At 61.4% G+C, this 57,671-nt stretch carries 48 protein-coding genes, 1 tRNA gene and 3 pseudogenes (1 of these 52 cut by a window edge); 19 read left to right on the forward strand and 33 right to left on the reverse strand.

Annotated elements, in window-relative coordinates:
• Together NKJ67_RS18950 and NKJ67_RS18955 are read right to left on the reverse strand one after the other, a co-directional pair.
• Positions 1–828, reverse strand: the start of a protein-coding gene (locus NKJ67_RS18950) for an ABC transporter substrate-binding protein (RefSeq protein ID WP_352582365.1). Its footprint begins 1,257 nt before the window's first position; only the first 828 of its 2,085 coding nucleotides appear in the window; the start codon lies at positions 826–828; the stop codon falls past the left edge of the window.
• Between the two features lie 160 nt (positions 829–988).
• The gene (locus NKJ67_RS18955; RefSeq protein WP_352582367.1) at positions 989–2,455 is read right to left on the reverse strand and encodes an alpha-glucosidase/alpha-galactosidase; all 1,467 of its coding nucleotides are present in this window, start codon (positions 2,453–2,455) and stop codon (positions 989–991) included.
• 247 nt (positions 2,456–2,702) lie between these two features.
• On the opposite strand from NKJ67_RS18955, the gene NKJ67_RS18960 reads away from it, so the two are divergent.
• Positions 2,703–3,578, forward strand: coding sequence for an AraC family transcriptional regulator (locus NKJ67_RS18960; RefSeq protein ID WP_127319538.1), 876 nt, complete (start codon positions 2,703–2,705; stop codon positions 3,576–3,578).
• A gap of 27 nt (positions 3,579–3,605) precedes the next feature.
• Here the strand turns inward: NKJ67_RS18960 and NKJ67_RS18965 are convergent, their stop codons facing one another.
• From NKJ67_RS18965 to NKJ67_RS18985, 5 genes are all read right to left on the reverse strand, one after another.
• Entirely contained in the window at positions 3,606–5,633 is a 2,028-nt protein-coding gene (locus NKJ67_RS18965) for an aldo/keto reductase (protein WP_352582369.1), read from the reverse strand.
• A 35-nt stretch (positions 5,634–5,668) separates the two neighbouring features.
• Positions 5,669–6,763, reverse strand: a complete 1,095-nt coding sequence (locus NKJ67_RS18970) for an ABC transporter ATP-binding protein (protein ID WP_127807907.1) — start codon at positions 6,761–6,763, stop codon at positions 5,669–5,671.
• A gap of 8 nt (positions 6,764–6,771) precedes the next feature.
• A complete protein-coding gene (locus tag NKJ67_RS18975) occupies positions 6,772–7,608 on the reverse strand; it encodes a carbohydrate ABC transporter permease (protein ID WP_127256867.1) in 837 nt (278 codons plus the stop codon).
• Complete coding sequence (locus NKJ67_RS18980; RefSeq protein ID WP_023809272.1) at positions 7,605–8,465, reverse strand: carbohydrate ABC transporter permease; 861 nt, start codon at positions 8,463–8,465, stop codon at positions 7,605–7,607. The genes NKJ67_RS18975 and NKJ67_RS18980 overlap by 4 nt, the downstream gene beginning before the upstream one ends.
• 290 nt (positions 8,466–8,755) lie before the next feature.
• A complete protein-coding gene (locus tag NKJ67_RS18985) occupies positions 8,756–10,024 on the reverse strand; it encodes an extracellular solute-binding protein (RefSeq protein ID WP_352582372.1) in 1,269 nt (422 codons plus the stop codon).
• An 85-nt stretch (positions 10,025–10,109) separates the two neighbouring features.
• On the opposite strand from NKJ67_RS18985, the gene NKJ67_RS18990 reads away from it, so the two are divergent.
• The 3 genes from NKJ67_RS18990 to NKJ67_RS19000 all read left to right on the forward strand — a co-directional run bounded on the left by NKJ67_RS18990 (position 10,110) and on the right by NKJ67_RS19000 (position 12,921).
• Positions 10,110–11,003, forward strand: a complete 894-nt coding sequence (locus NKJ67_RS18990) for a helix-turn-helix domain-containing protein (protein ID WP_024504770.1) — start codon at positions 10,110–10,112, stop codon at positions 11,001–11,003.
• 319 nt (positions 11,004–11,322) lie between these two features.
• Positions 11,323–11,398, forward strand: a tRNA-Phe gene (locus tag NKJ67_RS18995).
• 212 nt (positions 11,399–11,610) lie between these two features.
• Positions 11,611–12,921 carry a tyrosine-type recombinase/integrase gene (locus tag NKJ67_RS19000; protein WP_352487258.1) on the forward strand — a complete coding sequence of 437 codons (1,311 nt, stop codon included), beginning with the start codon at positions 11,611–11,613 and terminating at the stop codon, positions 12,919–12,921.
• A 250-nt stretch (positions 12,922–13,171) separates the two neighbouring features.
• Here the strand turns inward: NKJ67_RS19000 and NKJ67_RS19005 are convergent, their stop codons facing one another.
• Positions 13,172–14,521, reverse strand: coding sequence for a type II toxin-antitoxin system HipA family toxin (locus NKJ67_RS19005; RefSeq protein WP_352582375.1), 1,350 nt, complete (start codon positions 14,519–14,521; stop codon positions 13,172–13,174).
• A gap of 13 nt (positions 14,522–14,534) precedes the next feature.
• On the reverse strand, positions 14,535–14,828 hold the full coding sequence (locus NKJ67_RS19010; RefSeq protein ID WP_023697324.1) for a helix-turn-helix domain-containing protein: 294 nt from the start codon (positions 14,826–14,828) through the stop codon (positions 14,535–14,537).
• Between the two features lie 464 nt (positions 14,829–15,292).
• Here NKJ67_RS19010 and NKJ67_RS19015 point away from each other — a divergent pair, with 464 nt between their 5' ends.
• Positions 15,293–16,963: a DUF6119 family protein gene (locus NKJ67_RS19015; RefSeq protein WP_352582377.1), complete on the forward strand. Its 1,671-nt coding sequence runs from the start codon at positions 15,293–15,295 to the stop codon at positions 16,961–16,963.
• A 503-nt stretch (positions 16,964–17,466) separates the two neighbouring features.
• Here the strand turns inward: NKJ67_RS19015 and NKJ67_RS19020 are convergent.
• From NKJ67_RS19020 to NKJ67_RS19095, 16 genes and pseudogenes are all read right to left on the reverse strand, one after another.
• Positions 17,467–17,745 (reverse strand): DUF2274 domain-containing protein, encoded by a 279-nt coding sequence (locus NKJ67_RS19020; RefSeq protein WP_352487261.1) that lies wholly within the window; start codon positions 17,743–17,745, stop codon positions 17,467–17,469.
• 13 nt (positions 17,746–17,758) lie between these two features.
• A complete protein-coding gene (locus NKJ67_RS19025) occupies positions 17,759–18,976 on the reverse strand; it encodes a TraB/TrbI/VirB10 family type IV secretion system protein (protein ID WP_352582379.1) in 1,218 nt (405 codons plus the stop codon).
• 10 nt (positions 18,977–18,986) lie between these two features.
• Positions 18,987–20,015, reverse strand: a complete 1,029-nt coding sequence (gene trbG / locus NKJ67_RS19030; RefSeq protein WP_352582381.1) for a P-type conjugative transfer protein TrbG — start codon at positions 20,013–20,015, stop codon at positions 18,987–18,989.
• On the reverse strand, positions 20,005–20,736 hold the full coding sequence (gene trbF, locus NKJ67_RS19035) for a conjugal transfer protein TrbF (RefSeq protein WP_352582383.1): 732 nt from the start codon (positions 20,734–20,736) through the stop codon (positions 20,005–20,007). The genes trbG and trbF overlap by 11 nt, the downstream gene beginning before the upstream one ends.
• Entirely contained in the window at positions 20,737–22,059 is a 1,323-nt protein-coding gene (gene trbL / locus NKJ67_RS19040) for a P-type conjugative transfer protein TrbL (RefSeq protein ID WP_352582385.1), read from the reverse strand.
• Positions 22,060–22,095: 36 nt separating this feature from the next.
• The gene (gene trbJ / locus NKJ67_RS19045) at positions 22,096–22,821 is read right to left on the reverse strand and encodes a P-type conjugative transfer protein TrbJ (protein ID WP_023697876.1); all 726 of its coding nucleotides are present in this window, start codon (positions 22,819–22,821) and stop codon (positions 22,096–22,098) included.
• Positions 22,818–25,252 (reverse strand): annotated as a pseudogene (gene trbE / locus NKJ67_RS19050) (conjugal transfer protein TrbE). Before trbE ends, trbJ begins: the two are co-directional and overlap by 4 nt.
• Positions 25,246–25,518: a VirB3 family type IV secretion system protein gene (locus NKJ67_RS19055; RefSeq protein WP_352582387.1), complete on the reverse strand. Its 273-nt coding sequence runs from the start codon at positions 25,516–25,518 to the stop codon at positions 25,246–25,248. Before NKJ67_RS19055 ends, trbE begins: the two are co-directional and overlap by 7 nt.
• Entirely contained in the window at positions 25,518–25,826 is a 309-nt protein-coding gene (locus NKJ67_RS19060) for a TrbC/VirB2 family type IV secretion system protein (protein WP_023689362.1), read from the reverse strand. Before NKJ67_RS19060 ends, NKJ67_RS19055 begins: the two co-directional genes overlap by 1 nt.
• A gap of 11 nt (positions 25,827–25,837) precedes the next feature.
• Positions 25,838–26,806: a P-type conjugative transfer ATPase TrbB gene (gene trbB / locus NKJ67_RS19065; protein ID WP_023689363.1), complete on the reverse strand. Its 969-nt coding sequence runs from the start codon at positions 26,804–26,806 to the stop codon at positions 25,838–25,840.
• Complete coding sequence (locus NKJ67_RS19070) at positions 26,803–27,216, reverse strand: CopG family transcriptional regulator (protein ID WP_352582389.1); 414 nt, start codon at positions 27,214–27,216, stop codon at positions 26,803–26,805. The genes trbB and NKJ67_RS19070 overlap by 4 nt, the downstream gene beginning before the upstream one ends.
• Positions 27,217–27,336: 120 nt before the next feature.
• Positions 27,337–29,367, reverse strand: coding sequence for a conjugal transfer protein TraG (locus NKJ67_RS19075; RefSeq protein ID WP_352582391.1), 2,031 nt, complete (start codon positions 29,365–29,367; stop codon positions 27,337–27,339).
• Positions 29,368–30,003: 636 nt separating this feature from the next.
• Complete coding sequence (locus tag NKJ67_RS19080; protein ID WP_352582393.1) at positions 30,004–31,434, reverse strand: deoxyguanosinetriphosphate triphosphohydrolase family protein; 1,431 nt, start codon at positions 31,432–31,434, stop codon at positions 30,004–30,006.
• A gap of 3 nt (positions 31,435–31,437) precedes the next feature.
• Entirely contained in the window at positions 31,438–31,605 is a 168-nt protein-coding gene (locus NKJ67_RS19085; protein WP_352582395.1) for a hypothetical protein, read from the reverse strand.
• A gap of 77 nt (positions 31,606–31,682) precedes the next feature.
• The gene (locus NKJ67_RS19090; protein WP_352582397.1) at positions 31,683–33,089 is read right to left on the reverse strand and encodes a hypothetical protein; all 1,407 of its coding nucleotides are present in this window, start codon (positions 33,087–33,089) and stop codon (positions 31,683–31,685) included.
• Positions 33,090–33,299: 210 nt separating this feature from the next.
• Complete coding sequence (locus NKJ67_RS19095; RefSeq protein ID WP_196807089.1) at positions 33,300–33,659, reverse strand: hypothetical protein; 360 nt, start codon at positions 33,657–33,659, stop codon at positions 33,300–33,302.
• Positions 33,660–33,980: 321 nt separating this feature from the next.
• Between NKJ67_RS19095 and NKJ67_RS35160 the strand changes: the two are divergent.
• The 5 genes and pseudogenes from NKJ67_RS35160 to NKJ67_RS19115 all read left to right on the forward strand — a co-directional run.
• Positions 33,981–34,301: pseudogene (locus NKJ67_RS35160) on the forward strand (8-oxoguanine DNA glycosylase); the annotation flags it as partial.
• Between the two features lie 44 nt (positions 34,302–34,345).
• Positions 34,346–34,780 (forward strand): hypothetical protein, encoded by a 435-nt coding sequence (locus NKJ67_RS19100; RefSeq protein ID WP_156937412.1) that lies wholly within the window; start codon positions 34,346–34,348, stop codon positions 34,778–34,780.
• Positions 34,780–35,982: a PfkB family carbohydrate kinase gene (locus tag NKJ67_RS19105; protein WP_352582400.1), complete on the forward strand. Its 1,203-nt coding sequence runs from the start codon at positions 34,780–34,782 to the stop codon at positions 35,980–35,982. The genes NKJ67_RS19100 and NKJ67_RS19105 overlap by 1 nt, the downstream gene beginning before the upstream one ends.
• Positions 35,979–36,575 (forward strand): 7-cyano-7-deazaguanine synthase, encoded by a 597-nt coding sequence (locus NKJ67_RS19110; protein ID WP_027026480.1) that lies wholly within the window; start codon positions 35,979–35,981, stop codon positions 36,573–36,575. The genes NKJ67_RS19105 and NKJ67_RS19110 overlap by 4 nt, the downstream gene beginning before the upstream one ends.
• A gap of 67 nt (positions 36,576–36,642) precedes the next feature.
• Complete coding sequence (locus NKJ67_RS19115; protein ID WP_027026479.1) at positions 36,643–37,236, forward strand: nitroreductase family protein; 594 nt, start codon at positions 36,643–36,645, stop codon at positions 37,234–37,236.
• 406 nt (positions 37,237–37,642) lie between these two features.
• Here NKJ67_RS19115 and NKJ67_RS19120 read toward each other — a convergent pair whose 3' ends face one another.
• Together NKJ67_RS19120 and NKJ67_RS19125 are read right to left on the reverse strand one after the other, a co-directional pair.
• Complete coding sequence (locus tag NKJ67_RS19120) at positions 37,643–37,900, reverse strand: hypothetical protein (protein ID WP_352582402.1); 258 nt, start codon at positions 37,898–37,900, stop codon at positions 37,643–37,645.
• 260 nt (positions 37,901–38,160) lie between these two features.
• A pseudogene (locus NKJ67_RS19125) lies at positions 38,161–38,546 on the reverse strand (DUF6088 family protein); the annotation flags it as partial.
• 435 nt (positions 38,547–38,981) lie between these two features.
• On the opposite strand from NKJ67_RS19125, the gene NKJ67_RS19130 reads away from it, so the two are divergent.
• The 4 genes from NKJ67_RS19130 (at position 38,982) to NKJ67_RS19145 (ending at position 41,933) form a co-directional block, all read left to right on the forward strand.
• Entirely contained in the window at positions 38,982–39,278 is a 297-nt protein-coding gene (locus NKJ67_RS19130) for a DUF2604 domain-containing protein (protein ID WP_352582404.1), read from the forward strand.
• Positions 39,271–39,888, forward strand: coding sequence for a putative metal-binding protein (locus NKJ67_RS19135; RefSeq protein ID WP_352582406.1), 618 nt, complete (start codon positions 39,271–39,273; stop codon positions 39,886–39,888). The genes NKJ67_RS19130 and NKJ67_RS19135 overlap by 8 nt, the downstream gene beginning before the upstream one ends.
• A gap of 98 nt (positions 39,889–39,986) precedes the next feature.
• Positions 39,987–40,373 (forward strand): hypothetical protein, encoded by a 387-nt coding sequence (locus NKJ67_RS19140; RefSeq protein WP_352582408.1) that lies wholly within the window; start codon positions 39,987–39,989, stop codon positions 40,371–40,373.
• A 3-nt stretch (positions 40,374–40,376) separates the two neighbouring features.
• Complete coding sequence (locus NKJ67_RS19145) at positions 40,377–41,933, forward strand: E2 ligase fold family C protein (protein WP_352582410.1); 1,557 nt, start codon at positions 40,377–40,379, stop codon at positions 41,931–41,933.
• A gap of 201 nt (positions 41,934–42,134) precedes the next feature.
• Here NKJ67_RS19145 and NKJ67_RS19150 read toward each other — a convergent pair whose 3' ends face one another.
• Together NKJ67_RS19150 and NKJ67_RS19155 are read right to left on the reverse strand one after the other, a co-directional pair.
• Positions 42,135–43,550: a mannose-1-phosphate guanylyltransferase/mannose-6-phosphate isomerase gene (locus tag NKJ67_RS19150; protein ID WP_352582454.1), complete on the reverse strand. Its 1,416-nt coding sequence runs from the start codon at positions 43,548–43,550 to the stop codon at positions 42,135–42,137.
• Positions 43,551–43,789: 239 nt separating this feature from the next.
• A complete protein-coding gene (locus tag NKJ67_RS19155) occupies positions 43,790–44,776 on the reverse strand; it encodes a nodulation protein NodZ (protein ID WP_023766635.1) in 987 nt (328 codons plus the stop codon).
• A gap of 972 nt (positions 44,777–45,748) precedes the next feature.
• Here NKJ67_RS19155 and gmd point away from each other — a divergent pair.
• The 3 genes from gmd (at position 45,749) to NKJ67_RS19170 (ending at position 49,537) form a co-directional block, all read left to right on the forward strand.
• The gene (gene gmd, locus NKJ67_RS19160) at positions 45,749–46,819 is read left to right on the forward strand and encodes a GDP-mannose 4,6-dehydratase (protein WP_023692482.1); all 1,071 of its coding nucleotides are present in this window, start codon (positions 45,749–45,751) and stop codon (positions 46,817–46,819) included.
• Positions 46,819–47,763, forward strand: coding sequence for a GDP-L-fucose synthase (gene fcl, locus NKJ67_RS19165; RefSeq protein WP_352582413.1), 945 nt, complete (start codon positions 46,819–46,821; stop codon positions 47,761–47,763). The genes gmd and fcl overlap by 1 nt, the downstream gene beginning before the upstream one ends.
• Before the next feature lie 352 nt (positions 47,764–48,115).
• The gene (locus tag NKJ67_RS19170; RefSeq protein WP_352582415.1) at positions 48,116–49,537 is read left to right on the forward strand and encodes a phosphomannomutase; all 1,422 of its coding nucleotides are present in this window, start codon (positions 48,116–48,118) and stop codon (positions 49,535–49,537) included.
• A 169-nt stretch (positions 49,538–49,706) separates the two neighbouring features.
• On the opposite strand, the gene NKJ67_RS19175 is transcribed toward NKJ67_RS19170, so the two are convergent.
• From NKJ67_RS19175 to pdxR, 4 genes are all read right to left on the reverse strand, one after another.
• The gene (locus tag NKJ67_RS19175) at positions 49,707–52,103 is read right to left on the reverse strand and encodes a transketolase (RefSeq protein WP_352582417.1); all 2,397 of its coding nucleotides are present in this window, start codon (positions 52,101–52,103) and stop codon (positions 49,707–49,709) included.
• Between the two features lie 51 nt (positions 52,104–52,154).
• Positions 52,155–53,105, reverse strand: coding sequence for a PDR/VanB family oxidoreductase (locus NKJ67_RS19180; protein WP_352441125.1), 951 nt, complete (start codon positions 53,103–53,105; stop codon positions 52,155–52,157).
• Between the two features lie 6 nt (positions 53,106–53,111).
• A complete protein-coding gene (locus NKJ67_RS19185) occupies positions 53,112–53,603 on the reverse strand; it encodes an MOSC domain-containing protein (protein WP_023758446.1) in 492 nt (163 codons plus the stop codon).
• 158 nt (positions 53,604–53,761) lie between these two features.
• Entirely contained in the window at positions 53,762–55,267 is a 1,506-nt protein-coding gene (pdxR, locus tag NKJ67_RS19190) for a MocR-like pyridoxine biosynthesis transcription factor PdxR (protein ID WP_352582456.1), read from the reverse strand.
• A gap of 74 nt (positions 55,268–55,341) precedes the next feature.
• On the opposite strand from pdxR, the gene NKJ67_RS19195 reads away from it, so the two are divergent.
• Together NKJ67_RS19195 and NKJ67_RS19200 are read left to right on the forward strand one after the other, a co-directional pair.
• Positions 55,342–56,574 (forward strand): trans-sulfuration enzyme family protein, encoded by a 1,233-nt coding sequence (locus NKJ67_RS19195; RefSeq protein ID WP_352546075.1) that lies wholly within the window; start codon positions 55,342–55,344, stop codon positions 56,572–56,574.
• Between the two features lie 52 nt (positions 56,575–56,626).
• A complete protein-coding gene (locus tag NKJ67_RS19200; protein WP_352582419.1) occupies positions 56,627–57,529 on the forward strand; it encodes a dihydrodipicolinate synthase family protein in 903 nt (300 codons plus the stop codon).
• The last annotated feature ends 142 nt before the right edge of the window (positions 57,530–57,671 follow it).

Genomic DNA, 57,671 nt, shown 5'->3' on the forward strand with positions numbered 1-57,671 from the left:
CTTGAACTGATCGTAGGTGTTCTTCGAGTATTTCGGATGCTGCGGCTTCAGGATGTGCGCGGGGCCAGGACAGAAAGTGCCGTAGGCCATGGCGTACAGGTACTGCTTCGGGAAGGCATCCTTGAAGGTCCATTCGACGGTGTAGTCGTCGATCTTCTTCAGCGTCGTGCCGACGCCGAAGGTTTCCGGCGTGGCGCCGTTCAGCGGCGAGACGTTGGGATCGACCACCTCGTCGTCCCAGTAGAACATGACGTCGTCTGCATTGAACGGCACGCCGTCCGACCACTTCGCTCCTTCGATGAGGTGCATGGTCAGCTTGTGGCCGTCGCTCGACCAATCCCAGCTCCTGGCCAGGTTCGGCAGCGGCTCGGTGTCCTTGGCCTCGACCTGGAACAGCGGGGCGGTGCGCGTCAGGCATTCGGAGAGGCCGATGTCGATGCCGCCCCAGCCTTGCGTCTGACCGGCGCCGTAGTTCCAGCCTTCCGGCCGCCCGCCGATGACGTGGCGCATCGTATCGCCATAGACGCCGATGCCGTCCTGCATGTTGCCCGTCTTGTAGACCAGCGGCTCCTTCGGCAGCCTGTCTTTTACCGGCGGCAGCTTGCCGGTCTTGACGTATTTCTCGGTGACCCAGTCGGGCTCGTGATATTCGGGGAGCGCCTTGAACTCCAGGATCGAGTCTCGCGCGACATAGTTGATCTTGCCTTCGGCGGGAAACGGTGTCGGCGCCGGCGGAACCGTCGGTTCGGAAGCGTAAGCACCGAGTGCCGAGACCGAGACGCTCAGCGTCAGTCCGGCAGCAAGGCCGATATTGCGGAAATTCCTCACGGTCTCTCTCCCTCTTGTTTGTCCGGAGCGTTTGCACCCGCTCCGCCTCTCCTCGAATTCAAACGGTGTCGTGGCAGTGGATCCGCCTCCCCTGGATCCACCATCACCGCATGAATTTCCAGCCGGCCCGTCTCAGCCGGCCCGTCTCAGCCGGCTCGTCTCAGCCGGCTTGCTTCAGCGCGGCTTTTTCGGCGCGTAATTCCTCGATCGAGCGAACGCTGCGCCGTGCGGCGCCCGCCCACTCGCGGGTCTTCACCTGGGATGTCGACAGCCGCTCCCTGGCCGCCGGGACCGCATGGGCATATTGCGGCAGCCAGGCCGCCTGGGCGACGACCATTTCGTCGACCATCTGCCAGACTTCCTCCGGCGTCGAAACCGCGCCGACCAGCGGGTCATGCAGCACGGCGAGCTTCAGAAGATCGATGTCGCCTGATATCGCGGCATGCACCGACATGCGCTGGACGTTGATCGAAGCGATGCAGGTGGCCGCGCAGGCCTCCGGCAACGTGATGCCGGCGGCCATGTTGATGCCAAAACGGTCGACGAAGCCGGGCGACTCGATGATGGCATCCTGCGGCAGGTTGGTGATCACGCCATTGTTCTTGACGTTGAAGTGGCCGCGATAGACCCGGTTGGTCTCCAGCGCCTCCAATATGTGGCTGGCATGCTCGTTGGAGCGCTTCGCCCGGTCGATGGGCTTTGACGCCGCTTCGAGGAACTGCGGATATTCCGTCTCGAACCAGTTGCGGGTTTCGGTGGAGTAGCGGAGATAGCCGCCTGTCTCGCCGTGAATCCAGTCGGACATATCGATCCAGCGCGTGATCTCGTCGGGACGTTTGCGGTACCAGGGCAGATATTCGGAAAGATGGCCGTTGCTTTCGGTCGAGTAGACGCCGAAGCGCTTCAGAACGTCGATGCGCAGTTTCTCCTGCTGCGAATAGACCGGATGCGCCTCGAAGGCAGCCACCAGTTCGTCCTTGCCAATGGGGCGGCCGTTCAGGCGCAGGTCGATGAACCAGGTCTGGTGGTTGATGCCGGAACAGACATAATCGAGCTCCTGCGTGGACTTGGCGCCCAGCACCTCGGCGATCTGTTCGGCGCCGTGCTGGACGCCGTGGCAGAGCCCGACAGTGTCGACCTTGCCGTATTCGATCGCCGCCCAGGTGTTCATCGCCATCGGGTTGGCGTAGTTCAGGAATTTGACGTTCGTCTCGGCGACCTCGCGGATGTCCTTGCAGAAATCCAGGATCACCGGGATGTTGCGCTGGCCATAGAGAATGCCGCCGGCGCAGATCGTATCGCCGACGCATTGGTCGATGCCGTACTTCAGGGGAATGCGGATATCGTCGGCATAGGCTTCGAGACCGCCGACCCGCACGCAACTGATGACGTAGCGTGCGCCTTCGAGCGCCTTGCGGCGGTCGGCCGTCGCCGTCACCCTGGTCGGCAACCTGTTTGCCTCGACGATCCTGTCGAGGATCGCCTTGATCATCTGAAGGTTGTGCTCGCTTACATCGGTGAGCGCGAATTCGATGTCCTTGAATTCGGGCACGCAGAGGATGTCGGTGAACAATTTCTTGGTGAAGCCGACGCTGCCGGCACCGATGATAGCGATTTTGAAACTCACCAGCCGCACCTCATTCCATTTCGAATTGCAGGCAAGGAATGACAATGGGAAGCTGTTGCCACATGCCGTGGCATGTGTGCAGGACAAGCCGGAAACCGGCTCGCCAACCTCCCTGTCCGCTCCTCGACTGCGGATCTCTCTCGCTTTTCGACGGCGATTATGCGCTTATTCGCGAGCGCGACCAGAGAAGGATTATGCTTTCAAGGGTAATTTTGTGCTGCAGGATTTGATAAACAACGGACAGTCCATGCGCACGATCTCGCTGCCGCGCGGCCGCCAGCGCCTGCACGCCATGCCGACGAGCACGGGCTATGAAGTGCGCGAGGACGAGATCTACGACTGGGATGGGCGCAGGCGCGGCCAGACGCCGTTCACCGTGCTCCAGCACACGATCAGCGGAACCGGCCGGCTGCGCTACGAGAACCGCAATTACCGCCTGCAGAAGAACGACACATTGCTGGTGCTGGTGCCGCACAACCACCGCTACTGGCTGGCCGGGGATGAGCGCTGGGAATATTTCTGGATTTCGATGAACGGCGAGGAGGCGCTGCGCATCCACAAGTCGATCCTCAGCGTCTCGGGTCCGGTATTTCGGCTGCAGCCGGCAACGATCGATCATCTTGCCGATTGCAGCTTGCGCCTGATCAAAGGGGCCGCTTCGCCGGGTGCTGCTTCGGCGGTCGCCTATGAGGCTGCGATGGCGCTCTATGACGATGTCTTCGGCTCCCATGCCTTTGCCGAAAAACAGAGCGCCATGCAGCCGGTCATCGATCACATCAATGCCAATCTCGACAGGCCGCTGCCGGTGGCGGACCTGGTCCAGATCAGCGGCCTCAGCCGGGCCCATTTCTCACGCTGTTTCGCCGAGAGCGAAGGCTTGCCACCGGCCGAGTTCGTGCTGCAGCAGCGTCTGCAACGCGCGGCGAAGCTGCTGACCAAGGCGGATTTTCTGCCGGTGAAGGAGGTCGCCATCCTGTGCGGCTTCGAGGACGCGAACTATTTTTCAAAAGTCTTCCGCCGCTGCTACGGCATCACGCCGAGCCAATTCCGCACCACCGGCATGTATGCCAATTTGCGGACACCGGCCAGGCGTGGCGTCAGGGCGCCTGATGACGAGACCTGACGCCGCGACGGTTAAAAAGGCAGCCAGCTAGGCAGCGCGCCGACTGCCGCCATCCAGCCATTCGAGATCGGCTTGCGACAGCGTGATGTCGAGAGCGCGCAGGCTGTCGTCCAGCTCATCCAGCGTGCGTGGCCCGATCAGCGGGATGGATGGGAAGGGCTGGGCGAGCACATAGGCCAGCGCAATATGAATCGGGCTCTTGCCCAGTCTCGCGGCAAGTTCGACCGCCCGGTCGCGGCGGCCGAAATTCCGCTCGGAGTACCAGACCCGCACCAGTTCCTCATTGTCTTGCTTGTCCCGACCTGCGCGATCGGTGAAGAAGCCGCGCCCCTGACTCGACCAGGCGAAATTCGGCATCTGCCTGGATGTCAGCCAGGCCTTCCATGGATCCGTGGAGGACGTGACGCAGCCTGCCCAGATCGGCTCCAGCATTTCAGCCAGCGAGAAATTGTTGGACAGCGCGCCGGGCTTTTGCTTGCCGGTACGCTCGGCATAGGCAATTGCCTCATCCATGCGTTCCATCGTCCAGTTCGAGCCGCCGAACGGGCCGCGGATGCGGCCGGCCTTGACCTCACGATCCATCGCATCGACGAATTCGCCGACCGGCACATCGGGATTGTCGCGGTGCATGAAATAGACATCGACATGATCGGTCTGCAGGCGTTCGAGCGTCTGGTCGAGCTGCTTGCCGATCACATCGGGATAGCAGAGCGGCGAATGCGCGCCCTTGGCGATGACCACCGATTGCGCGCGCACGCCACGGTTTTTCAACCACTCGCCAAGCAGCTTCTCGGTATAGCCCCCGCCATAGACATAGCCGGTGTCGAAGAGATTGCCGCCGGCCTCGAAAAAGGCATCGAGCAGGATCGAGCCTGAGGAAAAGGTACGGAAATCCTCGAAGCCGAGCGCCACCACCGATGCCGGCTTCGACAGGCCGGGAATGGTGCGCTTGGCGATCGCCGTGCCGCCGGACCGCAAAGGCCGGCCGGAGATGGTGTTGGTACGCTGCGCGGCTTTCTCGATCCCGTATTCGAGGCCGGCGGCCGCCCGCCATTTGTCCAGCACACGCAAGGTGCCGAGGCTTTCCGCCCATGCCATGCCAGGCCAGGCGAATTCTTGGTCGCCGGCGCGGATGGCCTCGCCGGCTGCGTCGACCTCGAAGGAATAGACATGGCGCTTCTCTTCGACGCTAATGGTCTCGCGCGCGCCGGTGGATGCGATGATGTCGATCCGGCCGAGGCCAACGTCGCGGTTGCCGCCGGCGAACCAGAAGTCCGGCACTTCGATACGGCCCTTTGTGCCCAGGATGCGCAGCACATTGTCCTGGTTGAGCGAAATGCTGCAGGAGACTTCGGCGACAATGCCGCCTGGGAAATGCAGCAGCGCGGACGCCCATTCGTCGACGCCGGACTGGCCCAGATGGGCGGTGCCGACCACCTTGTCCGGCTCGCTGAAGGGCTGTCCCACTGCCGCACCGGCAATCAGCCGAACCATCGAGACGGGATAGCCGCCGACATCGAGAATGCCGCCGCCGGCGAGATCGTTGGCATAGAGCCGGTGCTGCGGCATGAAGCCCGGCATGGCGAAGCCGAAGCTCGACTTGATCATCCTGATCTCGCCGATGACACCGGACCTGATCAGTTCGACCAGCTTCTTGGTCTGCGGGTGCAGCCGGTACATGAAGGCTTCGCCGAGAAATGTGCCGGCCTTGCGTGCGGCATGCATCATGGCGTCGGCTTCGAAGGCGGTCAGCGCAAGCGGCTTTTCGCACAGCACATGCTTTCCGGCCTCGGCCGCCTTGATCGCCCATTGCGCATGACCGGGATGCGGTATCGAAATGTAGATGGCATCGATGTCGGGATCGGCGAGCAGCGCGTCGTAGCCGTCGAGAATGCGGGCGCCGGGAAAACTCTCGGCGAGGCCGGGCTTGGCGGGATTTCGCGCGCCGATGGCGACCAGCTTTCCGATGCGCGAAGCGGCCACGCCACCGGCAAAGGACTGGGCGATGCTGCCGGGGCCGAGGATGCCCCAGCGAATGGGCGTGGTTGCGGTCATTGTCATTCTCCTTGAAGGCTGGAAAGGGCCGGCGGTCAGCGCAGCCGCAGTCCTTTTTCGTCGAACAGGTAGGATTTGCGGATGGAAACGGTGATCTCTGATGTGTCGGGAACCTTCGTCGCGTCGCGCTGGATCACCACGTCGTCACCGTTGGCCGTTCTGGCGTAGAGGAAACTTGTGCCGCCCAGGTGCTCGACCACGTCGATGGCAACCACGAGGTCGGCGTCGCCCTCTCCGGCATTGCCGAAATGTTCGGGCCGCACGCCGACAATGACCTTGCTGCCGATTTTTGGGCTGCCCATTTCAGGTGCAGCGCCGGTCAGCGGTTGCGTGATGCAGGTCTTCTCCTGACCCGCCAGCTCGACCACGACACCACGCGCATCGTGCCCGACGACCCGGCCTTTGATGAAGTTCATTTTCGGCGAGCCGACAAAGCCCGCGACGAACTGATTGTCGGGGTTGTCGTAGAGATCGAGCGGCCGGCCGATTTGCTCGATATGGCCGGCGCGCATCACGACGATCCTGTCGGCGAGCGTCATCGCTTCGGTCTGGTCGTGCGTGACATAGATCATTGTCGTGCCGAGCTCCTTGTGCAGCCGGGAGATCTCGACGCGCATCTGGACGCGCAATTCGGCGTCGAGGTTGGAGAGCGGCTCGTCGAACAGGAACACCTGCGGTTCGCGCACGATGGCGCGGCCGATGGCGACGCGCTGGCGCTGTCCGCCGGAGAGTTTTTTCGGGCGCCTGTCCATCAATTCGCTGATGCGCAGGATCTCGGCCGCCCGCTTCACCCGCCGTTCGGTGTCGGCCTTTGGATTGCCGGTCATGCGCAAGCCGAAAGAGAGGTTCTGTTCGACGCTCATATGCGGATAGAGCGCGTAGGACTGGAACACCATAGCGATGCCGCGGTCGGCCGGCTCGACATCGTTGACCACCTTGCCGCCGATGGCGATCTCGCCGCCGCTGATGTCCTCGAGCCCGGCGATCATTCTGAGCAGCGTCGATTTTCCGCAGCCGGAGGGCCCGACGAAGACGACGAACTCGCCGTCCTTGATGTCGATGCTGGCGCCATGGACGACCTCGAAGACACCGAAGCGCTTGACGACATTGTTGAGCGTGACCGTTGCCATGCTGCCCCTTACTTGACCGCGCCGGCGGCGATGCCGGCGATGAAATGGCGCTGCAGCAGCACGAAGACGACGAGCATCGGCACCGTCAGCATCACCGCGCCCGCCATGATGCCGCCCCATGACACCTTGGTGAGGCCGATCAGCGTGCCGAGCGCCACCGGCGCCGTCATCGAACCCGGCTGGCTGTTGATCAAAAGCGGCCACAGATAATTGTTCCAGGAGGCGAGGAACAGGATGATGGCGAGTGCGGCCAGCATCGGCCGCGCCAAAGGCAGCGCGACGAAGAGGAAGATGCGCCATTCCTTGACGCCCTCGACGCGCGCCGCATCGAAGAGGTCGTCCGGCATCATCGAAAAACTCTGCCGCATGAACAGCACGCCGAGCGAATTGAACAGCGGCGGCACGATCAGCGCCACCCAGGTGTTGGCGAGCTTGAAGTCGCGCGCCACCATGATGAATTGCGGGATCAGCACGACCGCATAGGGCAGCGTTATGGTGCCGAGGATGATGGCGACAACCACGCCCTTACCGAAGAACTGGTAGCGGGCCAGCGCCCAGCCGGCCATCGACGTCAGCAGCACCGACAGGATTGTGTAGGTCACCGCCACCGAGACCGAAATGCCGATGGCGCCGACGAAGTTCGTGTCACGCTGCAGATTGTTGAAATTGTCGATGAAATTGCCGTGCGGCAAAAGCTCGATGCCGGGGCTGAAGATGCCGTTGTCCGGCATGGTCGAGAACACCACCATCATCCACAGCGGAAACAGCCAGATCAGCGCCAATGGCGTCAGGAACAGATGCAGAGCGATGCTGCGTCCCAGTCTGGCGGAGGAGCGCGAACTCATTTCGGTTCCCTCGTCAGCCACAGCTGCGCCAGCGTGATGGCGATCGCCAGTCCGGCCATGGTGTAGGCGACGGCCGACGCATAGCCGAAATTGAGCGACCTAAAACCCTGGCGATAGAGCAGCAGGCCAAGCGTCTCCGTACCGCCGCCAGGTCCGCCGCGTTCGGTGATCAGGAACGGCTCGGTGAACAGCTGCATGGTGCCGATGATCGACAGCACAAGGCAGAATACGATGACCGGCTTCAGGAGCGGCAGGGTGATGTAGAAGAACTGCTTGAGCTTGCTGACGCGGTCGAGCGTCGCCGCTTCGTAGACATCTTCGGGAATGGACTGCATGCCGGCGAGCAGGATGATGGCGTTGTAGCCGGCCCAGCGCCAGGTCACCGCGATCATGATCAGCGCCATCGCCGGCGTGACGTTGGAAAACCAGTCGATCTTGGGCAGGCCAATGCTGTTCAACAGCTTGTTGATGATGCCGAAATCGAGGTTGAACATCAGCCGGAACACCGCCGAATAGGCGACCTCGCCGACCACCACCGGGGCGAAGAAGGCAAAGCGGTAGAGGCCGCGCGCCTTCAAGAGCGGCGAGTTCAACAGCACCGCCATGACAAGCGCCAGCGAGATCATCACCGGCACCTGGATGACAAGGATGAGCAGGGTGTTCTTCAGGGCGTTGAAGAAGGCCGGATCGCCGATCAACCGGCCCCAGTTGAAGCCAGGCGCGAACCGCCACGGCACGGTACGCGTCGCCTGGAAGGAGATCATGAAGGAGCTGATGATCGGCCACACCCAGAAGATCGCGAAGATCAGCAGATAGGGCGTGAGGAAGCGATAGGCCGTGGCGTTGCGGTTGCGCATTTTTGCCTCCTTCCCTTTTGCTTTCCGCCCGTTCGGGTGGCGTGTCGGTATTCAATCTTCGAGGTCTGCGCCGCCCCTCACCTGCCTGCCGGCATCCTCTCCCCGTATAGTGACGGGGAGAGGGGCGCTGTCATCAACGGTTTCGTCAATCACCGGCGTTGCAGGAAGGGCGCCGGCGCTGCGGCAATCTCCCTTCTCCCCGTCACTATACGGGGAGAAGGTCCCGGCAGGGGGATGAGGGGCAGCGCCAACGTTCCCGCAGGACGCATCACTCGGCCCGCCGGTGGTTATTATTTGACGGGCAGTCCGGTCGCCGCCGCGATCTGGCTTGCGGCATCGTCGAGTGCCGTCTTGGCGTCGGGGTAGCCGCCGGCCAGATACTTGGTCTGCACGGCGCGGACGATGATTTCGGCGTCGCTCTGGAACTGCGTGCCGCGGCTCGGAACAACCTTCGGCAAGGTGCCGAGAATGTCCTTCCACACCGCCTGGCCGCCCCAATAGGGCAGACCTTCCGAGACGTAGGGGTCATTGAGCGCCGAGATCAGGGACGGCACCAGGCCGAACTCCTTCAGCATCGTGATCTGGCCTTCATTGGTTCCGAGCGTGTATTTCAGATAGGCGTAGGCGGCCTCCTTGTTCTTCGACACCGAGGTGATAGCCAGCGAGGAACCGCCGAGATTGGCGGCGCGCGGCCCGTCGGCGGTAAGGCTCGGCATCAGATAGACGCCCCATTTGCCGTTTTCACCGGCAGATTCGGTGCGAATGGTGCCCTCATACCAGCCGCCATAGATCTGGGTGGCGACGGTGCCGGCGGTGTTGTTGGTGATCTTGGTGCCCCAGTCGGCCGACGAGATGATGCCGGCGTCCTTCATCTCCTTGACCTTGGTCATGGCATCGACGCATTTGGGCTGGTTGACCGTGATCGATTGTCCGTCCTCGGAGAAATAGGCGCAGCCCTGTTCGTTGGAGATCATGCGGAAGAATTCCGAGTCACCGTTGAAATCGGCATTGGTCATCGAGACGCCAGGATTGGCGGACTGGATCTTCTTGCCCGCGGCGATGAAATCGCCCCAGGTCTTGATCGAAGCCGGATCGACGCCGGCCTTTTCGTAGAAATCGCGGCGATAGAACGCGGCAACCGGGCCGGAATCCCACGGCATCGCGTAGGCCTTGTCGCCCACTTCCAGCTCGGTGCGCTTGAAATCGGGGAACTTTTTCTGGTCGTCGGCTGTGTAGCCGAGCGTATGCAGGTCGACGAAGCAGTCGGGGAACTGGCTCCAGTAATTCTCGGCCTCACCGTTCTCGACGGTGACGATGTCGGGCAGGCCGACGCCGCCGGCGGCGCAGCCGGCGATCGACTTGTCATAGGTCGGCTGGTTGCCGAGATCCTGGACGGTGACCTTGACGTCGGGAAATTGCTTGTTGAAGCCGGCAATGGTCGCCTTCAGCGATGAAGCCGCGACATTCCAGCTCCAGATGGTGATTTCGCCGGATTGCGCGAAGGCCGGGGCTGAGCCCAGGGCAAGCGCGAGCGCGGCGCAGGTCATTGTGATGCGCATTGAAATCCTCCCATTTCATTTGCTCTCTCACTGTGAGCGTGGCTAGACTATGCAGTGGGCAAGGCCTGTCGCCGTCAAAAGGAATATGAAATTGGCGGAAAGTAAGATGCCTGAACGGCCGTTCTACCAGCCTGGGGCCAGCAGCGTGGAAGGCCTTCCGCTGCTCCTGCAGATGTTTCACACCAATCCGTTGGTGATGCTCAAGCCGCACTGGCACGCCCAGGTCGAGGTTAATTTCATCGTGCGCGGCAGCGTGCATTACCGCATGAACGACCACGAGATTTCGCTTTCGGCCGGCGAGATGTGCCTGTTCTGGGGTGGCCTGCCGCACCAGATGGACGATTTGTCCGACGACGCCATCTATGCCGGGGCGCATCTGCCGCTGGTGCATTTCTTCCGGCTGCACCTGCCCACGGATATAAGGCACCGGCTGATGACCGGCGCGACACTGGTGACATCAGCCACCGACCAGTCCGACAACCATAATTTCGAGCGCTGGAACCGCTACGCCCGGTCCGGCGACCAGGCCAAGGCCGAACATGCCGTCAACGAATTGCTGCTGCGGCTGGAGCGGGTGCGGTTCGAGCCCTACCGGCTGGTATCCGCAACTCCGACCGACCAGGAAACAGGCAGCCCCTTCGACCAGCAATCGTCGCGCAATGTCGGTCGCATGTGCGATTTCATCGCCGAAAACTTCCTCTACGACATCGATTGCGTGAACATCGCGGCGGCCGCCGACATCCATCCCAAATATGCCATGAGCCTGTTCAAGAAATCCACCGGCATGACGCTCAACGAGTATGTGAACCTGTTGCGGCTGAGCTATGCGCAGGCGCTTTTGATGCATCAGGACGCCAATGTGCTGCGCGTCGCCATGGATTCGGGTTTCGGCTCGCTCAGCGCCTTCAACAAGTCGTTCCGCAAGCTCGCCGGCATGTCGCCCTCCGATTTTCGTAGAGGCGTGACCGGCGCCAGATAGGTAGCGGCGACCAATGCGGGTCTGAGCCGCGAAGCATTGTGCGCCTCGATCGCCGGCTAAAGGCAGTGCCACGGCATGTCAGCCGGCAACAGCGGCACGGACAGGGATGGCGAAGGCCGCATCGTGCCATGCCGTGCCCGATTCCGGCCCGCAAGCGGCATGGAAACCGGGGCACCGCACGGCGTCGCTTTTCCTGCCTGAAATCGCCCACTAGGCGCTGGACAGGCCGAATTCCCGTGCTATAACCCACGCGCTTTCAAGGGGCGCCCCACGGCGCCTCAATGAATTCCGGTCTGCGAGTTTTCGTTTGCCGGAACAGGCCCAGATAGCTCAGTTGGTAGAGCAGCGGACTGAAAATCCGCGTGTCGGTGGTTCGAATCCGCCTCTGGGCACCATCCCCTCTTCTCCCGACACTCCGTTAAGCCGAACCTTCTACGCTGCAGCTTCTGCAAACCACTGGAATTGTTGATCTTTTTCCGTCGCATTGCGCAATTAAGCGGGACAGAGAGCGCTTCGGGCGCATTTGGTCCAACGAGGCGGGGGGATGGTATTTCCGTTGGTATTCGACATCCTGATGGTATCGAAACAGCCAAGGGAGACCTGACGAATGGCCCTATCCGACGTGAAATGTCGAAACGCCCGCCCTGCTTCCAAACTCGTGAAATTGTCTGACGGGGGCGGGCTGCAGCTATGGGTACAGCCCACGGGCTCTCGCCTCTGGCGGCTCGCCTACCGCTTTGACGGCAAGCAGAAACTGCTCGCGCTGGGGAGCTATCCGCTTATCTCTCTCGCCGAGGCACGGGAGGCGCGCGATGATGCTAAAAGGCTCCTGCTAGCTGGCGTCGACCCTGGAAAGGAACGCAGCTTGCGGAAGGCCGATTCGGCAAAGGACTCCTTTCGCTCAATCGCGGACGAATATGTTGACAAGCTGAAGAAGGAGGGACGTGCCGTCCGGACGATCAGCAAGGTCAAATGGCTTCTCGACTTTGCCTATCCGATAATCGGCGATAAGTGCATTCGGAAGATCGATCCGGCTATCATCCTTACCGCCCTCCGTCGCGTCGAGGTTCGCGGTCGATACGAGTCGGCCAGGCGACTGCGCTCCACCATCGGCAGCGTGTTTCGATACGCAATCGCGACCGCACGCGCCGAGACAGATCCGACCTTCGCCCTCAGAGGCGCACTCATCAGTCCGAAGGTAACGTCTCGCGCCGCGATTACCGATCCGAAGGCCTTGGGCGGTTTGCTGAGGGGGATCGATGCATTTGATGGACAGCCTACAACCCGAGCCGGTCTAAAGCTGATAGCGCTGCTGTTTCCCCGCCCCGGCGAGCTTCGCGCCGCTGAATGGGAAGAGTTCGATTTTGAAAGCTCGGTGTGGACGATCCCTGAAGCACGCATGAAAATGCGACGGCCGCACCGCGTACCCCTATCAAAGCAAGCGATCAGCGTCCTGACTTCACTGAGAGAAATCTCTGGTGATGGATCGCTGCTGTTTCCTAGTGTTCGGTCGGCTTCGCGTCCGATTTCCGACAATACGCTTAACGCCGCACTGCGTCGTATGGGTTACGGCAAGGAAGAAGCTACCGCGCATGGTTTTCGAGCAACGGCATCAACTCTGCTGAACGAATGCGGCAAGTGGCATCCGGACGCCATAGAGCGGCAGCTGGCCCACATTGAGAATAACGACGTTCGGCGCGCCTACGCCCGGGCAGAGCACTGGGACGAGCGCGTCGAGATGATGCAGTGGTGGGCCGATTATCTGGATGAACTCAAGAGCAAAAACCCGCGGGTGATCTCAATCGATGGACGCCGCAAGCCTGCTGTCCATACACCAACGCGACCATCCACTTTGAACCCAACAGCGGTCGTTCATCAAACGCCGATACAAATCTCCAACCGCCGGAAATCATACTGACCGTCGAAAACCGCCGCAACTCGAATTCAATAAGGATGACGGTGTTCGGGCCGAGAAGACTGGCCGCTCTTGGGCAGCAGTTCGGCGGGAAGCTGCCGTTCTGCAGCCGACCCCATTCCCGTTATTCAAGATGCCGATGGCCGGTTCCGAAACCGGCCATCTACCCGGCCCGGGGCCCCGCTATTAGAGCGAGAATCCCGTGGGCAGTGTGTGGTCCGTCCGTTTCGCCGGCATTTAGTTCGTGGATCCGCTATCCCCGCCCGACTTTCACATCCACAACCTCCAGTGTCTCCGCGGCGGCTTCCTCTCCATAGATCCGGGACAGCCCCTCGATGCGCGTCGCGATCGCGTCGACGAGGCGACCAACGATCTCATGGAAGATCCCCTCCTGGCGAAGCTCTTGGGCGCACTCCGATGCCATGTCGGGCATCACTGCGAGCTGATGGCGGATCGTCCGCACCGTATACTCGCCGCCAACCTTTGCTGAGGACGCACAGCGCGCCCAGTGGCGTGGCATGATCTCGTCGATCGGGTAGACTCTGTCGATCTTCATCGCCAGCTTAAGGTCGCGCATCTCAGCTTCGATCTCTCCCTCGCCGAGGTGCGGCAGAATGGAGGAGATGTCGTAGAGCGGAGCTAGGCGGGCCTCGCCCTGGGCACCGAGCAACATCGAGTAGTTCTTTGCATGCGCATCCGTGCCGGCGATGATCCAGTTGAAGACGTTCGCGGCCATGAAGGTCTGACGGTCTCGGATGGGGTCGAGGGAGGCCGACAGCACCGTTTTGGAGATCGTCGTGATACCTGGACCGCCCTGGTTCTCGTATTTGAGCGTCGGCATCACCGATAGGGCCTGGCACATGTCCTCCTGATGGATGCGGATGGTCTTGCCGTCGATGCTGCGGCGGTCGAAGCGCTCGAGAACGATCGCCTTTTCGCCTGCGAAGTCGAGAACCTGGCTGTGTGCAGCGTCCATGCCGAGCTTGCATGCAAGCTGCAGGCAGAAATGCTCGTTCTCAGTATGCCCGTGCAAGTGCGGCAAAGGCGGCTTGAAGATGTGTGTCGTGGGCGTGTCGCCGAGAGGGATCCCCCAGCTTTTGCTGCCCTTGTCGAAATGGAACGCCGTCTTTGCCTGCGCACCAGCGAGACTGAACTGACCAGGATCGCCGATTCGGCGGGTCGCTGCACCATCCTTGCGCAGGTCGCGCAGGCGGTCGCCGATCTGTGCCTCGGTGAGCAACTCCACGTTCTCGCTGCGGGAAACCTGGTGGCCAGGCGGAAGGAACTGGACGGCGCCGGCGCAGTCGCGGCCGACATTCTTGAGCAGGGCAAACGGGTTTCGGGCGGAGACCTGGAACCTCTGCGCCCATCTGCCGAGGGTCTGCTCATTATCCGGCAGCAGGCCCCAGAGGAATGCCTCGACGACCTTGCCCTCGTAGGTCCTGGTGATCGTCGGCATGGACAGGGAGAGCGGGATCCTCACCCGTCCCTCCATCCATGCCTCGTCATAGGAGAACGAAAGCTTGCCGCCCTGCAGGTGGTGGAGCCGCCCAACCGGTCTGCCAGCGATATAGACGTCGAGGGCGTCGATCGGGTTCACCATGATCATCATCACCTTAGAGCTTGTAGGGAATCTCGTCGTCGTAATCCTCGACATGCCGTTCATCGGCATTATGATGATTAGCAGCCGACGTCGGGTCCGGCGTGATCTGAAAGTCCAGCTCCACACCAAGCGTGGTCAGCGCCAGGAGCACGTTGCCGATCTCGGCGCCGGGCTTGCCGTTCTCGATCCACGACACCCACGTCTGGGTGGTGTTGATCATCTTGGCCAAGGCAGCCTGTGAGAGGCCGCGCCGGGTGCGGGCCTCCTTGATCAGGATACCAATGTCGCGAGCTGTTCTGATCTTCATGGCGTATACGACTCTGAGATGAGCTAGCCTGATATAGGTTGGTATATCGCAACTGTCAATATACGCTGGTATATCAGCTGGCTGCTATATAGGTGCCTGTATCGCAAGTCCCAATTTACGAACCTATGTGAGTTCGCAAACATTTGGCGCGGGACCATCGAGAATGACTGCGCGATGGTCGAGAACTGGAATGACGTAGCCAGAGCAACGGACTGGCCCTTCCCGAGAGCCCAGGAAAGCAGACATCCGTTGCGTTGGAAACAGAAAGTAGTGCCGAGCTTTACACGGAAATGGCGCTCCTGCCGGGGACGATCCTCCGCCAACGGCCGGCCCTTCCAACACATTGCGCCGAGTGCCGTCGTGTCTGCCGATGAAACAGCATGCGAGCGTATTTTGTTGACAATGCTATACGGCTCATCTCTGAATAAGGAACAAATACTTACGTTCGCGGGTGCCGGGGAAATATGGCGAAAAGCAGGGGATTTTCGATCTACCTTCTGAAGGAAGGCTACGACGCAACGAACGCACTGCGGGAGGATCATGTTCTCGACGATGATGTCGGCGCGCAGGGGTTGCCAGAGAATGCGTCTCTTTTTGTATTGGACAGCGCGCCGCGCCCGCCTTGGTGGAAGGGGTACTTCAATATCGAGAAGGAGCTGACGCAGGTCACAAAGGGCGCGCTCATTTTTATCCCGGTCGGCGACAGGTGTATCGCGCTGTCCTTTGGTCATGTCGCTCACAACCTGATCGATTCCAGTTATGAGTATGATTTCGGACTGCGGGTCACGCTCAACAGCCTCGACCCGCGCAAGCTGAAAAGCACCGATACGCTGGATCCCGGCGCCGCCAAGCGCCAGCGCACACAGCTGCCGATCGAATCCGAATTGACGCTGTTCGATTTCGACCGGGACAGCACGATCCTGCGCAGCCTTACCGGGAAGGTGCGCGACGAGCACAAGGACCTGTTCCGACACGCCACGGGCGCAAGCAACCTGCGCATAAGCACCGATGTAGAGGCGGGCGAGCTGCCGGACCTGTGCGAGAAATTGCTGGCCCTATACCAGAGCGATGCCTACAAGGCGGCGTTCCCTGAGATCCAGAACATCGTGCCGGTGCGCGATCCGGCGCAGATCGAGGCGCTGAACGGCCGTGTGTTGGCCGCGTTCCGCGCGCGCGATCCCGACCTCAACATCACCGTGCCCGAAATCATCAACTACAGCGACAATCTTTATGTGGCTTTCGCCGGCGCCGGGCGCGGCCTCGTCTATGACGATGTCTATATCGGGCGGTACTTTGCGTATCTAGATGAGCACGAGGTCGACTTTGATAGGATGGGCGTTGAGGATTTGCGGCGGCACGTGCTGGTCCTGACGGACGAGAACGGGAACGACCGCGACCGCTACAGCATCTACAAAAGCCTTGTCTTCGACACTACCCTGGAAGGTGCCGACGGCGATACCTACCATCTCTGCGAAGGCAATTGGTACCGTGTCGAGAACACCTATATCGCGCGCCTCAGCACCTATCTCGACCCGCTGTTCGCCGCCAGCGACTTGCCGGCTTACGCCCATGCCAGCGAAGGCGAATACAATGCGGCGGTCGCCGCCGGCGATGCCGCCATCGCCTGCCTCGATATGCAAAATATCGGCCCGGACGGGCAGAGCGCGGTGGAGCCGTGCGACTTGCTGGCGGTGCGCGATGGCGTCGCAACTTTCTATCACGTGAAGGTGTCAACGCTGTCTGCGCAGCTGAGCCATCTGTTCAATCAGGGCGTGAACGCAATCGAACTGATCCGCCTTGAGCCGCAGGCGGTCGACAAGCTAGAGGCGCTTGTCCGCGACCTGATGGCGGGCGGCGACGCGGATGCGCTTGTTGGTCTTGTGCGGGACCGCAAGTACCGCATCGTCTTTGGCATCGTCACCCGGAAGGACTCTGCCGGAAGGTCTCTAAACCTTCCGCTGTTTTCCCGTATCAGCCTTATGCGCGGGATGAAGGCGCTGCAGCTCATGGATGTTCCGGGGAGCGTCATTTTCGTCACGGACCAAGCTGTTGCCGCCGAGGGCCGGAAGAAGAAGCGGAAGAAGAAGGAAGTGCCCGAGCAGCCGCACGAAATACAGGCCGAGGCGGCAGAGTAGCCGGGCAGAGAAGCAGTCTAGCCCACCCTTTGGGCCGGGCTCTAGGCAGCGCCCCAAGCCGCTCTGCGTCTCGGCCGATGCGGGTGACGACCCCCTTGCGCTAAAGGGGCTCGGGAACGCACCACCAAAGCAGCGGCTTCGCCTGTAGCGCCGTCGCCCTCGTCGGGTGAGGTGAGGGACGATCCAGACGAAGTAGGGGACCGTTTTTTTCAAACCGTGCAGGATAGCGAAGGCGGTCCGCTGCAATTTTGAGAGAGGCTGATTTTGATGAAGAAGGCTTTATTGCGTACCCGCAAGGTGTGGCTCGACGAGCTTGGGCGTTTGGGTCACGGTTTTCTCGCGGCTCAACACTCGTCTTTGACGTGTCACCTCAAGAGAGGCCATTAGAGCGGGATCACTATCAGGGTGCTGCTTCAACCACAGCAGCATTTGCGCTCAGGAAACTTCCTGGTGCTGCAATTTCATCAGCTGTATCTCTACTCGGACAAGCCGAGCCGCCCACGCTACGCATTGTCCAATGTTGAAGCTGAGTGCCTTGATGGTTTCTCCGACGCGCCGGCGCCCGGCAGACCTTCCTTTCTGGCCTTGGCAAATGCCCGGTCGCCTTCCAGGAACCCGACCAGCATAAAGGGGATCAGTTCCGCCACCGTTTCGGACTCGCCATAGGTCTCACGGTAAAGTGCGGCATAGTCGTTGAGTGCTTGGCTCAAGTCGGCGCCAACGGTGATGGTGATCTTCGAAGGTGTCCGGTCCGGAAGTTTTCCGAGTTTCAGGTTAGCCATGAAGTCCTCCTGTTCACCCCGTGTATGGCCGCAACACGAGGTCCTTGTGCACGATGACGCGCAACGGCCAACCAGGGCGGACGGTGATCGTGGGTTGGACGTTCAGGTTCTTTTCAGTGATCCGTTGGCCGGCTTGACTGACGTTCTGCTGGGTGGATTCACGAATCGCCTTGACCAAGTCGCTTTCGTTTGCCCCAAAGGTCAACTCGGTACCAACCCCCAGCAATGTGGCCACGGCGACGCCCTTGATCAGCTGCCAAGTATGGAAATCCACCTTGTCCTCGAGCCCGGCGTAGCCGGCCGCGTCGGTCACGGGCAGATTGTCTATTTCGATCGATGAGCCGTCCGGCATCACAATGCGTTGCCACACCAACAGAGCGCGCCTTTGGCCAAAGGCTACAACGCTATCGTAGGTGCCGATCAGCCGGGAGCCCTGCGGGATGAGCAGGATGCTGCCGGTGACGCTGTCGCGCACATTCTCGGTAACCTGCGCGACGACGAGGCCGGGCAAGTCGGAATTGATGCCGGTGATCAGGCTTGCAGCAATCACGCTGCCGGCCATGATCTGATACGGCGAGGCCGGCGTCTGCAGTGCATGCGGGTTGTAGATCCCGCCGGTGTTCCGTTGATCGATGAAATCGAGCTTGCGCTGTTGATTGTTCTGGTCGCCCTCGGCCGGCGCGACGGAAGCTCGCTGGCGTTCGGTATCCGGCTGCGGAGACGCCGTCTCGAAAGGCGAACGTCCGCCCTGCCCATTGCCAAAAGCTTCCGCCTGCTGGGGCCGGTTTTCGATGCGGAAGAGGACTTGCGACTCGCGCGCCTCAATCGCTTGTTGTGCAAGCCGCTGCGCCTCGGCGGAAACGTCTTGCCCAGGTGCGATGCCAAGCTGGCGCTGGTGCTCGAGAATAGGACGGCCGAGATCCCCGGGCAGCGGCGGTCCAAGCACCGGAGCCTTCGGCTTGCTCCCGGAATAGTCCTTGGGCAGCGATTCAAGTCCCTCGGCGGTCGGCTTGCGGTCCGTGCTGTAGAGCTCTTCGGCCTGCTGTTTCAGGCGCAATGCGGGTCCCCGCAGCGCCATCATCGTGACGCCAAAAACAGCGCCGGAACCAACAGCAGCGATCGCGACGATTATGCCGCGCCTGAACCGCACCGCTCGGCGGGGCGAGGCTCGCAGCTGCAGCTGTTCGGGATTGAGCTTCGGCGGAGCATTCGGATGGGAAGTATCGGTCATGAGCCTCCCCTCACCTGCCAAAACGCGAAAACAGCGAAACCCGCCGCGGCGGTTGCCGACCGTCGGTTCTCGTAATGCGCACCACCTGCTGCTGTTTGGTGCCCAGCCTTAGCTCGGCCGCAGCAAAGAGGCGATCGACGATGTAGTAGTTGCCGCGCATGTGATAGTTGACGAGCTGGCTGTCCCCGTCGGCTCCGACGATGAAGAGCGGCGGCGCCTCACCTTGGTCGATACGGCGAGGGAATTCGATATAGACCCTGCTGCCATCATCAAAGGCGCGCGTCGGTCTCCACGGTGGCGTGTCGCCGGCGATCGAATAGCGGAAGCGGATGTTTTCGAGTGCTACGTTCGAGGCCGCGGGCATTTCAGCCTCGGCCTGAGCGTTGCGCCGCCGAAGCGCCACGAGTTGGTCTTCGCTGTAAATCCAGGAGAGCGCCGCCATGGCAGTTTTCTCGGTGCTTTGAAGCTGCAGGTGATAGGATCGCCTGTCCGTCGTGATGACCAGATTGGTGGCAAGCCCCGGCGCGAATGGCTTCACCAGCACATGAGTGCGCTGGTCATCGCCTGAGCCACTAACGGTGTCACCGATCACCCAACGGACCGTATCGCCGGCTGAGACCGAGGTCAGCTTCTCGCCCCGCTGCAATGAGATATCGGTGACGCGCTCCGGCGCGGCGTAGAGCTGGTAGAGCGCGCCGTCGGCAAAGGGGTAAACCTGCACCGCATTGACATAGCCAAACTTGGTGGGTTGTTGCGTCGCCGCCTTGTTGGCATCGGCGACCTGTTCTTCCGGCGAGCGCTTATCTGGGGCGGGCTTGCCGGGTGCGGGCATCAACTGACCAGGCAACGGTAACGGTTTCGGCACTTCCACGACCTTGACCGGCTTCTCCGGCGCCTTCTCGATCGCGGCTGGTTTGAAGTCCTCGTGGTCATAGGAAATCTGAGGCGGCGGCACTGGCTTCGAGGCACAGGCCGAAAGAACCGCAGCAGACGCCGACAGGATCAAGGCAGCACGAAGCAATTGGGCTCTATTTGTCATTGGCGGGCTCCTTAGGGGAAACGGGGGTTGGCGCGGCGCTGTCGAGCTCGCGCGACCAGTCGATGGCGTTGATGAAGACGCCGAGCGGGTTCTTGCGCAGCTGCTCGGTTGTCCTAGGCGGGCGGATGAGGATGGTGAGGATCCCGATCCAGCGCGTCGTGCTGGCGAGGCTGCCGCGCTCGAACACCTGCTCGGTCCATTTGACCTGGAACGAGCTGTCGGAAGCCCTGACCACGCTGGTCACCTGCACTGACACGCTGCGCGTGCCGATTTGGCCGAAAGGGTCGTTCGCCTTGGCATATTCGTTGAGGAAGAGCGCCGCTCGGTCGGTGGCAAAGTCGTAGGCCGACAGCCAATTCTGCCGCACCAGAACCGCATCGGTGGAAACCGAACGGACATTCTGGATGAAGCGGCTGAGATGCCAGGCGATCTGGGCATCGTCGGGCTGGTAGTTTTGGACTGCCGGCGCGACCGCGTGCGCCTCGCCAAAGCGGTCGACCTCGACGACATAAGGCACGACGCGGCCCTGCATCGACTGCCACAGAAGCCCACCGGAAAGCCCCGTCGTCAGAGCCAGGCAGCCAAAGGCCATGAAGCGCCAGTTCTTGGCCTGGACGCGCGCCGTGCCGATGCGCTCATCCCAGAGTTGGCTGGCCTTCTGGTAGGGTGTTACGGGTTCGGGCGTCTTTCCATAACGCTGAGCGGGTCGCTTGAAGAGCATCTAGTCTTCCTTGTCATTGAGGGAGGGATTGGCGCCGCTTCCGCCCCGATCTCCATCGCGCACCGCCTGCGTGGCAGCATTGCGATGGGCGCGTGCGGTCTGTTCGGAACGCAGACGCCTTGCCCAGACCGGCGCGGGGTCAGAGGCTGCAGCGGGCGAGGTTCCTGTCTTTGACGCGGTCGGCATGCCGCCGGTCGCGGTCCAGCCGGCATCGCGACCGGCGTCGGCACTACGGCGGAATGGTTCTGCTGCGGATCGCATTCCCCGCATCGCGGCGCCGCTAGCGGCACTCGCAACCCCCTGCAGCCCAGCAGCTACCCCGGACAGCCCGGACTCGGGCGATGTCGCGCGCCCCGTCTGCCAAGCGACGGTGGCAGCGGACCCCATGGCGGTGCCGGCACGGACTGCGGCGAGGCCGCCGCCTGTTGCCATGCGCGCGCCGGCAAACGCAGCGCCTCCGGCAACGAGCGTTGATCCAGCTGCGGCCGCCGTTGTTCCAAGTGCCGCGCCGGCGCCAAGCTGCGGCGCGCCGGAAACAAGACCCGAGGCAATCCCGGGGCCGAAAATGCCGAGCCCAAGCAGCGCCAGCGCACCCAGCACCTGAGACATGGCCGCCGCCAGGTCCGGCTCCTGGCCCTGCAGGGCGGAAGCGAACTCGCCAAAGAGCGTGGAGCCGATGCCGACGATGACGGCAAGCACCATCACCTTGATGCCCGACGAAATCACATTGCCGAGCACGCGCTCGGCCAGAAACGCCGAGCGGTTCCAGAGCGCGAAGGGCACCAGGACGAAGCCGGCCAGCGTGGTGAGCTTGAACTCGAGGATGGTGATGAAGAGCTGGATGGAAAGAATGAAGAAGGCGATGAGGACCAGGAACCAGGCCAGAAGCAGCACGAAGATGGTGAGCGCGTTACCGAAGATCTCGGGGAAGCCTACTAGCTGGCTCGCTTGATTGAGGAGCGGCCAGGCGCCCTCGAAGCCGGCCGCGGCAATGCGGCCTGGCCGTAGGAGACTGTCGGCGGGCAGGTTGCCGGCCGATGCGTTTATGCCGAGACCGGCAAAGGAGCGGTAAATTATGTCGGCGAGGTTCTTGAAATTGTTCAGGACGAAGGCGAAGGCGCCGACATAGAGCACTTTGCGAACAAGCCGGCCAAGAATGTTGGGCTCGCCGCCGAACGCCCAGACCAGGCCTGCGAGCGTGATGTCAATGCCGATCAGAATGGTGGTGAGAAAGGCAACGTCGCCCGAAAGCAGACCGAACCCACTGTCAATGTAGCGGGTAAAGGTCTCCATGAAGCGATCGATGACTCCGAGGTCGTTCATGTCGCCGCCTTCCTCGTTGTCTTGAAGAACTGCCGATCAGTTGCCGGGATAAGCCGTGCCGGTGCCCAGGAAACGCTTCGTCGTCTCGCGAGCGGCTTCCTCGGACTGCGCCTTGCGCGCCGCATCCTCGGCCTCGGCCCGGAACTGGGTCGCAAGCAGCGTCTGGATCTGCATCTGCTGCTTGGTCGAAAGCGCGATCAGCTGATTGGTGGCCTGGCTTGCCTCGAGGGCACCTGCCGCGCCCTGACTGCGATTGACGAGGTCGGTAAGCAGGTCGCCATCGGCCTGCACGTTCTCGACGATCTGCGACTGCGCGCTCATGGTCTGGCGGAACGCCTGCATGGCGCTCTGCCAGCGCTCGCGCGCGGCGCTCGCCACATCGCTGACCTTGATGGTGGCGTCGTAGCTTTCCGGATATTGCCGGCGCCACTGGTCCTGCAGCTTATCGAGATCGAAGCTCAGGCCGCTCGCCTGGGTCATCAGACCGTCAATCCGTTGGAGCGAGCCGGTAAGCTGGCCCACGGAAGAGAAATCCAGGCGCTGAAGGTTGCGCGCCATGTTCTGCAGCATAGTCGCCTGGTTCTGAAGCGACTGGATTTGGTTGTTGATCTGCTCCAATGCGCGTGCTGCCGACAGCACATTCTGCGTATAGTTGGACGGGTCAAACACGATGAGCGCATAGGCCGGCTGGACGTAGTCAGCCATCGGTTTGGCGATTAGGGAAACGGTGACCAGGCTAGTAAAAAGGCGGCGTCCGATCATGACGATTGCTCCTTGTTAGGTTGAGGAAATTGCTGGAGAAGCTCGGCAGCCCAATCCAGGCCGCGCGCACTGAAGAAACGGGCGGCAAAGCTGCCTCGCCCTTCTTCGGAAAGAATATTGTCGATCAGGGTCTGCGCGGCCGGGTCGGAGGCGCCGCAAAGCGCAAGAGCGATCGGGCCTAGCCCGAGCTCGAAGAGGCGATTGCCGCGGCGCGACTGCAGATAGTAGTGGCGCTTCGGCGTGGCGCGGGCGACCAATTCGATCTGTCGCTCATTAAGACCGAAGCGCTCATAGGCTGCCCGTGCCTGCGGCTCCACCGCACGATCATTGGGGAGAAAAATGCGCTGCGGGCAGCTCTCGATGACTGCGGGTGCGATAGAAGAGCCGGCGATGTCGGCAAGCGACTGCGTCGCGAAGATGACGGAGACGTTTTTCTTACGCAGCACCTTAAGCCATTCGCGGATGCGGGCGGCAAAGAGCGGGTTGTCGAGATAGACCCAGGCCTCGTCGAGCATGAGCAGCGTCGGCCGCCCGTCAAACCGGTCCTCAAGACGATGGAACAGATAGGTGAGCACAGGCAGCACAGCGCCTTGGCTGTGCATCAGTTCCTGGGTCTCGAAACACTGCACATCCGAGATGGCCAGCCGGTCGTCATCGGCATCGAGCAGGCGGCCGAATGGACCGTCGAGCGTGTAGGGCATCAACGCCGATTTGAGCGCATTGGACTGAAGCAGGACCGACAGGCCAGTCAGCGTGCGTTCCTGCGCCGGCGCGGTGGCGAGGCTGGTGAGCGCCGACCAGATTGCCTCCTTCACCTCCGGGGTGACGGTGACATTCTCGTGGGCAATGAGGCCGGCGATCCATTCGGCCGCCCAGCTCTGTGTGGCCGGGTCGTCGATGTGGCGCAGCGGCTGGAAACCAAGCGCACCATTCGCACCCAACGCATGGTGGTCGCCGCCCATGGCAAGCGCGGCGGCGCGGGCCGAATTGCCTTTGTCGAAGACATAGATTTGCGCGCCAGCGTAGCGCCGGAACTGCAAAGCGATCAGGGCAAGCAGAACCGACTTGCCGGCACCGGTCGGCCCGACAATCAGCATGTGGCCGACATCGCCGATATGGGTCGAAAGCCGAAACGGCGTCGAGCCGCTGGTTTCGGCGAAAAGAAGCGGCGGAGCGTAATCGCCGGTGACCTCGGCAAGGTGCTCGTTCTCCGCTGGACCTGCCCACACGGACGACAGCGGCACGAGATGGGCAAGGTTAAGCGTGTGAACGAGCGGCTGGCGAACGTTGGCGTAGACATGACCCGGCAATGAACCAAGCCACGCTTCGACGGCATTGATGCTTTCGCGAATGGTGGTGAAGCCGAGCCCGTTGACGATCCGCTCGACGGCGCGAAGCTTTTCCGCGGCGGCTTTACGGTTCTGATCCCACACCGTCACCGTTGTGGTGAGATAGCCGAAGCCGACATGATCGCCGCCCAAGGCCTGCAGTGCTGCATCGGCATCGACCGCCTTGTTGTCGGCGTCGCTGTCGACGAGAGGCACCGGTTCGTTGGTCACCACCTCGCGCAGAATAGCCGCGATCGATTTGCGCTTGGCAAACCACTGCCGGCGGAGCCGAGTCAGCGTCTTCGTGGCTTCCGCCTTGTCGAGTGGAATGAAGCGCGTCACCCAGCGATAGGCGAAATCCTGGTTATTGAGCGCATCAAGGATTCCTGGCCGGGTGACGTTCGGAAAGCCGAGAACTGTGAGCGTGCGCAGATGCTGCTCGCCCAGCATCGGCTCTAGGCCGCCGGTCAGCGGCGCGTCAACCAGGACGCCGTCGAGATACATTGGCGTTTCCGGCACGGCGACCGGATGACGGCGTGTCGAGATCGTGCCGTGCAGGTACGTCAGGGTCTCGGCATCGTCGAGCGCGCGCACCTCGGGCACGAAGCCCGAAAGAAGATCGAGAACACGGTCAGTCTCGTCTCGGAACCGGGCAAGCTCCTGGCGCCAGTCTCTTTCCCCTCCCAAGTCATGCGAGTCGACGAGAGCACTTTCCGCGCGCGCTTGGCCATCGGGCCCAGGCATGAAGACCAAGGTCAGATGATAGATGCTCTCGAAATGCGCGACCTTGCCCTCGAAGGCCGCGCGCCGTTCCTCATCGATCAGCCATGAGGCAGCATCGGGAAGCGCCGAGCTCGGATAGCCCAGCGCTTCGCTGCGCTCGGCCTCGAAGAATAATGCCCAGCCGGAGCCGAGCCTTCTCAGCGCATTGTTTGCCCGCGTTCGGCCTCCGTCGCGCTTTCAAGGTCGGGGCCACGAAACCGCAATGTCCGCTGGGAGCTGCCATCCTTGTTGAGCACGATGCCGGGCGCGACGAGTGCTGCCCACGGCAGATGGTCGGCAAGCCGGTCGGCTTTGCCGCGGTATTCGGAAAGCTTCAGCATGCAAGCCAGCCCTTTTGACGAAGATGACGGACAAGCACGCTGGCAAAATCCGGATCACGTCGTGCGGCAAAGACCGCGAGCGTGTGGCCGGCGATCCAGAGGATCAGACCGGCAATCCACTGCTGCAGGCCTAGGCCGACGGCCGCGGCCACCGTGCCATTGAGGATCGCCACCGCCCGCGGCGCGCCGCCGAGCAGGATCGGCTGGGTGAGCGCCCGATGGACCAGAACCTCGAAGCCTTCGATATGCTGCTCTCCGGTGCTCATCAGACGACTGCCCCGCCGCCAAAGGAGAAGAAGGAAAGAAAGAAGCTCGAGGCCGCGAAGGCGATCGACAGGCCGAAGACGATCTGGATCAGCCGGCGGAAACCGCCCGCCGTGTCGCCGAAGGCAAGGGTCAGGCCGGTGGTGATGATGATGATCACCGCGATGATCTTGGCGACCGGCCCCTGCACCGATTCCAGAATCTGCTGCAGCGGCTGTTCCCACGGCATGCCGGAGCCGGCAGCGTGGGCCTGGGCCGTGAGAAGAAGCGCGACGGCGGCGAACGAAAGAAAGCGAAGCTTCTTGCGCATGAGGTGACCTTTCAGAGCTGCTGGAGTTGCGGAAGTGTGAGCGGGGTGACGGCGTAATCGCCGCTGCCGTCGAGACCCGTGACCTCGGCGATCGCGTCAACGCGGCGCGCGGGTCCTCTTCCGGCAATAAAGATGACCAAGTCGACGGCATCGGCGATCAGCCGGCGGGGAACGGTGACAACGGCTTCCTGGGCGAGCTGCTCAATACGATAGAGTGCGGAGCGTGCCGAATTGGCGTGAACCGTGGCAATGCCGCCGGGATGTCCGGTGTTCCATGCCTTCAGCATATCGAGCGCTTCCGCGCCTCTGACTTCGCCGACGATGATGCGGTCGGGCCTCAGCCGTAAGGTCGAGCGTACGAGATCGGCGAGTGTGATGGAGCCCCGCCTCGTCCTCATGGCAACGCAGTCCTTGGCCGCGCATTGCAGCTCGCGGGTGTCCTCAATTAGGATCACCCGCTCATCGCATTCGGCGACTTCTGCCAGTAGAGCATTGGTAAGTGTCGTTTTGCCCGACGATGTGCCGCCGGCGACCAGGATGTTGCGCCGCTCGCGCACCGCCTTCCTCAGGGCATCAGCCTGCAGCGGAAGCATGACGCGATCGGCGACATAGTTGGCCAGCGTGTAGAGTTTTGCCGCCGGTTTGCGGATAGCGAAGCATGGCGCCAGCACGACCGGCGGTAGCAGACCCTCGAAGCGCTCGCCTGATGGCAATTCGGCACTGACAATCGGACTATCTGCATGCGCCTCGGCGCGTACATGGGAGGCGACGAGCCGGATGATGCGTTCCGCCTCGGAAGGATGCATATGCACGCCTGTATCGACCCGGCCTTCTCCCAACCGGTCTAGCCTGAGCGTGCCATCGGGATTGACCATCACCTCGATGACGGTCGAATCGGAAAGGGCCTCGGTGATCGCGGCGCCCATGGCTGTGCGCAGCATGGCTCGGCGGCGGTGGTCCGCTGCGGGATGAGAGTTCATCCTTCGCCTCCGTTGCCATTGCCGTAACCAAGCGAGCGCTTCCCGGAGGCAATCTGGCGACCGACCTGCTCGACGAATTTGTCAAAGCGCTCTTGGGCGATCGCCTGTGTCGCCCGATCCGGAATTGGCGTGTGGGCATGAAGCGTGATTGAAAAGCGGATTAAGAGCGCCAGGCTCTCCAGAGTTATTTCGGCGTCGCGCCTGACATGGTCGAGATCGCGGGAAAGACGGTCCAGCCGCTTGCCGAAGCGCTGGTCGAGCTCGTTTTCACCACGCCGTTCGATGAAGGCCTCGACCGCTTTCGCGACGATTGCCGATTTCGTGGTCGACGGGTTGCGGCTGAGGGTTTCCAGCTTCTCGCTCAATTCGGGTTCGAGCAGAAACTGGTGGCGAATGCGATGGGGCTTCATACGTCTCGTTCCGACTGGCCGGCGCTGATGCGACGGCGGTGCGAACGAACATCGCCGAGATCCGCAAAATCGCTTATGGGCGTTATCTACGCCGAGATACGCCTCAGTTGCGGAAAGCGTTCAGAAGCCGGGGATGATGTCCTTGTCGTCGCCCCTTCCCTCGTTGAGGCCGTAGGCGCTCGCCGCGGTAGAAACCCGGTCCATGACGCGCTTGTCTGCGGGTGCCTCGGCGTCATCGTCCGACAGATTGAAGAGGTCATCCTGATCAGGCTCCCGAGAGACGACGACGTGTTCTTCAGGCAGGCCGGGATGACGCTGCTGTTGCACGCCGCTCCCTTCTTCGATTGCCGCGCCGGCGTTTTCGTCATCGGCAGCGAGACGGCGGTCAACACTGCGGACTTGTCCGCTCCAATCGTCGGGGCGCGACGCAGGACAGTCCGCGTACAGACCCTCCCGCAACACCGGCGCCGGCAGCACCCGTTCGGTGAAATTCGGATCCTGGTAATAGCGCAACTTCTGGGCGCGGATCGGCGGCAACCCCGAAACAAGGATTAATTCGTCAGCTTGCGGCAACTGCATCACTTCGCCAGGCGTCAGCAGCGGGCGAGCAGTCTCCTGGCGACTGACCATGACGTGCGAAAGCCAGGGCGCCAGCCGGTGGCCGGCGTAGTTGCGCATGGACCTGAGTTCCGTCGCCGTACCGAGCGCATCCGATATGCGTTTGGCCGTGCGCTCGTCGTTGGAGGAAAAGGCAATGCGCACATGGCAATTGTCGAGAATGGCGTTGTTCTCGCCATAGGCTTTGGAGATCTGGTTCAAGGATTGCGCGATCAGATACGCGCGGATGCCGTAACCCGCCATGAAGGCGAGCGCGGTCTCGAAGAAGTCGAGGCGACCAAGAGCCGGAAATTCGTCTAGCATCATGAGCAGTTGGTACTTGCGGCTTTTCTTCGGGTCACCTTCCAGCCGCTCCGTCAGTCGCCTGCCGATCTGATTGAGCACCAGTCGCACCAGTGGCTTGGTGCGCGAGATATCCGATGGCGGCACCACTAGATAGAGCGACATCGGTCGTTCCGCATCCATGAGGTCGGCAATGCGCCAGTCGCAGGCCGATGTTGCCGAGGCAACCGTCGGATCACGATAGAGCCCGAGAAACGACATTGCGGTCGAGAGAACGCCAGAACGCTCGTTCTCTGACTTGTTCAGCACCTCGCGAGCCGCCGAGGCCACGACGGGATGGACCCGAGGTGTGTCCGCCGTGCCGAGGTGGTTGGTGGTCATCATCCGCAGCAGTGTCGCGGCAAACGAGCGTTGCGGATCCGACAGGAAAGTGGCGACGCGCGCGAGCGTCTTTTCTTCTTCCGCGTAGAGCACGTGCAAGATGGCCCCGACCAAGAGTGAATGACTAGTCTTCTCCCAATGATTCCGCCGCTCCAGCGCGCCTTCCGGATCGACGAGAATGTCCGCGATGTTCTGAACGTCGCGGACCTCATCTGAACCCCTGCGCACTTCCAGCAGCGGGTTATAGCGCGCCGATCTCGAGTCGGTCGGATTGAACAGGAGGCAGAAAGAGAACTTCGACCGCCAGCCGGAAGTCAGCTGCCAGTTCTCGCCTTTGATGTCGTGAATGACGGCCGAGCCGGTCCAGGAAAGAAGCGTTGGAACGACCAATCCCACGCCCTTGCCCGAACGTGTCGGCGCAAAGGCCATGACATGTTCCGGCCCGTCATGTCGCAGATAGTGATCCTTCAGTTTGCCAAGGAAAACGCCGGCCGGCTCAAACAGGCCTGCCTTCTCGATTTCCCGAGCCGCGGCCCATCGTGAGGAACCGTAGGTGGTGACCAACCCCCTCTGCCGCGCGCGCCAGAGGGAGCCAGCTATTGCGGCCGCACACCCCAAGAATCCGCTGGCTCCGGCAAGCATGCCGGCCTTGTCGAAGACCTCAGGCGCATAGGCGTCGAATTGAAACCACCATTCGAACAGTTTCCACGGCTTGTAGATCGGCCGGGCCGCCGCGGCAAACCATGGCGCGCCAAGCTGCGGCTGATACTCCAGCATGTGGGCGCACCATTGCGTTGCCGCCCATACGCCAACGATGACGATGGCGAACACAACGACGATCTGGCCGACAAGGAGCTTCGTTGGTGTCACGGGCACATTCCACTGTTTGGTAGTAGATGGAAGCAGCATGACGTGACGTTTCAGAATATCGAAGATACCCAATATACGCGCGCGTGCGATGCAGTGAACGTTGCAGGCTTGGCAGACTGGGGCGCCAAGAAGTGTCATCGCGAAGGGCGACGAGCGAATGACTTGTATGGGGCCGGTACCCGACCGACTGCTTCTGGGTGTCGAGGATCGAATAGCTGTCGGACGCGCGGACCTCTTTTATCTGCGGGTTCCGACTCCGTAGCGGACGGTACATCAAATTCACAAACACCGCTCTCGGGCTTTGCTGATTTTGAGAATGTCTGCCTGAGGCAACGCAGCTAAGGTCAGCGGGAGAGCTGGGTTCTCAGGACCGCTGAGATCCCGGAATCAAAAGGCTGGTACCTCGTAAAGCGAAAAACCCGCCGGCAGCGGGGCTGCCTTCCAATCCATAGCAATGGCTACCCGTTTGGGCTGGACGACCGGCCGCCCGTTCACACACCCCGCCAGGCTGGTCGGTCGGAACCATCGAGATCGAGCCAAGCGGTAAGGCCCCAAAGCACTACGGGCCCGACACCTACCGCTTCGGCGCGGCGCTGACGCGGGAACCAGGCTCCACGCAGACTAATGGAGCACAGGTTATATCGGTTTGAACATGCTTTCAGCGGCATCGGAGTTAAGGCGCGCCCAGAACTCCATCGCGTACCTGTCCGTCATGCCGGCGACGAAGTCGCAGACCTCACGTGCTTTGACGCTTACATTAGGCGCTTTCCGAATGCGGCCCCGGACATCGGCGGGCATCAACAAGTCACCCCGGTCTCCCATCAAGGCCTTGAAGATGTCGGTGACGAGGTCGTAGCCCCGGTATTCACCAAGCTTCACGCGCGGCGCATAGATCGCAGCCACAAATGTGTACTGCTTCAACACCTCCTTGCGGAGCATGAGCTTCTCCGGAAGGTATACTTGGCTGAGCGATGGGCACTCTTTGTGGGCTTTGAGTTCGGCCCCCGAGATGAACTGGTGTACGAGTTCCGATGAGAATTCTGTCCTCTTGTAGCCGTCCTCGCTCATGACCTTGGAGGTGCGGTACGCCTCGGCGAATGTCAGCAGGCTCTCGTCGCGCTTCGCTTGTTGGGCGATGTCGTCTTCTATCACGATGCCGTCGAGCGGCGAATCCGCATCCTCCGCCGGCTGCTCTATTATCTCGGAGAATATCTCCATGAAGACAGCCTGTATCTCATTGATGGTCACCGTCCGCTTCATCGGCTTCGAGGCCCTTTTCGCTACCGCGCTGAGCAAAGCGTCGTCCGAGGCCAGCATCTCCGCAGGGGACAGGAACCCGACTTTGAAGCAATCCTCGAGGTCGTAGACCGAGTAGGCGATGTCGTCCGCCAGATCCATGATGCTGCATTCGATCGTGCAGAATTTCTCCTCAGGACCGAGGACGTAGCCGTTGAGCGCCGATGCCTTGACCCGGTCGACGATAATTTTCTCCGAGCCGTAGTAGCCTTTGACAAAACCGTCCGCCGCCTTCCGGATGGCGGGTATCTCGTTGTCGTACTTCAGAGTGGCCGCGATGGTCCGATGGCAGAGATTGAGCCCTGCCCTATCGTCCCCCGCCAAAGGTTCGGCGTACCGCAACTTCTTCTCAAGGCGCGTCAGGATTCTGAGGGTCTGCGCGTTCCCCTCGAAGCCGCCGTAGCGTTGCATTGCCTTGTCGAGCGCGCTCTCGCCGTTGTGGCCGAACGGCGGGTGACCGATGTCGTGCACGAGCCCGGCGGTCGCGCAAAGCCTTGGGTCGATCTTGCCGCCGAGATCCTTGTCGTACTCGTAGTTGATGCGCTCGGCGATGCCCTGAGCGATCTGCGCCACTTCCAGAGAGTGGGTGAGCCGGTTGCGGAAGAAGTCCGACTCCCTGCTTGGGAAGACCTGGGTCTTGCCCTGTTGCCGGCGGAAGCTTGCGGAATGGATTATCCGCCCGTAATCTCGGCCGAACTCGTCGCGCCACTTTTTGTCGTGGCCGTCCTTCTCGGGGACTACTTCTCGGCTGCGGTCCGCATCGGTGTACATGGTCTAGGCCGGCTGATTAACGTGGCCGTGCTGCTGTCCATCTTTGGCATCATCCTGCGCCTTCTTCTCCTGCACACGCTGCTCGGCCAGGATCCGTACCGTCTCCCGCAGAGTGCTCAGTTCCCGCTTCGCCTCCTGCCTTGCGTGCACGACAGCCTGGAAGTTTGCCATTCTATCTCTCCTGCTTGTTTGTCGACCCAACGTTGGACCCTGGATGTTCTCATTATGTTCTATTTCGACGGCCTTGGCTATGCATCGTCCGCCCGAATCATGCGCGTAGGTACCCCGGCCTTTCGTGCGACGTCGGCTATGTGGCTCGTCAGACCGACTTCGCCCCGCAGCAGGAGCCCGTGCCCGATCGGAAGCGACTGTACCCGCAGCCGCAACGATTCGAGACCCTCCGACACGTCGAATACTGCCCATCCATCCGCCTCGCCCGGAACGATGATCGAGCCGGCCGAACGGCTAGCGCCACGGTGAAGTTGCATGACCCAGACCTGCTCGCCGTCGAACGCCCACTCGAAGCGTACGTCGCCCAGCGCGGCGACGAGGCGGGCGTGCGTGGCCTTGACGGTCGCCACCACTATATCCGGAAGGGCCATCGGCGGCGTAGTGCCCTGCATGAAGTCCTCGCCGGTGCCGCGGGCGCCTTCAACATAGAGGATGCGGTCCGCACCCTGCACCGCTGCGCCCGACCAGACGGCCGGCACGGCCTCCTGGGCCAGCACGGATACGATCGCGCTGCCGTCGGGATCCTCCCTCGACAGTAGGGAGAAGGGGTCCAACCATCCTCGCGAGGTGGTGAACTTGCCCGGTACCTGTTCCACCGGACACGTCCTGGTCCAAATCTCCTTGGACCCGGTCGGCGTGCCGAAAGCAAATGGGGCCAAGCGCCGGCCAATTACCGTGCTCCGTGGAACCGGAAAACCAGCCAGGTGCGCGACGAGCAGGCCGAACGCTTTGTCGCCCATCATCCGGGAGAAATCGTTGGGCCACCGAACGTCCACCCGATTGCCGGGCAGGGTTTCGTGGGCACCAAACTCCCAATAGAGAACGTGCGACTGCCGGTAACCCCGCGGTGCGGGGTGGAGGCTGAACTCGAGGCGGGCCGCCTCGCCATGGGCGAGCTCGGGCCCGAATCCAAAGACGGTTTGGAAGGCGGCGTTGGCCCACGGGGCAGGGAGGGAGGCAAAACCTTCCCTCTCGACGCCACGGGGCGTCGCGTCGGGACGGAACTCCACGACATCATCGAGGATCACGCCGGAGACGCCGCCATCGGACACGTCGATGGTCTCATTAACTATGGCGAAGCTTCCGTCCGCCGCGAAACGGGCCAGAGCGGTCAGAACGGCCTCAGAGTCCTGCAGCGCATAGAGGAACTCGCGGCTCTGCGAAGACGCTTCGCTGAAGGTGCGAATGTTGACCGTTCCTTCCCCGCTCCGTCCGAACAGCGCCTGCACGGCTTCCGAGGCGGTGGCGAATTGGTGGTTGGCCGGCAATCCGGCCAGCCGGCAGTATTCCTGCCGGGGTCCCGAGGGCGACGGCGAGAAGCTCACGAACTGGGCGACGTTGAACCTCTCGGCCAGTCGGTCCAGCGTGGCGTCCTTGCGGAAGTCAGGCGGGGCGAGGTGAGACAGGTTTCCGGAATGGATCATCGGCGCTTGGGATCCAACATGGTCATCAGGTCTCGCTGCTCATTGGTTTTACACTTGGGACGGTAAACACTCCCTTTGCAAGCGACAAATCGACCGCAGCTTTTTGCACAAGCAAAAGACGGTACTGCGACAACCTGGCACTTGCGGCACCGGGCCACGGATCGCGTGCCTGACGATTCTCGCCGCCGAATCTCTTTCGCGCCCTCTCTATCATACGAGAGCCGAAAGGTTGTTAAGAATATGCAGAATATGCATTCGATGCTCCTCCGGCGCGTTGCGCAGGCGGCTCATGGCCTCCTCCAACTCGGAACCGGACGCAGTTGCCGTGCTGTCCGCCTTCACGAGCCAGTCAGCGAGGTCGGCCTCGAGCCCGGCGGAAGGCGGCACCTTGCGCGAAAGAACCTTGCTCACATGCCCTTGGGTGACGCGGCAGAACTCTGCCAACTCGCGCTGTCGAGTGCGAGTGCTCCTTAGGACGGCGTTCACGGTATCGATGATATCCGTCGATTGCATTGACCTGTGTTTCACGAAATGAATATAATGCATAATTCTTCGGGACAATTTATGCAACACGTCATCTCCCTCCACAACGGCACACCCGTGAGACGCTTCCTGCCCGATCCTGCGGAGTCCGTGGTCCCGGGAGTGGCTTGGGGCCGGTTTGAAGAAGCGTTGACCCCTGCGTTCTGGGCCGCACAGGCCTGGATGCAGGAATTGGCGGGCGGTGAGGCGTTCGGCCTTGGCGACACCCTAGCGGAGGAAGTTGCCGCCTGCCTGCTCGGTGGGTACGGTGCGCCCGCTGAAGTCGGTCTCGCGGCATATGGGAGGGTGCGGCAAGCGATGCGTAGCACTGCCGTCGTTGACGTCGGTGCGATTGAGGCCATGCTCACGATGCCTCTGAAAGTTGGCGACAGGTTGGTCCGGTATCGCTTCGCCAGGCAAAGGTCGCGACAACTGGGAGAGTGCCTCGCGAGGATCGCCGATATCGACGAGGCCGCGCTGGACGACATCTCGCTCAGGGACGCACTGACGCGGCTGCCGGGGATCGGCCCCAAAACGGCATCTTGGGTTGTCCGGAACCGCCGGGCGAGCGACGAGGTCGCGATACTCGATATCCACATCGTGCGGGCGTGCGTCCATATGGGAATATTCGGCGGCGGTGCGACGCCTGCGAGGGACTACGCGGGCCTCGAATCCCGTTTCATCGGGTTCTGCCGCGCTGCTGGCCTACGCGCTTCCTTGCTCGATGCACTGATGTGGCGAACCATGCGATCGATCGGCCCGTCATTCGCGGGCTTGCGGCCAGCGTCGAATCCGAGTTCAACTGGAGGACGCAGCAGGGGGAAGACAGCATGTCCGGAGGTGGCGGCTCGAGCAGGGACGATCTGAGTCCGGGAATCGGAGGGGGGCCGGACACCTGCGGCCAGACCTACAACGCCCCCATCAACAGCCCCAAGCCTTCCGTGCTGGGGCCCGTGTCCATCGGTACCGTTCTCACCGTCGACGTCGTCCCCACCGGCACTACCAGCACCCTTGTCGTCCGTGACGCGATGGGACGAATCGGCGGCTCCCTGACTTTCCTGGGCTATACGCAAGTCATCAACTGCATCGTCCAACGTGGCGTGGCCTACACGGCGACGGTGCTGGCCATCGCGGGCGGCGTCTACACCGTCGAGGTGGTTCCCGTCTGATGCGCAGCCTTTCGGTGGTAGGCGGCATCTACCGCGAGCGCTGCCTGCAACCGACCTGGGATGCCGTCCTCGGATCCGCCGGTCGCGCCGCCCAGGCACTCGGCACCGTCAAGGCTTCGCGGAAGCGGTTGCACGCTTACATGGGCGATCGGGCGCGGAGCGAAGTCGAACTCCTCGCCGAGCTCGCCGACTTCGAGTTGGTACCCACGGACCTGCCTTTCCTAGTGTTGTTTGACTACGCACATACGCTTGGCGACCCTGTCATATCGCCGCCGATCGGCTTGATGGGCCAGCGACCGCCGCTCGCCGTCAAAGACGACGTCGTGCTCCGCTACGGCATGCTCGAGGGCGATGCCGTCGTCGCCGCCAACATCGCGGTTTACGATCCACAATCCGCTTTCGGCGCTGCCGCGTTCACCGCCAACGGCTCGTCGGCCAAGAGGCTTGCAGTGGTGCTCAACAGGCTCGAGATGCGCTCGATCACGGGCGAGGAAGATCCTCGCGCCGGCGCCGACTGGCTGTTCCGGAACGACGGCGCCGAGGTGGTCGTGCTGAAGATGGGTGCCTTGGGCGCACGGGTAATCACGCCGGACGGGGCGTGGGAAATCCCCCTCTATCGATCGGAGCGCGTTTGGAAATTGGGATCCGGCGACGTCTTCTCCGCAACGTTCGCTGCAATGTGGGCCCTGGAGGACATGGCGCCCGATGACGCGGCGGACATCGCGTCGCGGGCGACCGCGTGGTACTGCGGCCACCGCGCCCTTCCCACCCCGGACGCCGCCACGCTTGCCACGATGCCGTTCGAGCAGGTGCGCCCGGGTACGGGCCGCATATACTTGGCGGCGCCGTTCTTCGACCTCGGGCAGCGCTGGCTGGTGGAGGAGAGCAGGCGTGCCCTGCTGCAAGCAGGTGCCCAGGTATTCTCGCCCATCCACGAGGTCGGACCCGGCGCGGCCGAGGTCGTCGCTCCGGCGGATCTCGCCGGCATCGAAGACTGCGACGTGCTCCTGGCGATCGTCAACGGGATGGACCCCGGGACCGTCTTTGAGGCGGGCTACGCCATCCGCAAGGGCATACCGGTCGTCGCGCTGGCCGAGAATTCGCGGGAGGAGGATCTCAAGATGTTCGTAGGCTCCGGAGCGACGGTGACCAACGACTTCGCGACCGCCATCTACCAGGCTGTCTGGAGACTGCCGCGATGACTACCGCCTTGCTCCTGTCGGGCGGGATGGACTCTGTGAGCATCGCATGGTGGCTTCGGCCCGACGTCGCATTGACCATCGACTACGGCCAGAAGCCGGCCGAAGCCGAGATCGACGCCGCCGGCCACGTGGCCCAACTACTCGGCATCTCGCACGAGGTGATCCGGGTCGACTGCTCATCCCTGGGTTCTGGCGACATGGCCGGTACCGCGCCCGACGCCGCGGCGCCAGTGTCGGAATGGTGGCCCTTCCGGAACCAACTGCTCGTCACGCTGGCCGGAATGGCGGCGGTGCGCCGTGGCGTGTCGCGGCTGCTGATAGGCGCTCTGGCCACCGATGGCGCCCACGCCGACGGTCGGCCGGAGTTCGTGGAGCGGGCATCGCGGCTCATGGCCATGCAGGAGGGCGGGATAGTCGTCGAGGCGCCCGCCATCGAACTCGATGCGGTTGAGCTGGTGCGTCGATCGGGAATCGATCAGGGCACGCTTGCCTGGGCGCATTCCTGTCATACCGGCAACTACGCTTGCGGCAGGTGCCGCGGCTGCACCAAGCACTTCAACACATGGCAGGCCCTTGGCTGGACTCCTCACTGACGAACCCCACCCTCGAACGCCAGCAGGGAAATGGGTTGCGTGGCTCCCGCCCGACTGCACCCTATCGGTGCTGGACCCGCCGCAGCCAACGCATGAGCACGCCTTCCAGGAAATGCTGCAGGCCCGCCGATCAAGCGTCGGGGGTGATATTGCTTGGTCGGACATCGAGGCGGTGCTCTGGCATTCGGCCAGAACGGTCACGAACGGCGGCGTCGGACGCGCCGGGATCGAGATTGAGCGGCGGCCAGCGCCAGCGGCGGGCGGGCTTCACTGCATCCATATAGTCTGCCAGATGTGCGCAAACGATGGGCAGCCGAGGCTGTACCTGCCCAGGCATGGGTTCGCTGAGCTCAACCACCGCGCTGGCTCGGCGGCATTAAATCGGGCGGAGGTGGTCCAGCTGCTTCCGGGGGCCGCAGGCTGCACGCTTCGGTTCGTGGCCGACATGGACAAGGTCTCAGCGGCGTACAACAATCCGGAGAGCTTGGTATGGCGCGATTCCGGAGCCCTGGCGGCCACAATAGGTCTCGTGGCCGAATGGCTCGGCCTTTCTGCAACCATGCTGGGTATTGCGGGTGGAGAATACATGCGGTCGATCGGATTTCCCCGCGAACGCTTCCTCGCCGTGGGGGGTATTCAAATTTCGTCCAGGTCTCGCTAGCCAGTAAATGCCGCAGTCTTAGCAGGCGGCGAATCGCGCTCGTTCGCTGTTTCACCTTAAGAATCCCGTTGGCTTCCAGCTCCCTCTCAAGTTCCAGGCAGTGTCTACTCCGGTCTCGCCAGGGCCAGAAGCTGGCGGGCCAAGTAAGGGCGACGTGGTCAATCTTGCCCAATTCAGAGTAGGTATCGTCCAAGTCCGTTACCGTCCGAACGTCGTGCCAAGGGCTGGCGGATGTCCGCTTTTGGGAACCGGCCGCCGACGGCTGCAATGGGGGGCAAAGCAGTGGTTGGCGAAGTAAAAAGATCGAGAACTGTTCCTGTCGCGATAACGCCACCGCCAGTGCCGGCCGATTGCCCCGATTGGAACAACGGGCCCTGTATTCGGCCGTACGCTGCTCAGACTTGAATTACTCGTCCGGCTTCTGCAGAACGGGCGACGAGGCTTCCGCGGCCGGCGCGGTCGGATAATGAAAGTTGATCGTCTGTAGATCGCCTGCGTCGATCTTAAGGGACCATTCGCCCTTCGTCGGCTCGCCGAGATGTCCGCCGATTGCTGCGCGCAGCGCCGGCAGCAGCTTCTCTGCGACGTGCATTTCGACATCGCCGACGAGCTCCTCGACAAGCCTGCCGGCCTGTTCTGCTGATCCCGTCCCGCTCGGGATCACGATCGCCGATATAGCCGAGCTCGGCGCGGTCGAACCACAGATCTATGTCCTCTGAGAATCTGCGATCGCGCCGTAAGCTTTGGATAAGGACGTTCCGCCTTTGAAGAGCAAGGTAGGCGTCCTCCTTTGGCACCTCGAAGAGTCGTCTCAAAGTCCCGCAGACCCAGAAGTCCTTCTCTACGATCGTATTGCCAACGCCGCGGGTCGCGCCCGTTTCGCCGAACAGCGCGGAGCGTTCGTGTGCCGGCAAGAGGGCAACCTTATTCACCCAGGGCACCCACTGCGTTGTTGGCGATGGCGACGAGCGTGGCCGCATCCATGCGGGTGCCCGAATGGCGCCAGCGACAAGTGCTTTCTTGTCGCTCACCGATGGCTGGCGCGCGGCTACCTGCGCGACGTCATGCGCACGCATTGGACCCAGGTGGCGCAGAGCCTGCACGACGGTGCCAGCGGCGCTGCCCGGGGCGATCAGATGCTTCGGGGAGGCGTGACGCAGATCCACAACCCGCTTGCCGAGCACAACGCGGCGGGAAGGGCCATCGGTCAGGCAAGTGCTCCTGGCCGGAACTTGGGGGCAGAGGCCAAGCACGTGCGCAGCGCGAGCGCCCGCGATCTGCACCCGCGAGCCGATCTCGCGAGCGAGCGCCTAGGCGACGTCGCGAGAGCGGGCCCAACCCCAGGCGCGTTATTCCAAAGGAGCAGGGACAACTTGCGGGGGTATTGCCAACTTCCACGTTGGATACTGGCGGCATGGGGCCATTTTGCATGTTGCCAACTGAATCACCAAGTGCCCGAGTTGCACGCGGCCAGTGGAATGAGCAAGCTGCGCCGTGTTCATGAATAGGTGGGGGCCGGTATTTTGCCGATGCTCTAATCGATTATAGTTGTGAAGAGCAGTTTCGGCCGTTTACTTGCCCCACAAGTCCCCATAAAAGGAGATAGCATCGATTCGATGTTATCCCTTGTCTTTCGCGTACTCGCGGTCCGTGGCGCCGAGTGGACGATTGAGGACCGCCAGCCCGCTCACCAGCAGGTCTGCACTGGCGGCTTGGGCCCGTTGGTAAGCCACAGGAGTAGGACAATGTCGAAGAATCCGGGCAAGGGCGAAAATCACGGCGCCGGCCCTGGGAAGATCGAGATGACGGTGGTGGTGAACGGCCAGCCCACACAGGTCGAAGCCAATCCCAACCAGCCGCTTCACGTCGTCCGCACCAAAGCGCTTGAAAATACGCAGAACGTCGCCCAACCGGCCGAGAATTGGGAATTCAAGGACGAGGCCGGCACCTTGCTCGACGTCGACAAAAAAGTTGACGATTTCGGTTTCGCGACCACTGTGACCCTGTTCCTCAGCCTGAAGGCGGGCGTCGCAGGTGCCTGAACTCCAAACTGTGGACCCGGAGGTGTCCCGAGCGAAGTTCGATCGGCAGATCGGCTGGTTCCAAACACAAGCAGGTATTTACCGGGCTCAGGGTTGTTTCCTGATCGAGGCGAGCTTCCCGACGGCCTTCTTCATCTTCGTACCGCCGAAGATAAAGCCACAGATCATCGGTGCAGCTGTCGAGATCGACTTCTCCAATTACGACCTCCGACCTCCGTCGGTGGTCTTCGTAGACCCCTTTATACGCCGGCCGATTGCCCGGAAAGATTTGCTGCTCAGGATGCTGAGACGACCGCATCTACCCGGAACCCCACCGGATATGATTTTGGTCCTCATGCAGCAGAACGCTCTGTCGCTGTCGGACTTCATCCAGGCCAACAGTGCGGAACACACGCCATTCCTGTGCATGTCAGGCGTCCGGGAATACCACGACAATCCAGCCCATTCAGGTGATTCATGGCTTCTCCACCGGGGTTCTGGCGAAGGCTGTTTGGCCTTCATCCTGGACAAGATCATCACGTACGGGACCGGTCCCGTGGAGCAGCTTCAGTATCAGTTCCAAATCTCAGTGGGAGCCATGATAGCACCCCTACCCGCCATTCCAGAATGACCGAGCTCAAGGATGTCGGGACAGTCGCTCTTCCCCGAGACTGTCTTTCAAGTGTCCAGGCGCACCTGCGCTCAGTTGGGCGACAGGGCCATGAGGGGATGGCGCTCTGGGTCGGCGTTCAGCAAGACCAACACTTTGGCGTAACAGAGACCGTTATCCCGGCACAGCGTCACATTCGGACGGGCGACGGCGTTTGCGTGATAGTTCCGGCCGAAGAACTACACCGGCTCAATGTCTGGCTCTACAAGAGCAGCCTTAAACTCTTCGCCCAGATCCATAGCCATCCGGGCCGAGCCTACCATTCGACGACCGACGACGCCTACGCGGTCGCTACCACGGTTGGGTGTCTGTCGCTGGTGGTGCCCAATTTCGCCCGCGAGCCTTTCGATCTTGCTCGGGTCGCCGCCTATCGACTTGACGCGAAGGCGAACTGGAATGAGGTCCCATCCGCGGCACTCAGGCGGATGATCGCGATAACGGGTTGAACGATGGCACTCGCTAACTTCATCGACCGCGCCGCCACGGCAGCTTCTCAGGTGCTGGCCGACTTTCATCTATGCGACTTCAAAGCAGCCCTCGAAAAGCAGGTCGTGGCTGTGGCCTTCGACAGCCAAGCCGCTTCGTGTACCGAGGGCCAGGCGACGCTTGACCTTACGGTCAGGTTGCTTGCCAGACTGTATCCGGTTCTGGCCATACTCCCCCTGGATATGGCCGCGAGCTCTCAAGCCCAAGCGCTCGAGCGCTTGGCAAAGTCGATCAATCCAAAAATCAGCATCCGGCGTTCCGGCAAGTATGCGACGGTCTGTGTAGCTGCAGGCGCGGTGCACCCATCACTTCGGTGCCCAACGTTTTTCATGGGATCGCAGGGTTGGGCGGCAAAGCTGTCGTGTACGGACCCGGTGGGCTCTGGCTCGAGCTTGCTGCCCTATGGAGCTGGCGCCGCAAGCTGCTTCGCCGCGGCCAACGTCTTTCGAACCATCTTTGCTTCCCAGCTGACCGGCGCCGAGCTGGACGAGAACATCGACCTCTCTTTATGCACGTACAACAAGAGCAACGCCGGCGATTCCAGCCCCTTAAATTTCCCTGTCGACCTTGGCGAAACGCACCTCGTTGGGCTCGGCGCGATAGGCCATGGCTCGCTCTGGGCGCTGGCGAGGCAATCCGGTCTGTCGGGGCGCCTGCATGTAGTTGATCACGAAGCTATCGAACTCTCAAACCTGCAGCGCTACGTGTTGGCAGGTCAGGCGGAGGTCGGCCTCTCTAAGGCGGCCCTAGCAACCCACGCCCTTCGGTCCACCGCCCTTGAGGTCGAGGCGCACCCTATGAAGTGGGCAGAATATGTTGCGCGCCGGGGCGACTGGGTATTCGACCGAGTGGGTGTGGCGCTTGACACCGCCGCCGACCGTCTAGCTGTCCAAGGTGCTCTGCCCCGATGGATCGCGAACGCCTGGACTCAGGAGCAAGATCTAGGGATCTCGCGGCATGGTTTCGATGACGGCCAGGCTTGCCTTTGCTGCATGTACATGCCGACCGGGAAATCCAAGGACGAACACCAACTGGTCGCGGAGGAACTCGGAATGCCGGAAGCACACGAGGAGGTAAAAGCGCTCCTGCAGACCGATACCGGAGTCCCCAATGAGTTCGTAGCTCGGGTGGCTACGGCGATGGCTGTGCCGTTTGAGCCGCTCGCCGCGTTTGTTGGCCAGCCCCTCCGTTCCTTTTATCAGCAGGTTATCTGCGGCGGCCTGGTGTTCCAGCTTAGCGATGGAAGTCGTCTCGTTCGAACTGTGGTTCCGATGGCCTTTCAATCAGCGCTTGCCGGGATCATGCTTGCCACAGACCTGGTCAAGCATAGTGCGGGTTTTCCGATGAGTCCGACGACCAGCACTCGCGTGAATCTACTGCGCGCCCTTGGTTCTCACCTCCATGATCCGAAAGCCAAAGATTCCAGCGGCCGCTGCATCTGCAGCGATGAGGATTTCGTTGCCGCCTACAGGCTGAAATACGGCTGTGCCGTTGAACAGCTGAGCAACGGGTCCGCCTAAAAAGATCTGAAGTCTTCGTTACCGCGGACGGCGCGCTGTCAAGCGCTCGCCGATGTTTTCGACCACGATCGAGTGCCTGATGAGAGTGCGGGGCGGATACTATGACACGCTCGGCCCGCTGCTTTGTCAATGTTAGGCCCAGAACCCACGACAGAGATCCTTGAGCGACGGCTCGCCGTTTAACGTTTTTTGTACTGTTATCTACGTTCGACCATATTCGTCGTCGAAGCGAACGATATCATCCTCGGCGAGATAATCGCCGCTCTGCACTTCAATGATAACCAGGTCAATTCTGCCTGGGTTCTCGAGCCGATGCTTATGGCCGCAGGGGATGTAAGTAGATTCGTTTGTCCCCAGGAACAACTCCTGCTCGCCATTGACGATTTTGGCGGAGCCGCTGACCACGACCCAGTGCTCCGAACGATGATAGTGCATCTGCAGGCTCAACTGGCGACCGGGCTTCACCTCGATGCGTTTGATCTTGAAGCGCTCGCCTTCCTCCAGAACCGTATAGGTACCCCAGGGCCGGTGTACCGTGCTATGGACCAGATGAGCTTCATGTCCCGAAGCCTTGAGGCCCTCGAAGAGCTTCTTAACGTCCTGAACGCGGTCGCGGGATGTGACAAGCAAAGCGTCCGGGGAATCCACGATCACCAGATCGCTTACGCCCACCGTGCCGATGACGCGCTTGTCGGAGCTCACATAGGTGCCGGTCGTGTCGACCATGTGCACATCGCCGCGTATCCTGTTCCCGCTTTCGTCGGGGGCGATCAAATCGGCCATTGCGTTCCAAGATCCGATGTCGTTCCAATCCATGTCGCAGGGAATCACGGCAAGTCTGTTAGTCTTCTCCATGACAGCGTGGTCGAGCGAGATTCGCGGCGCGGAACCGAAATGCTCAGGCGCGAGTTCGATTTTGGCATAGCCTTGGCATTGACTGGCGCGGCCGTTCTCATAGCTGTCGGCGACGGCCTGGAGCACCTCGGGACAATGCAAAACCATCTCGTCGAGCATGGTTTGCGCACTGAAGCAGAAGATGCCGGCGTTCCAGAAGAAGCGTTGAGACGCGACATAGGCTTTGGCTGTCTCCAGATCTGGTTTTTCAACGAAACGGACGACGTTCTCACCATCTGCTTCGATGTAGCCGAATGCGGTGTCCGGTCTGGTTGGGGTGACGCCCAATGTGGCGATCCGCCCGAGCTTCGCATGTTCCATGGCCAGGCCCATGACGTCTAGAAACGCAGGCAGGTTGCTAATCAGGTGATCGGCCGGGAAGACGCACAGGATCGCGTCAGGGCCTTGCGTTGCCCTCGCATGGATCGCGGCTGCAGCCACGGCGGCGGCCGTATCCCGAGCTTCGGGCTCGAGCAGAAAGGTGCGTGGCAGGACCACGGAATCCAGTTCGTCAAATTCGTCCTTGGTCAGGAAGAGGTGGTCCCCGGATGTCACAGCGACAAGTTCCACGACACCTTCTATCGAAGCGGCGCGCAGCACAGTCTGCTGAATGAGAGAATATCCATCCGCCACTTTGAGGAAAGGTTTGGGGTGCGATTGCCTTGAGGCGGGCCATAGCCGCGATCCGGCTCCGCCGCTGATGATCACGGGAATGACTTTCATAACCAACCTCAATTTCGTCTCTGGAGTGATCGCCCGCGTTCTTTCGAGCGTCAGCGTCACGATCGCCGTCGCTCTGGCTTGTCTGCGGCCCCCGCGTAACAGCGAAGTTCTGGCGCGTTGCAGGCGGCGTCAGATGACGACGCTATCGGTAATGTACGACGCCTCCACTGGCGTCGGTGAGAAATGCGCATTCAACTATGCCTTTGGTTGCGTCTGCCGAATTGCGCAGGTGGCGGGTCTTAACTGAGATCAGAGACTTGGCTGCCTTCTATCAAAGTCAAACGACTTGGCTCTTTCAGATCGAATTCAATTACCCGTGGTGCGAAAAGGCGTGCATATCGTGTAAAGGCGCTCGTCGGGGGAAACCGAATTACGGTATCGCAGCGCCCGAGAAGATACATCTCAACGAGGGCGGAAATTCCGCCGTCAATCCCGAGTGCTGCAGTGTGTAAGGGGCCACCTTGATTGGATCCGAAGTGCTTCGGGACAGTGAGCAGATCGGGAAACCTGGCCGACAGAAGATCCAGTATCCGCGCGCTGTCCGTGCATAAGAACAGCCGCACAGGCCTGGGGTGCGGTAACGCCTTAGCCTTGTCAATTGCAGCGCACACTTGCCGAACGGCGAGCTCCGGATCGGCCCAGTAGGGCGCATGCTCCATGATGTCTTCACCGTTACCGTGCCGAACATGAATCCCGATGATGCTGTGCCCCTCAAAACATTCCTGATAAATGGCATCTATGCGGGCTTGAATTTCTGGCCGAGGCTTGACACTCTGGAACACCTGCCGCTCTGCATCCTCATCGCACCGCCACATCAGACAAGCGTCACACACTACTGTGTTCGCTTCGACATCGTGTTCGGCCTGAAAGAGCTCGCCCAACTCATCGCGCTCTTGGAAAATCTGCTCATCTGGCCGGTAAAGGCACTCGATCGCCGGCCTGTTCCACCACTCCGGGAAGAATGGACCGGGGAAGGAAAGGTCGTTGATCCGGTCGTCGGAAATAGCCGGCACGCCAGCGATGTCATTGATCGGCTGGAAGAACACCGGAAACGCATTTGTGAAGGGTTGGTCGAGGTAGCAGGCCCCCCGCCAGTCGATGGCTAGAGTTCGTCCCGACCACTGCGCGTAGCGCCAAGCGGCCGCCAACGACCACAGACAATCACCGAACCCCGTACGCCTCCGAGAGACGACGAACCGGCGCTTTTCCACTCCACTAACATGCATTTTCGGAAATCTCGTTCAGAGAGGAGGTTGCATCCGGTTTGGAATCCTTAGTCGACACGTAGACCCTGACGCCGGGCGCTTGGCAGAGGCCGGGCCATAGGGCAGAAGAGCTCACTCAGCACTGCCCACTAATCCCGTGACGCTCACACGGCTTGAAGCCGATGCCCTCGCTTCCGGTTCAGCCTTCTCTACTGGGCCTCCGCGGCATATGTAAAATCTATTGAGTGGATGCCGGCCATCCATGCGTTGGATGCCATGATGAAGGGGCTCGGCTGACGCGGGCCCGGCCAATAGAGCCGAAACAGCCGGGGAACGCTGCGACACTGCCTGCCGGAGCAAATCGTTCCGTCGACGCCATACGCCAAGGGTGCAAGGCTGCATACAGCAACCGTCCCGGGCGAGATGAGGTCGACAGCTCGACGCGCCTGGAACCAGCTGATCGACAGAATCTGCAGTCTGCTCCCAAAGTTCTGCACGACCTGTGCCGGATGCTGTGGTGAGGGCTCGCGGCCACGAACTTTGTCCTCGCCCCGAACGGAAGCTCGCGCCTACGACTCCGGGCCGGCGATGCGCCCCCGCTGCTCGGTCAGACCATCCATTCTGTGGATGCACTTTATCCAAACAATCGATTTCACTGATTCAAACAATTCCCATTAGAAGACGCTGAAGCAAGAAAGAAAGGCGTCCTCACTCGCTGATGGATGAGCAAATCAGCTGCAAGGTGCTGGGAGTACATGTCGCTCACGGCGTGAGCTGAGCGGCACTCAGACCGCATGTACGAAGCCGACGGTTAGCGGCGCAACTCTATGTTGATGTGACTTCCAAGCAAGAGGTGTGCTCGGCTGCGGACTGTCATGACGAGCTTCGCGCCGCATGTGTCGAAGTGCTCCATAGCGCACGGGGCTGGCCGCACATTGTGTCGGCGTGGCGAGCCGGAGCCGAAACTTTAAACTTTAATAGAGCAGGAATAGAATGGGCGATAGCAGGAAAGTTGCTCTTATTACGGGCATAACTGGACAGGATGGTGCCTATCTTGCCCGTCTTCTTCTCAAAAAAGGCTACATCGTTCATGGGATTAAGCGACGTTCCTCTTCCTTCAACACGGGTCGTATCGAAGACCTCTACCAAGACCCGCACGAATCCGATCCGCGCTTGATCTTGCACTACGGTGACCTCACTGATTCGACTAACCTCATCCGCGTGGTTCAGGAATCTCAGCCAGACGAAATTTACAACTTGGCTGCTCAGAGCCATGTGCAGGTGTCGTTCGAAACACCTGAGTACACAGCAAACGCGGACGGTATCGGTACATTGCGACTTCTTGAGGCGATTCGCCTCCTCGGTCTGACGGACAAGACCCGCTTCTATCAAGCCTCGACTTCGGAGTTATACGGCCTCGTGCAGTCCGTACCGCAGAACGAAACGACGCCCTTTTATCCGCGCAGCCCTTACGCCGCCGCCAAGCTCTACGCCTACTGGATGGTCGTCAATTATCGCGAGGGCTATGGTATGCACGCTTCCAACGGCATTCTTTTTAATCACGAAAGCCCCCTTCGTGGCGAAACTTTTGTGACGCGCAAGATCAGCCGCGCTGCCGCTGCTATCTACCTGGGCAAGCAGGACAAGCTTTATCTCGGCAATCTCGATGCTCAACGCGATTGGGGCCATGCGCGTGAGTACGTGCGAGGTATGTGGATGATGATACAGCAGGATCAACCGGATGATTACGTGCTGGCTACGGGCAAAACGACTCCTGTCCGCCAATTCGTCGAGTGGGCTTTCGAAGATATCGGCGTCGAGATCGAATGGCGTGGCAAGGGTGTCGGCGAAAAGGGCTATGATGTAGCTAGCGGCAGATGCCTAGTCCAAGTGGACCCACGCTACTTCCGCCCCACGGAAGTCGATCTTCTCCTGGGTGACGCTACCAAGGCGAAGGAGAAGCTCGGCTGGGTGCATGAGACATCCGTGCGCGAGCTTGCTGCGGAAATGGTACGCGAAGACCTGAAGGTCATGCAGACATCTGTAGTCATGAAGGAAGCGTAATGTATGATCTGAACGGAAAAACCGTGTGGGTCGCTGGCCACAAAGGTATGGTGGGCAGCGCTGTTGTACGCCGACTCGCGTCTGAAGACTGCAAAGTTGTGGCCGCCCCTCGGGGAGAGCTAGACCTCAAGCGACAGACCGAGGTTGAAAACTTCGTGGCAGTGATGAAACCGGACGCTATCATTATGGCGGCGGCAAAGGTAGGTGGTATTCTCGCGAACGCCACCTATCCGGTCGACTTTCTTTACGACAATCTGATGATCGAGGCCAATATCTTCGCGGCAGCCCACGAAAACAATGTCGACCGCGTCCTCTTCCTCGGCTCGTCTTGCATCTATCCGAAGATGGCACCACAGCCCATTCCTGAAAGCGCGCTTTTGACCGGGCCACTAGAGCGCACCAACGAATGCTACGCCGTCGCCAAGATCACCGGCATCAAAATGGCTCAAGCCTATCGCCAGCAATATGGCCGCAACTACATCTCCGCTATGCCGACGAATCTCTACGGGCCAGGCGACAATTATGACTTGCAGTCAAGCCACGTCATCCCAGCGCTGATCCGGAAAGCGCATGAAGCTAAGCTCATAAGTGATAAGCAAATCACCATCTGGGGCACGGGCACACCACGTCGGGAATTCATGCACGTCGACGACTGCGCCGACGCATTAGTCTTCCTTCTGAAGAACTACTCTGACCATGATCACGTCAATCTCGGCTGCGGACAGGACATCACGATCCTAGAGCTGACTAGAATGATCTGCCGTGTAGTCGGATTTACTGGGGAGATCGCGCATGATCACTCTAGACCTGACGGTACACCGCGAAAGCTGATGAGCGTCGACAAGCTGCGCACTTTGGGATGGGCAGCAAAGATCACTCTCATGGAAGGCATCGAGAGTGTCTATCATGCATTTCTGAACGGGAGCTACACCGAACGGCGATAGATAAGAGGATTTGCTGCGTCTCAGGCCTGTACGCGCTTTCGGGACCCAGAGCTAATGTAGACTGAGACAATCACTCGATGGCGATAGCGCTCATGTGAGCCAGCCGCGAGGAGCCCTGCCGGACCCGGACCCCATCCGCTCCAACCTCGTCGCCGTGAAGGTCACGGTGCGCTGCCCACGCCGACGCCGACTGCGTCAATCCTCACAAGGGTAACCGTCGATAACCGAACGCGTCTACGGTAACCGAATGTACGTCTTGTTCTCGTCCGAGGGATCTGTCGATGGGCATTCCGGACGAGCCAAAGTTTGAGCATGTTACCTTCAAAACCCGGTTAGCAACGTCGGATTTGGTATGAAATTCGGAACAAGTGGATTACGGGGCCTGGCGACAGAATTGGCAGGAGCCGCCTCTGCCCTATATGCAACGGCATTCGCGACATTCCTGCTGGAATCCGGCCTGGCCAGAATTGGCGACGAGATACTCATAGGGCGCGACTTTCGCGCCTCGAGTCCGGCCATCGCCGCCGTCTGTGCGGCGGCACTGTCCGCGCTCGGCTTCATCGTAGTCGATTGCGGCGCAGTCCCCACCCCTGCCCTGGCACTGTATGCTCAGGCGCGTAAGAGTGGTTGTTTGATGATCACAGGCTCGCACATTCCGGCCGACCGTAATGGAATAAAATTCTATCGACCCGACGGTGAGATCGACAAGGGTGATGAGCGGGAGATAACGCGCATCGCCTTGCAGTTGGAGAAGCGCGGATACGTCCTTGAAGGTGCTGTTGCACGTCGGCAGCACCGGGAGGCCGAATGCAAGGCCTTTTTCATGGCGCGCAATCGAAAGCTTATGGAGATTAATGCTCTAAAGGGCTTAACGGTGGGCGTATATCAGCACAGCACGGTCGCGCGCGATCTCTTGGTTGACATTCTCTCATATCACTGTGCGACGGTCGTAACCCTGGGACGTTCGGAAGGTTTCATTCCTGTCGACACTGAAGCGGTCTCTGACGAGACTGCTCAACAGTTCAAGCTCTGGACCAAAGAGCATCGGCTTGATGCGGTCGTCTCGGCAGATGGCGATGGTGACCGCCCACTGGTAGCTGACGACCACGGAGACCCCCTTCGCGGTGATTTGTTAGGCCTGATTACGGCGAACTTCCTGCAAGCGAAGGCAGTCGTCACGCCGGTCACATCAAACTCTGGCATCGAGACCGCAGGTTCTTTTAAAGTCGTGCGTACCAAGGTTGGATCCCCATTTGTTATTGCTGCCATGCTCGATTTGGTTGCGTCGGGTCACGAGCGCGTGGTTGGTTTCGAAGCAAACGGTGGTTTGTTGACCGGCACGGACTTTGACCCGAACGGAACTAAACTGCCAGCGCTACCTACACGCGACAGTTTTCTCCCCATCCTCGCGGCACTTTCCCTTGTTAGTACAAGTGGGCAGCCACTGTCGGAGATTGGCAGTTCCTTTCAATTGCCGGCAGCGGCGGCGGATCGCTTGGAAAATTTTTCCGTCGAAAGCAGCACTCGCCTCATGACATACCTTCGTTCAGCGGAAACTAACATCGCCGCCTTCGTCGGGTCGATTGGAGTGGTAAGCAAGGTTAGCGATGTTGACGGACTTCGTATCACTCTCGCGGATAAGCGTGTCTTGCATTTGCGTCCATCCGGAAATGCCCCGGAAATGCGGTGCTACGTCGAAGCCGAAAATCGGGAGGACGCGGAGCTTTTGCTCCGGACTGGATTGGATCGAATTCGTAATTGGACGCAAGGCTAAATAAAAGCCGCCTCCCTGCGTATTCCCAGGTGACCCTGGGGGTCGCACAAGCTACTCAAGCGCGATCAGAACGTCCACAGTGTCCCGGCCCTGTCCGCTTTGAAGCGAACCGGAACGCCCGTGGAAACAGCCGATCCGTACCAGCCACGGAGCATCCGGTCGCTCATGGTCAAGGCAGCGCCTTCCGGTAGCGAACAGCCGGTCCCGCACTGACCGCCTGCGCCGCATGTACGATGGCGTTGGTGTCCAGGCCGTGGTGACGGTATAGGTCCGCAATAGTCCCCGTCTGGCCGAACTGCTCGACCCCGAGCGCCTTCACGCGATGCCCGTTAACCCCACCGAGCCACGCGAGCGTCGCCGGGTGGCCGTCGATCACGGTGACGATGCCGCAGTCACGCGATAGCGGCGCGAGCAGCCGCTCGATATGACTCAGGGCGCCAATCGCGCCACGCTGCCGGGCACGTTCCGCCGCCTGCCAGCCCGCATTAAGCCGGTCCGCGGAGGTGATCGCGAGCAGCCCGACATCGCGCCGGTCCTCCGCCAGAAGACCCGTCGCGGCAATCGCCTCCGGCGCGACGACGCCTTGATAAGCAATGACGACACTCGCGTTGGGCCCAGGCGGACGCAGCCAATAGGCGCCATTGACGATGTCCCGCGCGAGCGCCGGGTTCATGTCGCGCGGCGGCTGCTCGAGCGGCCGGGTTGACAGGCGAAGATAGACCGATCCTCCGGTCTGATCACGCAGCCACGTCGTCTCATCCGGATCCCCCTCGCCATTACGTTGCATGTAATCGAAGGCAAAGCGCATGATCACGGACAGTTCGTCGACGAAGGCCGGTTCGAAGGCGCAAAGCCCATCCTGCGCCATGCCGATCAATGGGGTGCCGATCGACTGGTGTGCTCCGCCCTCGGGCGCTAGCGTCACGCCCGAGGGCGTTGCGACCAGCATGAAGCGCGCATCCTGATAGCAGGCGTAGTTTAGCTGGTCGGCCGATCGGTAGATGAAGGGATCATAGACTGTCCCGATCGGCAGCAGGCGCACGCCATTGATCGAGTGCGAGAGACCGAGCGCCCCGAGCATGATCATCAGGTTCGACTCGGCGATCCCGAGCTCGAGGTGCTGCCCCTTCGGCCCAAATTCCCAGGTAAAGGTCGACGGAATGCGTTCGGCCTTGAAGGTGTCCGCCATGGTCTCCCGGGCGAAAAGGCCGCGCCGGTTGACCCAGCCACCGAGATTGGTCGAGACCGTCACATCGGGCGAGGTGGTGACAATGCGGTCGGCAAGCAGACTGCGCTCGCGTGCGATGTCGTTCAGGATCTGGCCGAACCCCATCTGGGTCGAGAGCGGCTTGCCGGGCTGCCCCGGTGACGGAAGGGTTTCAGGCACCGGCACCGACGGCGCAGACAGCCTCCTATGCCCCTCACTGAAGAACGGCGCCTTTGCGAAGAAGGCGTCAAGTTCCGCTTCCGGCAAGGTGGCGGCCGCCCATTTGTCCCACTCCTCACCCCGCTTTACGCCCATTTGCAGGCGGTAGTCTTCCATCTGCGTGGGCGTCATCTGCCCCGCGTGGTTGTCCTTGTGTCCGGCAAGCGGCAGACCGTAGCCCTTGATGGTGTAACAGATGAAGCAGACGGGACGGTCATGCCTGGACGCCGCCTCGAAGGCTTCGAGGAGGCTCGGCATGTCATGCCCGCCAAGGTTCGTCATCAACGCCTGCAACTCGTCGTCGGAGCGGCGTTCGATCAGAGTGGTGACCGGCCCTTGGTCTCCGATCTCGTCGAGCAGCCGCTTGCGCCAGGCAGCACCCCCTTGGAAGGTCAGCGCCGAATAGAGCTGGTTCGGACAGCGCTCTATCCACTCGAGCAGCTTCTCGCCCCCCGGCTCGGCAAAGGCAGCCTCTTGCAGAGCCCCGTGGCGCAGGACCATCACGTCCCAGCCGAAGTTGCGAAAAATCTGCTCGAAACGCTGCCAGAGGCCCTCCCGGATCACGGCGTCGAGCGACTGGCGATTGTAGTCGACCACCCACCAGCAGTTCCTGAGCCCGTGCTTCCAGCCTTCGATCAGGGCCTCGTAGATGTTGCCCTCATCCATCTCGGCGTCGCCGATCAGGCTGACCATTCGGCCCTCGGCACGCTCCTTCATCCAGCCGTGACCCGAGACGTAGTCCTGCACCAGCGACGAGAACAGCGTCTGAGCAACGCCGAGACCCACCGACCCGGTCGAGAAGTCGACATCGTCGACATCCTTCGTCCGCGAAGGGTAGCTCTGCGCGCCCTTGTAGCCGCGGAAGTTCATGAGCTTTTCGTGGGTCTGGTTGCCCGCCAGATACTGAAGTGCATGGAAGATCGGCGCCGCATGGGGTTTGACCGCCACCCGATCCTGCGGGCGCAGGACCGAACCGTAGAGCGCGGTCATGATGGTACTCAGCGACGCGGACGAGGCCTGATGCCCCCCGACCTTGATCTCATCGCCCTCGCGGACGTGGTTGGCGTGGTGGATCGTCCAGGCTGCGAGCCAGGAGACGCAGCGCTCGATCTCGTGCAGATATTCCAGTTTCCTCGTCATTCAGTTTCCCGCAAATCAGCTGCCGGTCTCACAGGACCCCCGCCCAAATGGTCAAAGATCGAGTTTCAACACACCTGTCGCGCGCGACACACAGGGGATGAAGCGGTGGCCGCGTGCCTCCTTGGACAGGACGGCATCCCGATGGATCGGCTGTCCCCCCAGCATTGCGCATTCGCAGGTCCCGCACACCCCGTTCTCACACGAGGCCATCAACGGCACACCGGCCGCACGCAAGGCGGCCAGTGCCGTGGTCTCAGCCGAAACCTCAACCACCCTGCCCTCAGCCAGTTCTATGACGAACGGTTCCGGTGGCGCGCCATCAAACTCGGGAGGCTGGAAAGTTTCGAAATGAACAGTACCCTCGGGCCAGTGTTGAGCCGCGCGCCCCACAACCGCCATGAAGCCAGGCGGTCCGCAGTAGTATGTCTGCGCGTCGTCCGAACGGTTCGCCAGCAGCGCGGCGATGTTCTGCCGGGTCTGAGGCTCGTCGTCGAAATGGATCCGCACATTGCCGCCAGGAAGATCGCTCCCGATCGCCGCCAAGAGTGGCGTGAGCGCCCGGCTGCGGGTGAAATAGTGCAACTCGAAGGGCTTGGCCTGCCGGGTGAGCGCGCGCGCCATGGCCAGAATCGGGGTGATCCCGATTCCCCCTGCCAGCAGCAAAGTCGGCCCCTCGCCTGGCTTGAGCGCAAAATGGTTGCGTGGCGCGGAGACAGGCAGTGTGGAGCCGACGGCAATGGTTTCGTGGATCCACGCCGAGCCGCCACGGCCGTCATTCTCGCGCTTCACCGCGATGGTGTAGCGGCCAAGCTCGGTCGGGTCGCCGCAAAGTGAATACTGACGCACCTTCCCTTCAGGCAGATGGACGTCGACGTGAGAACCCGCTTCGAACGCCGGCAGCACAGGTTTGCGTGGGTGTTTCAGGTCGATGACCAGCACGTCGCCCGGCTCCTTGCGGGCGGCGGTCACGGTCAGCTTCATGATGATGCGCGGCGACGCCATGGCGTTTCACTCGTCGATGGGCAAGATCAGATCACCGGGGCGGATCACGCCCCCGACCTCGATTGTGCAGTTCAGGCCGGAGCGGTTCAGAAGCCCCTCGTAGAGACCCGGAAGCCCGAGCAACTCCTCGATATACTTGCACGGCACATTCATCCGGGCGGCCCTGAGAATCGTTTCCCCGACCCGGAAGCGTTTGCCGACAAGATGGCTAAGCGGAACGCCTCGTGTCGTCAGATTGCGCCGGTGATCTTCGGGTGCGAGCTTGGCCTTGAAGCCCGGAATTCTGGGTTCGCCCTGCGCGATGGCGTCCAAGACTTCAGCTTCGATCAGCGTCACTTCGCGAACGTCAGGACGCGCGGAATAGGTCCCCGTCCCCAGGTAGTAGCGGTCTCCGACAATGCCTTGGCCGGCAATAAGCTGCGCCTGCGCCAGCTCCTCCATTTCATAGGAGGCGGCAGGCGCGATATGGACGTGAAGCAGCTTTCCTCGCCAGGTCATCATCGCTCTCGGAAATTCGTCCGTGGAAACCTGCTGCAAAACTGGCCTGATCAACAGCGCCAGTTGCATGGCATTTTCCCGGTCCAGTTGGCTGTTTGGAAAGAAATACGGGGGGCCCTCGGACCGTTTTCAGCGCCAGCTTTCGGCGTCGCCCCGTCTCAGTTGTTCCGCGCCGGCATCGCGTCTTGCACCTGCTTGACAACCTCTCGCAGGACCTCAACGCCCTTCCCGATCTGCCGAATGCTCAAGGCGGCATAGCCCATGACAAGTCCGACGCGATCGGTGCGGCCTTCGTCCGATGGCCGTTCGTACAGCGGCGAGATCAAGTGTAGCCCCAGGCCAGCGTCGCGGGCGGATTCGACCAAGGCCGTTTCCCGCGATCGTGGCAGGTCATTGAACCAAACCGCGACGTGCAGTCCCGCATCAGCTCCCTGGACAGTGATGCGATCCCCGAAGCTGTGCTGCAAGGCGCCCAACAACGTTTCCCGACGCTCGCCGTTCAGCCTGCGCACACGGCGCACATGGCTTTCGTAGCCGCCGCTCTCGATCAACGATGCCAGCGCTTCCTGTTCAGCGACCGGCGAATGCCGGTCTGCGAATTGTTTGGCGGTTGCGAAGACCTCCTGCAATTCGGGTGGGACGACGAGGTAGCCGATGCGCAGCATCGGCGAGAGCGTCTTGGATATCGTGCCGAGATAGATGACAGCCCCGTGGTCCTCGAGACTGTGCAGCGGAGGGACCGGATTGATGTCGTAGCGATATTCGCTGTCGTAGTCGTCCTCGATCACATAGGCGTTGTTGTGCCGCGCCCATTCCAGAAGCTGATGGCGGCGCGCGATCGGCATGACGCCGCCCAGGGGAAACTGATGCGATGGCGTCACATAAGCCAGTCGTGCTCCGATCCCCGCCAGCAACTCGGTCCTCATCCCGTCTTCGTCGACGATGACCGGGATGGGTGAGGCACCCGTACTGGCAAAGACCTGACGCGCCATCCTGTAGCACGGATCCTCGATGACGAAGCGGTCGGCGGGATCGAGAAGCAGGCGCGCGCACAGATCAAGGCCCTGCTGCGAACCGCTGACGATGATGATCTGGTCGAGGTCGCAGCTCAGGGTCCGGGCGCGCCAGAGATAGCCCTGAAGCGCCTGGCGGAGCCGGCGCGAGCCGCGAGGATCGTCATAGGCAAGACGCAGCGGGCGCTGCCCCATCGCCTCGTTCATCGCGCGTTTCCAGACCAATGAAGGGAAATCCGACGGCGCGAGGTCGCCATAGCGGAACTCGACCTTCAGCCCAGTCGGCAGATAATCTGGCCAGGGTGACGTCGCGCGCAGCCGCTCGCCATATGCGGACAGGTGGATCGGGCCGACCCGTTGCGCGTGAGTGCGCCCCGTCCCATGGCCCATCAACGAAGACGCAACGCGAGGTCGTGCGCCTTGACGGACTTCGATGAAACCCTCCGCAGCCAGTTGCTCATAGGCGACCGTCACCGTGGTTCGCGAAACGCCGAGGTCATTTGCCAGGGCCCGGGAGGATGGCAACTGACTGCCGGTTTCGTAGACGCCGCCGAGGATTTGCTCGCGAAGGGCTTCGTATATCTGGCGTGCACCCATCGCGTGCGAGCGCGCTGCAGACCCGGCACTTGAAGACTGGACCATCTCTTTCATCGCCAACTGGATATTTCACATTGGCCAGGTTGCCGTCAATCTTTCGGAACCCCAAGAGAGATCGCAGAGGCCGAATGACCAGCTCCCATCAATCCGAAACCGATGCTCCCACGGGGTCGCTCAACCGCACCAGCCCCGGATTTGCCACCCGGGCGATCCATCATGGCTACGATCCGGCCGGCTTTTCCAATGCCGTCCAGCCGCCAGTGTTCCTGACGTCAACCTATGGGTTCGAAAGCGTGGCAGCAAACGATGCCGCCGCCGCCCTTGGTGGACGGCTCTATGCGCGCGAATACAATCCCACGACCGAGATCCTCGAGCAGCGGCTCGCGAATCTGGAAGGAGCCGAGGCGGGGCTGGTTGTTGCCTCGGGGATGGCGGCCTTCGGCACTCTGATCCTGTCGCTCCTGTCCCAGGGCGATGAACTCATCGTCCACAAGACGCTTTATGCGAACACGCTTGCCATGGTCGAACAGGCGGTCCCCCGCTTCGGCATCAAGGTCGTCGCGGTCGATCTGTCAAATCCCCACAATCTCGATGCTGCGATCACCGAGCGGACGCGGCTGGTTTTCTTCGAGACGCCGGTGAATCCGCTGAGCCGCATCCTCGACATAGCGGCAATTGCCGAGCGCGCTCACGCGCGCGGTGTAAGGGTTGCAGTCGACAGCACCTTCGCCTCGCCCGCGCTCCAGCGACCGCTTGAGCACGGGGCGGACATCGTGCTCCATTCGCTGACCAAGTACATCAATGGTCATGGCGATGCCCTTGGCGGGGCGCTTCTCGGCGACGCCCAAACGCTCCGTACGCTGCATGAAACGGGCCTGCGCTACATCACCGGCGCAGCGCTCTCGCCCATGTCAGCTTTCCTAATCCTGCGCGGTCTCAAGACGCTGACGCTGCGTATGGAACGGCACAGCGCCACGGCCCTTGCGGTGGCTCGGGCGCTGGAAGCGCACCCGGCGGTGGCATTTGTGAGTTATCCGTTCCTCGACTCGCACCCTGATCAGGTGACGGCGCGAAAACAGATGTCCAACGGATCGGGCATGTTGGCCTTTGGCCTCCACGCTGGATACGAAGGAGCGCGCCGGATGATGGACCGGCTCAACCTGATCATTCGCGCCGTCAGCCTCGGCGATGCCGACAGCCTCATCTATCATCCAGCAAGCCTCACCCGTGCTCGGCAGCCGATCCGCAAGGATGCCCATTTGGCCGATGGAGTCGGCGAGGATCTCATGCGTCTCTCGGTGGGGCTTGAAGACGCTGATGACCTGATCGCCGATCTGCGGCGGGCTTTGGACGTCTTGTAATGACCTGGCGTGCGGCCACCTCTGCGCTCACACATAGATCTGGAGCCTTGCCATGGCATTCCTGAGCGGTCTTTCCGCGTTCCCCATCACCCCGACCAATCGTGACGGCCGCGTCGATAGCGTTGCCCTGCGCAGGCTGATTGCTCGGCTTGGCATTGCTCAGGTCGATTCCATCGGTCTTCTCGGCAGCACCGGCACATACATCTATCTGTCGCGCGAGCAACGGCGGCGGGCGCTCTCCGAGACCTTGGACCAAACGGCGGGGCAAATGCCGGTCGTGGTGGGTGTGGGCGCGCTGCGCACCGATGAAGCCGTGGGGCTCGCGCAAGACGCCAAGGCCCTTGGAGCAGCTGCGGGTTTGCTTGCCGCCGCCTCCTACACCCCGCTTACTGATGACGAGGTGTTCGAACATTTCTCCACTGTGGCGCGCGAAAGTGGCCTGCCGATCGTCGTCTACGACAATCCAGGAACGACGCATTTCCATTTCAGTCCACCCCTTGTCAGCCGCCTGGCAAAGGTGGCTGGGATTGTCGCCATCAAGAATCCGACAGACAAAAGCGATGCGATCAAGAACCATCTGACCGCCCAGAGGCGCACACTGCCGGAAGGGTTCTCGATTGGCTACAGCGGCGACTGGAACGCCGCCGAGGCCATGATCGCCGGCGCCGACACATGGTACAGCGTCCTCGCGGGCATCCTGCCCGAGGTCTGCATGACGATCGTCACAGCGGCGCAACAGGGCGATGCGGCCGAAGCGCGACGGATCAATGCCGCGCTGGTCCCGATCTGGAGCGTCTTCAAGGAGTTCTCGAGCCTTCGCGTCGTCTATGCACTCGCTAAATTGCTCGACATTTGCAGTGCCGAACCCCCGCGTCCCATCCTGCCTCTGCCCCCAGCAGCGAAGCGCCAGATCGCCGCCGCGTTGAAAGGTTTGCCATCGGATGCCAGCCGGTGAACAGCAAACCCCGTTCGGCAAGTGAAAGGAAGTGCATGTATTTACCCGCTCATTTCGAGAACTGATCGAAAACAACGCACTCGGCGTGCTGATAGCCATGGCTGGAGCGGTCTCGACGCCAATCACACCCCTTCGAACTCGA

It is taken from the genome of Mesorhizobium sp. M0088, assembly GCF_040322895.1.
Classification (GTDB): Bacteria; Pseudomonadota; Alphaproteobacteria; order Rhizobiales; family Rhizobiaceae; genus Mesorhizobium.

Bases quoted from the DNA above. Each gene is read 5' to 3' on its own strand.
- NKJ67_RS19015 (WP_352582377.1), top strand. From the start codon at position 15,293: ATGGCGAAAAGCAGGGGATTTTCGATCTACCTTCTGAAGGAAGGCTAC.
- NKJ67_RS19150 (WP_352582454.1), bottom strand. From the start codon at position 43,550: ATGAAAGTCATTCCCGTGATCATCAGCGGCGGAGCCGGATCGCGGCTA.
- fcl (WP_352582413.1), top strand. From the start codon at position 46,819: ATGTATGATCTGAACGGAAAAACCGTGTGGGTCGCTGGCCACAAAGGT.
- NKJ67_RS19145 (WP_352582410.1), top strand. From the start codon at position 40,377: ATGGCACTCGCTAACTTCATCGACCGCGCCGCCACGGCAGCTTCTCAG.
- trbL (WP_352582385.1), bottom strand. From the start codon at position 22,059: ATGAACGACCTCGGAGTCATCGATCGCTTCATGGAGACCTTTACCCGC.
- NKJ67_RS18975 (WP_127256867.1), bottom strand. From the start codon at position 7,608: ATGAGTTCGCGCTCCTCCGCCAGACTGGGACGCAGCATCGCTCTGCAT.
- NKJ67_RS19060 (WP_023689362.1), bottom strand. From the start codon at position 25,826: ATGCGCAAGAAGCTTCGCTTTCTTTCGTTCGCCGCCGTCGCGCTTCTT.
- trbF (WP_352582383.1), bottom strand. From the start codon at position 20,736: ATGCTCTTCAAGCGACCCGCTCAGCGTTATGGAAAGACGCCCGAACCC.
- NKJ67_RS19105 (WP_352582400.1), top strand. From the start codon at position 34,780: ATGCGCAGCCTTTCGGTGGTAGGCGGCATCTACCGCGAGCGCTGCCTG.
- NKJ67_RS19080 (WP_352582393.1), bottom strand. From the start codon at position 31,434: ATGTACACCGATGCGGACCGCAGCCGAGAAGTAGTCCCCGAGAAGGAC.
- NKJ67_RS19005 (WP_352582375.1), bottom strand. From the start codon at position 14,521: ATGGTGAACCCGATCGACGCCCTCGACGTCTATATCGCTGGCAGACCG.
- NKJ67_RS19175 (WP_352582417.1), bottom strand. From the start codon at position 52,103: ATGACGAGGAAACTGGAATATCTGCACGAGATCGAGCGCTGCGTCTCC.
- NKJ67_RS19000 (WP_352487258.1), top strand. From the start codon at position 11,611: ATGGCCCTATCCGACGTGAAATGTCGAAACGCCCGCCCTGCTTCCAAA.
- NKJ67_RS18960 (WP_127319538.1), top strand. From the start codon at position 2,703: ATGCGCACGATCTCGCTGCCGCGCGGCCGCCAGCGCCTGCACGCCATG.
- NKJ67_RS19090 (WP_352582397.1), bottom strand. From the start codon at position 33,089: ATGATCCATTCCGGAAACCTGTCTCACCTCGCCCCGCCTGACTTCCGC.
- NKJ67_RS18990 (WP_024504770.1), top strand. From the start codon at position 10,110: ATGAAATTGGCGGAAAGTAAGATGCCTGAACGGCCGTTCTACCAGCCT.
- NKJ67_RS18970 (WP_127807907.1), bottom strand. From the start codon at position 6,763: ATGGCAACGGTCACGCTCAACAATGTCGTCAAGCGCTTCGGTGTCTTC.
- trbG (WP_352582381.1), bottom strand. From the start codon at position 20,015: ATGACAAATAGAGCCCAATTGCTTCGTGCTGCCTTGATCCTGTCGGCG.
- NKJ67_RS19010 (WP_023697324.1), bottom strand. From the start codon at position 14,828: ATGAAGATCAGAACAGCTCGCGACATTGGTATCCTGATCAAGGAGGCC.
- pdxR (WP_352582456.1), bottom strand. From the start codon at position 55,267: ATGAAAGAGATGGTCCAGTCTTCAAGTGCCGGGTCTGCAGCGCGCTCG.
- NKJ67_RS19180 (WP_352441125.1), bottom strand. From the start codon at position 53,105: ATGGCGTCGCCGCGCATCATCATGAAGCTGACCGTGACCGCCGCCCGC.
- NKJ67_RS19055 (WP_352582387.1), bottom strand. From the start codon at position 25,518: ATGAGCACCGGAGAGCAGCATATCGAAGGCTTCGAGGTTCTGGTCCAT.
- NKJ67_RS18980 (WP_023809272.1), bottom strand. From the start codon at position 8,465: ATGCGCAACCGCAACGCCACGGCCTATCGCTTCCTCACGCCCTATCTG.
- NKJ67_RS19140 (WP_352582408.1), top strand. From the start codon at position 39,987: ATGGCGCTCTGGGTCGGCGTTCAGCAAGACCAACACTTTGGCGTAACA.
- trbB (WP_023689363.1), bottom strand. From the start codon at position 26,806: ATGAACTCTCATCCCGCAGCGGACCACCGCCGCCGAGCCATGCTGCGC.
- trbJ (WP_023697876.1), bottom strand. From the start codon at position 22,821: ATGATCGGACGCCGCCTTTTTACTAGCCTGGTCACCGTTTCCCTAATC.
- NKJ67_RS19155 (WP_023766635.1), bottom strand. From the start codon at position 44,776: ATGCATGTTAGTGGAGTGGAAAAGCGCCGGTTCGTCGTCTCTCGGAGG.
- NKJ67_RS18965 (WP_352582369.1), bottom strand. From the start codon at position 5,633: ATGACCGCAACCACGCCCATTCGCTGGGGCATCCTCGGCCCCGGCAGC.
- gmd (WP_023692482.1), top strand. From the start codon at position 45,749: ATGGGCGATAGCAGGAAAGTTGCTCTTATTACGGGCATAACTGGACAG.
- NKJ67_RS19085 (WP_352582395.1), bottom strand. From the start codon at position 31,605: ATGGCAAACTTCCAGGCTGTCGTGCACGCAAGGCAGGAGGCGAAGCGG.
- NKJ67_RS18985 (WP_352582372.1), bottom strand. From the start codon at position 10,024: ATGCGCATCACAATGACCTGCGCCGCGCTCGCGCTTGCCCTGGGCTCA.
- NKJ67_RS19185 (WP_023758446.1), bottom strand. From the start codon at position 53,603: ATGACCTGGCGAGGAAAGCTGCTTCACGTCCATATCGCGCCTGCCGCC.
- NKJ67_RS19025 (WP_352582379.1), bottom strand. From the start codon at position 18,976: ATGACCGATACTTCCCATCCGAATGCTCCGCCGAAGCTCAATCCCGAA.
- NKJ67_RS19200 (WP_352582419.1), top strand. From the start codon at position 56,627: ATGGCATTCCTGAGCGGTCTTTCCGCGTTCCCCATCACCCCGACCAAT.
- NKJ67_RS19070 (WP_352582389.1), bottom strand. From the start codon at position 27,216: ATGAAGCCCCATCGCATTCGCCACCAGTTTCTGCTCGAACCCGAATTG.
- NKJ67_RS19130 (WP_352582404.1), top strand. From the start codon at position 38,982: ATGTCGAAGAATCCGGGCAAGGGCGAAAATCACGGCGCCGGCCCTGGG.
- NKJ67_RS19110 (WP_027026480.1), top strand. From the start codon at position 35,979: ATGACTACCGCCTTGCTCCTGTCGGGCGGGATGGACTCTGTGAGCATC.
- NKJ67_RS19195 (WP_352546075.1), top strand. From the start codon at position 55,342: ATGACCAGCTCCCATCAATCCGAAACCGATGCTCCCACGGGGTCGCTC.
- NKJ67_RS19170 (WP_352582415.1), top strand. From the start codon at position 48,116: ATGAAATTCGGAACAAGTGGATTACGGGGCCTGGCGACAGAATTGGCA.
- NKJ67_RS19020 (WP_352487261.1), bottom strand. From the start codon at position 17,745: ATGGCTAACCTGAAACTCGGAAAACTTCCGGACCGGACACCTTCGAAG.